Annotated in this window: 43 protein-coding genes (1 of these 43 running past the window's edge); 10 read left to right on the forward strand and 33 right to left on the reverse strand. The window is 47.8% G+C overall.

Features of this window, described 5'->3' with window-relative positions; all coding sequences use genetic code 11:
* The coding region (locus H579_RS29550) for a Calx-beta domain-containing protein (RefSeq protein ID WP_036567308.1) at positions 1–1,964 on the reverse strand (1,964 nt) is incomplete at its 3' end.
* A 404-nt stretch (positions 1,965–2,368) separates the two neighbouring features.
* On the opposite strand from H579_RS29550, the gene H579_RS28310 reads away from it, so the two are divergent.
* Positions 2,369–2,860 (forward strand): chemotaxis protein CheX, encoded by a 492-nt coding sequence (locus tag H579_RS28310; protein WP_028302565.1) that lies wholly within the window; start codon positions 2,369–2,371, stop codon positions 2,858–2,860.
* A 97-nt stretch (positions 2,861–2,957) separates the two neighbouring features.
* Here the strand turns inward: H579_RS28310 and H579_RS0122750 are convergent, their stop codons facing one another.
* Positions 2,958–3,602, reverse strand: a complete 645-nt coding sequence (locus H579_RS0122750) for an MBL fold metallo-hydrolase (RefSeq protein ID WP_028302566.1) — start codon at positions 3,600–3,602, stop codon at positions 2,958–2,960.
* Positions 3,603–3,996: 394 nt separating this feature from the next.
* Here H579_RS0122750 and H579_RS29260 point away from each other — a divergent pair, with 394 nt between their 5' ends.
* The gene (locus tag H579_RS29260; RefSeq protein WP_157834694.1) at positions 3,997–4,155 is read left to right on the forward strand and encodes a hypothetical protein; all 159 of its coding nucleotides are present in this window, start codon (positions 3,997–3,999) and stop codon (positions 4,153–4,155) included.
* 248 nt (positions 4,156–4,403) lie between these two features.
* On the opposite strand, the gene phnX is transcribed toward H579_RS29260, so the two are convergent.
* The 8 genes from phnX to H579_RS0122795 all read right to left on the reverse strand — a co-directional run bounded on the left by phnX (position 4,404) and on the right by H579_RS0122795 (position 15,390).
* Entirely contained in the window at positions 4,404–5,249 is an 846-nt protein-coding gene (gene phnX / locus H579_RS0122760; protein WP_036567311.1) for a phosphonoacetaldehyde hydrolase, read from the reverse strand.
* A 99-nt stretch (positions 5,250–5,348) separates the two neighbouring features.
* Positions 5,349–6,518 carry a 2-aminoethylphosphonate--pyruvate transaminase gene (locus H579_RS27265; RefSeq protein ID WP_051228258.1) on the reverse strand — a complete coding sequence of 390 codons (1,170 nt, stop codon included), beginning with the start codon at positions 6,516–6,518 and terminating at the stop codon, positions 5,349–5,351.
* 282 nt (positions 6,519–6,800) lie between these two features.
* Positions 6,801–8,501, reverse strand: a complete 1,701-nt coding sequence (locus H579_RS27270; protein WP_084624307.1) for a putative 2-aminoethylphosphonate ABC transporter permease subunit — start codon at positions 8,499–8,501, stop codon at positions 6,801–6,803.
* Entirely contained in the window at positions 8,498–9,739 is a 1,242-nt protein-coding gene (locus tag H579_RS27275; protein WP_084624309.1) for a putative 2-aminoethylphosphonate ABC transporter ATP-binding protein, read from the reverse strand. Before H579_RS27275 ends, H579_RS27270 begins: the two co-directional genes overlap by 4 nt.
* Before the next feature lie 377 nt (positions 9,740–10,116).
* Positions 10,117–11,148, reverse strand: coding sequence for a putative 2-aminoethylphosphonate ABC transporter substrate-binding protein (locus H579_RS0122780; RefSeq protein WP_036567313.1), 1,032 nt, complete (start codon positions 11,146–11,148; stop codon positions 10,117–10,119).
* Between the two features lie 197 nt (positions 11,149–11,345).
* Positions 11,346–12,614, reverse strand: a complete 1,269-nt coding sequence (locus tag H579_RS0122785; RefSeq protein WP_028302569.1) for an NAD(P)/FAD-dependent oxidoreductase — start codon at positions 12,612–12,614, stop codon at positions 11,346–11,348.
* Between the two features lie 187 nt (positions 12,615–12,801).
* Entirely contained in the window at positions 12,802–13,533 is a 732-nt protein-coding gene (locus H579_RS0122790) for a UTRA domain-containing protein (RefSeq protein ID WP_028302570.1), read from the reverse strand.
* Positions 13,534–13,833: 300 nt separating this feature from the next.
* Positions 13,834–15,390: a methyl-accepting chemotaxis protein gene (locus H579_RS0122795; protein ID WP_028302571.1), complete on the reverse strand. Its 1,557-nt coding sequence runs from the start codon at positions 15,388–15,390 to the stop codon at positions 13,834–13,836.
* A gap of 530 nt (positions 15,391–15,920) precedes the next feature.
* On the opposite strand from H579_RS0122795, the gene H579_RS0122800 reads away from it, so the two are divergent.
* Positions 15,921–16,406 (forward strand): FKBP-type peptidyl-prolyl cis-trans isomerase, encoded by a 486-nt coding sequence (locus H579_RS0122800; RefSeq protein ID WP_028302572.1) that lies wholly within the window; start codon positions 15,921–15,923, stop codon positions 16,404–16,406.
* 345 nt (positions 16,407–16,751) lie between these two features.
* On the opposite strand, the gene pepN is transcribed toward H579_RS0122800, so the two are convergent.
* Positions 16,752–19,403 (reverse strand): aminopeptidase N, encoded by a 2,652-nt coding sequence (pepN, locus tag H579_RS0122805; protein ID WP_211224790.1) that lies wholly within the window; start codon positions 19,401–19,403, stop codon positions 16,752–16,754.
* Positions 19,404–19,829: 426 nt separating this feature from the next.
* Between pepN and H579_RS27280 the strand changes: the two genes are divergently transcribed.
* Positions 19,830–22,079: a sensor domain-containing protein gene (locus H579_RS27280; RefSeq protein ID WP_169449735.1), complete on the forward strand. Its 2,250-nt coding sequence runs from the start codon at positions 19,830–19,832 to the stop codon at positions 22,077–22,079.
* A gap of 103 nt (positions 22,080–22,182) precedes the next feature.
* On the opposite strand, the gene H579_RS0122815 is transcribed toward H579_RS27280, so the two are convergent.
* From H579_RS0122815 to H579_RS0122835, 5 genes are all read right to left on the reverse strand, one after another.
* Positions 22,183–23,013: a DUF2797 domain-containing protein gene (locus H579_RS0122815; protein ID WP_245583353.1), complete on the reverse strand. Its 831-nt coding sequence runs from the start codon at positions 23,011–23,013 to the stop codon at positions 22,183–22,185.
* 224 nt (positions 23,014–23,237) lie between these two features.
* Entirely contained in the window at positions 23,238–23,483 is a 246-nt protein-coding gene (locus H579_RS0122820; RefSeq protein ID WP_028302575.1) for a YeaC family protein, read from the reverse strand.
* 142 nt (positions 23,484–23,625) lie between these two features.
* Positions 23,626–24,498, reverse strand: coding sequence for a rhomboid family intramembrane serine protease (locus H579_RS27285; protein WP_051228262.1), 873 nt, complete (start codon positions 24,496–24,498; stop codon positions 23,626–23,628).
* A 604-nt stretch (positions 24,499–25,102) separates the two neighbouring features.
* On the reverse strand, positions 25,103–26,095 hold the full coding sequence (locus H579_RS0122830; protein WP_245583354.1) for a metallophosphoesterase: 993 nt from the start codon (positions 26,093–26,095) through the stop codon (positions 25,103–25,105).
* Positions 26,085–26,966, reverse strand: coding sequence for an NAD(+) kinase (locus H579_RS0122835; protein ID WP_028302577.1), 882 nt, complete (start codon positions 26,964–26,966; stop codon positions 26,085–26,087). The genes H579_RS0122830 and H579_RS0122835 overlap by 11 nt, the downstream gene beginning before the upstream one ends.
* A gap of 578 nt (positions 26,967–27,544) precedes the next feature.
* On the opposite strand from H579_RS0122835, the gene H579_RS28315 reads away from it, so the two are divergent.
* A complete protein-coding gene (locus tag H579_RS28315) occupies positions 27,545–28,603 on the forward strand; it encodes a DUF1853 family protein (protein ID WP_084624311.1) in 1,059 nt (352 codons plus the stop codon).
* A gap of 38 nt (positions 28,604–28,641) precedes the next feature.
* Here the strand turns inward: H579_RS28315 and H579_RS0122845 are convergent, their stop codons facing one another.
* Positions 28,642–29,208 carry an outer membrane beta-barrel protein gene (locus tag H579_RS0122845; protein WP_028302578.1) on the reverse strand — a complete coding sequence of 189 codons (567 nt, stop codon included), beginning with the start codon at positions 29,206–29,208 and terminating at the stop codon, positions 28,642–28,644.
* 285 nt (positions 29,209–29,493) lie between these two features.
* Between H579_RS0122845 and zntR the strand changes: the two genes are divergently transcribed.
* The gene (gene zntR, locus H579_RS0122855; RefSeq protein ID WP_028302579.1) at positions 29,494–29,925 is read left to right on the forward strand and encodes a Zn(2+)-responsive transcriptional regulator; all 432 of its coding nucleotides are present in this window, start codon (positions 29,494–29,496) and stop codon (positions 29,923–29,925) included.
* 129 nt (positions 29,926–30,054) lie between these two features.
* The gene (locus H579_RS0122860) at positions 30,055–31,239 is read left to right on the forward strand and encodes an SO_0444 family Cu/Zn efflux transporter (protein WP_028302580.1); all 1,185 of its coding nucleotides are present in this window, start codon (positions 30,055–30,057) and stop codon (positions 31,237–31,239) included.
* Positions 31,240–31,445: 206 nt separating this feature from the next.
* Here H579_RS0122860 and H579_RS0122865 read toward each other — a convergent pair whose 3' ends face one another.
* From H579_RS0122865 to H579_RS0122920, 12 genes are all read right to left on the reverse strand, one after another.
* Positions 31,446–32,384, reverse strand: a complete 939-nt coding sequence (locus tag H579_RS0122865; RefSeq protein WP_028302581.1) for a DMT family transporter — start codon at positions 32,382–32,384, stop codon at positions 31,446–31,448.
* A 70-nt stretch (positions 32,385–32,454) separates the two neighbouring features.
* Positions 32,455–33,216, reverse strand: a complete 762-nt coding sequence (locus H579_RS27295) for a class II aldolase/adducin family protein (protein ID WP_051228266.1) — start codon at positions 33,214–33,216, stop codon at positions 32,455–32,457.
* A 113-nt stretch (positions 33,217–33,329) separates the two neighbouring features.
* Positions 33,330–36,158 (reverse strand): ATP-binding protein, encoded by a 2,829-nt coding sequence (locus tag H579_RS0122875; RefSeq protein ID WP_028302582.1) that lies wholly within the window; start codon positions 36,156–36,158, stop codon positions 33,330–33,332.
* An 18-nt stretch (positions 36,159–36,176) separates the two neighbouring features.
* Positions 36,177–37,907: an EAL domain-containing protein gene (locus H579_RS27300; RefSeq protein ID WP_051228268.1), complete on the reverse strand. Its 1,731-nt coding sequence runs from the start codon at positions 37,905–37,907 to the stop codon at positions 36,177–36,179.
* 9 nt (positions 37,908–37,916) lie between these two features.
* Positions 37,917–41,882: an ATP-binding protein gene (locus H579_RS0122885; protein WP_084624315.1), complete on the reverse strand. Its 3,966-nt coding sequence runs from the start codon at positions 41,880–41,882 to the stop codon at positions 37,917–37,919.
* A gap of 3 nt (positions 41,883–41,885) precedes the next feature.
* Positions 41,886–42,779 carry a response regulator gene (locus H579_RS0122890; RefSeq protein ID WP_028302584.1) on the reverse strand — a complete coding sequence of 298 codons (894 nt, stop codon included), beginning with the start codon at positions 42,777–42,779 and terminating at the stop codon, positions 41,886–41,888.
* A gap of 252 nt (positions 42,780–43,031) precedes the next feature.
* Positions 43,032–43,703, reverse strand: coding sequence for a histidine phosphatase family protein (locus H579_RS27305; protein WP_051228270.1), 672 nt, complete (start codon positions 43,701–43,703; stop codon positions 43,032–43,034).
* A gap of 53 nt (positions 43,704–43,756) precedes the next feature.
* Positions 43,757–44,716: an adenosylcobinamide-GDP ribazoletransferase gene (locus H579_RS0122900; protein WP_051228272.1), complete on the reverse strand. Its 960-nt coding sequence runs from the start codon at positions 44,714–44,716 to the stop codon at positions 43,757–43,759.
* A 179-nt stretch (positions 44,717–44,895) separates the two neighbouring features.
* A complete protein-coding gene (gene cobT / locus H579_RS0122905; RefSeq protein ID WP_036567316.1) occupies positions 44,896–45,930 on the reverse strand; it encodes a nicotinate-nucleotide--dimethylbenzimidazole phosphoribosyltransferase in 1,035 nt (344 codons plus the stop codon).
* A 42-nt stretch (positions 45,931–45,972) separates the two neighbouring features.
* Positions 45,973–47,703, reverse strand: coding sequence for a Dyp-type peroxidase (locus H579_RS27310; RefSeq protein ID WP_211224791.1), 1,731 nt, complete (start codon positions 47,701–47,703; stop codon positions 45,973–45,975).
* Positions 47,704–47,912: 209 nt separating this feature from the next.
* On the reverse strand, positions 47,913–48,977 hold the full coding sequence (locus H579_RS0122915; protein WP_051228275.1) for a 1-aminocyclopropane-1-carboxylate deaminase/D-cysteine desulfhydrase: 1,065 nt from the start codon (positions 48,975–48,977) through the stop codon (positions 47,913–47,915).
* Positions 48,978–49,001: 24 nt separating this feature from the next.
* Positions 49,002–49,451, reverse strand: a complete 450-nt coding sequence (locus H579_RS0122920; protein ID WP_028302588.1) for a YaiI/YqxD family protein — start codon at positions 49,449–49,451, stop codon at positions 49,002–49,004.
* A gap of 273 nt (positions 49,452–49,724) precedes the next feature.
* Here H579_RS0122920 and H579_RS0122925 point away from each other — a divergent pair, with 273 nt between their 5' ends.
* From H579_RS0122925 to H579_RS0122935, 3 genes are all read left to right on the forward strand, one after another.
* Complete coding sequence (locus tag H579_RS0122925; protein ID WP_028302589.1) at positions 49,725–51,203, forward strand: sensor domain-containing diguanylate cyclase; 1,479 nt, start codon at positions 49,725–49,727, stop codon at positions 51,201–51,203.
* Positions 51,204–51,289: 86 nt separating this feature from the next.
* Complete coding sequence (locus H579_RS0122930) at positions 51,290–51,514, forward strand: toxin HicA (RefSeq protein WP_036567317.1); 225 nt, start codon at positions 51,290–51,292, stop codon at positions 51,512–51,514.
* On the forward strand, positions 51,507–51,833 hold the full coding sequence (locus H579_RS0122935; RefSeq protein ID WP_028302591.1) for a type II toxin-antitoxin system HicB family antitoxin: 327 nt from the start codon (positions 51,507–51,509) through the stop codon (positions 51,831–51,833). Before H579_RS0122930 ends, H579_RS0122935 begins: the two co-directional genes overlap by 8 nt.
* A 93-nt stretch (positions 51,834–51,926) precedes the next feature.
* Here H579_RS0122935 and H579_RS0122940 read toward each other — a convergent pair whose 3' ends face one another.
* The 4 genes from H579_RS0122940 to H579_RS0122955 all read right to left on the reverse strand — a co-directional run.
* Positions 51,927–52,841 carry a formylglycine-generating enzyme family protein gene (locus tag H579_RS0122940; RefSeq protein ID WP_028302592.1) on the reverse strand — a complete coding sequence of 305 codons (915 nt, stop codon included), beginning with the start codon at positions 52,839–52,841 and terminating at the stop codon, positions 51,927–51,929.
* Between the two features lie 123 nt (positions 52,842–52,964).
* The gene (locus H579_RS29555; RefSeq protein ID WP_051228280.1) at positions 52,965–55,928 is read right to left on the reverse strand and encodes a formylglycine-generating enzyme family protein; all 2,964 of its coding nucleotides are present in this window, start codon (positions 55,926–55,928) and stop codon (positions 52,965–52,967) included.
* Positions 55,928–56,971 (reverse strand): AAA family ATPase, encoded by a 1,044-nt coding sequence (locus tag H579_RS27320; protein WP_051228282.1) that lies wholly within the window; start codon positions 56,969–56,971, stop codon positions 55,928–55,930. Before H579_RS27320 ends, H579_RS29555 begins: the two co-directional genes overlap by 1 nt.
* Positions 56,968–57,671, reverse strand: partial view of a trypsin-like serine peptidase gene (locus H579_RS0122955; protein WP_028302593.1) — the 3' portion only. 769 nt of this gene lie beyond the right edge of the window; 704 of the gene's 1,473 nt are visible here — the last part of the coding sequence; its start codon lies off the right edge, out of view; the stop codon is at positions 56,968–56,970. Before H579_RS0122955 ends, H579_RS27320 begins: the two co-directional genes overlap by 4 nt.

Consider the following 57,671-nt stretch of genomic DNA (forward strand, 5'->3'; position numbering starts at 1 on the left):
ACACTGACGGTCGTATTGCCGTAGGTGTAATCATCCCCTGTTGTCGCGGTTCCGTCCGTAAAGCTGACATTCACGGTGCCCGTAGGTTGTTCTGCTAATGGCTGACCATCTGCTCCCACCGCTTTCACTACGTAGTAGGCCGTGGTATCCCCGTTATTGCCATCCTCATGGATCTCGGATGAGTCGTTGATAATATTGCCGTTAGCGTCTGCGGCAAACAGCTTCAGCGTAAAGGCGCTGTCATTATCACCCGGGGTGGCCGGATCGTTATCTGTCTCATCCAGAATGGTGGTGGTCACCGTATCCGGTGCATACTCTACGGTTTCGTATCTTTCCGCATCACTGAAGCTGCCCTGATCCAGAGAAACCACAAAATTTTCGCCGTTATCGGAGAAGGCGTCATCAATAGAGGTCGCACTGAAAGCACTCCCTACTTCGACCGTCGTATTACCGAAGGTATAATCGACTCCGGTGGTTGCACTATCATCAGTAAAACCAACGTTAACAGTACCTGCTGGCTGGTTGCTCAGAGGATTCCCTTCTGCATCAACAGCTTTAACGACATAATATGCTGTCGTATCACCATTATTCCCATCTTCATGGATCTCTGATGGACCACTGAGAATATTGCCGTCAGCATCCGACAAAAAGAGCTTTAGGGTAAAGGCGCTATCATTGTCCTCTGGAGTGGCTGGATCATTATCGGTCTCATCCCGAATAGTAGTAGTAACACTGGCATTACCGTAACTGACTTCATCAAAATCTGAAGGATTGCTCCAGTCATCATTCAATGTCAGAGTAAAAGACTCATCATTATCAGCCAGGTGATCATCTTTAGCTGCGATATTGAAGACTTCACCTACCGTAACCGATAGCTCTGATGCAGACTCGTAATCGTCTCCAATAGTCGCACTATCACCTGTCGCGCCGACACTGATTGTGACGGTTCCACCTGGCTGATCTGGCATTATGTTGCCAAGATTATCAAACGCCAAAACAACGTAGTTTCCGGTATCCGGGAAAATGCCCTCACCATTACCTTGGAATCCCGGCTCATAAATGGTGTTAACCGCAACATATTCACCATCAACAACGGCAAAAAGTCCTAAACTTACTTCTGTTATCGGTTCCGGTACATCTGAATCGCTGTCAGCATCAGCATCAGCATCAGCATCAGCATCAGCATCGGCATCGGCATCGGCATCAGCATCAGCATCAGCATCAGCATCGGCATCGGCATCGGCATCGGCATCGGCATCGGCATCGGCATCGGCATCGGCATCGGCATCGGCATCAGCATCCGCATCGGCATCCGCATCGGCATCCGCATCCGCATCCGCATCCGCATCGGCATCCGCATCCGCATCCGCATCCGCATCCGCATCCGCATCAGCGTCAGCATCCGCATCCGCGTCAGCATCCGCGTCAGCATCCGCATCCGCATCCGCATCCGCATCCGCGTCCGCGTCAGCATCCGCATCTGTATCATCATCGGCAGCATTAAGTTGCTCTATCGAAGCGCTACCCTCTTGCTCAAAAGAATTAGCATTCGCTTCGGAATCAACCGCTGTACTCTCAAGCTCCTTGCTGTTTTCCTGAACAACACGCCCCTGGGGGAGAGGACTTGATACGGGAGGAACAGCTTCCTGACCACCATTACTGCGATCACTACCAGTGCCGACTTCAACAGAGGAAGGCTCAAGCGACTCAGTATCGCTTAATTCTTCTTCTGTACTTCTGCCGGAGGCAAATGTCTGAGCAATCAGTGAAACGTTTTCGGGAGTGTCAGTTTGAATATTCTCATTACCTGATTCATCTGCTATTCCAGCCACTTCAGAACTATCGATGACTTCCTCTTCATCACTTTCCTCTTCGGTACGGCTAAGAATTGTCGATTCATCGAACAATAGAGCTTCATCACTTTCACCGTTTTGCTCAGGCTTATTTTCAAACTGATCAGCCATATCATCTACTCCCTAAGATCCATACATGCAAAATATTTTTCCAGAATAACTACTCTAATCGTACCGCCTTTCAAGCTTATAGAGAACCTGATCAAAGGTTATATACATTACTCTTATTTAAAGAATTAGAGCCAAAGGCCTAACTCATTACTAAAGCGCAAAAACACGCGACTGGACCGCTCAAACAATATATCCCTGACTACATAACGCAACATTTTGATAACTAAAGTGACATATATTGTCATCTGGCAACAGAAAAGCCGCTATGTAATATAAAAAAGTCTTCTTTTCTGATTTGTAACCTGCCATATACATCATAGAGCAAGAGTTCTAATATCAACGTCATGCTCAACGCTCAAAAGGCAGGTTAGAGCACCATTTGATGGACCACTGAGGATGGAACAATGCGTGCGGAATATCTCAACCCCATGCTGTTATCGGTGATGGAAACTCTGACCCAGATCACTCACCATGAACCTTGCCCCGGCAAGCTCAAAGTAAAAAAACACGAACTGGCCCATGGTGCAGTCACTGGGTTAGTTAACCTGCAAATTAATGATCAGGTAGGCTCTCTGGCATTGAGCTTCAGTCGAGATCTTATTTTGAATATCGCATCAGAAGTCACTCATACTCCCCATCGACATATCGACAATACTGTACTGAATCTAGCGGGGCGTCTGACTTATATGGCCTGCAGAGGGGCACAACAATATATGTCCGATAAAAATGTGGTTATGATGCTGACTAACCCTCAGGTATTCCAAGGATTTAGAAAACGGGTACAGCATGCAGTGAACAATAATAAGTTTATGCTGCAGTTTGAAACTCCAGCCGGTATCTGCTTCTCCGAATTCTCATTTTCCCGCCTGCGGGATGAGCTGGAGATTCGGCATTAAGCGCTATTTATGCTCTGATTGACTGTCAACATCAGCAGCAGTAAAAAGGCTTAATGCCAGAGGTATAAGAGTTATGTAAACAGGCGATCAGTGGACGTTATACGCCTGCATGATCACCGCAGAAAGGGTTGCTGCGACGCTCCTGACCAAAGGTCGACATAGGACCATGACCCGGAATAAAACGCACATCGTCACCCAGCGGGAATAACTTGTCACGAATGGAGCTAATCAGTGTTTTGTGATCTCCTTTCGGAAAATCGGTACGACCGATAGAGCCCTGGAACAACACATCCCCCACCAGCGCCAGCTGCTCACCGGAATGATAAAACACCACATGACCCGGCGTATGACCTGGGCAGTGCAGGACATCAAACACTTCCTCACCGATCTGCACCTGATCACCATCCGTTAACCAACGGCTTGGTTCAAACACTTCACAGCTTGGAAAGTTAAACATACGGCTTTGTTCTGGCAGGCCCTGAATCCAGAAATCATCTTCCTGATGCGGCCCTTCAATGGATAACCCTAACGCTTTCGCCAGTGCAGAAGTACCACCGGCATGATCAATATGAGCATGGGTCAACCAGATCTGCTTGATACTGACACCTAGCTTATCGGCACGTTGTTGAATGCGGTCAATATCACCACCAGGATCGACTACGGCAGCTTCTTTACTTTTGTCGCACCACACCAGGGTGCAGTTCTGTTGAAACCCGGTTACGGGAATAATCTCAAATTGCATGTCTTCAGGCTCCCTTGTAATAGCGGCAAGCCTATAACCTGAGTTTTCCTGTGGCAAGTGGGTTTTACTGTGGCAAGTCATTTCCACAAGCCCGTGTCGACCTTGAACCATAACTTGGTGCGTCATCGTGGCTTTAGACAAAGAAGTCGCTCACAAATAAAGACTTACAACAATCATACAAATTAATGACACCTATTTTGTTTGCAACTTTTTCTACATGAGTTAGTCTGAGAAGGTAAGCCAAAGAAAAAGGGTCATTAAGACCATCAATCTGGCCTATGTTTGAGGCCTTACGGCAAAGCGCTCAGTCTGCAGCTATCTGAAAACCATCAGGTAGCCTATCTGGACAAGATGTTTATTTGCCAAGTTAAATTAGCTTTAGGAGTACTCCCCCATGGCAGTTGAACTGATGATTTCTACAATTTTAACGCTTGTTGTTGCTGTCGGGATGTGGATTCACTTTCAACGGACGGCACAAGACCTGAAACCGATTCGTATTAAAGCTGAGTATCGCAAAAAGGATCGTTGGGATAATCCAAATCCAAAAGACTGAATTCAGATCGGACTACGATGATGTAGAGCGTATGATCTGATATTCACCTGCATCGAAAAGCCGAGCCGATGTGTTCGGTTTTTTTGTACCTCTTTTTCTTCTGAATAGCTTTTGCCTAAAGAGAAAAGCCTCAAACAAAAAAAGGCACCCGGGCTCAATCGGGTACCCCTAAAAGCATGACAAAAAGTCATGAAATCACATCACACTGTTTTTACAAACTGCCATAGAGATGACGGCTTGTTTGGATATTAAGGCGTCTCACCCGCCTGCAGGCGCAGCTGGATCTCTTCCAGACAAGGCACTACATCCGCAATAGAATCAACCACATAGTGCGCACCGGCTTGATAGAAACGCTTGTACGCTGCCTGACGACGGATCTCCTGCTCTTCTTCAGACAGGGCATTCCACTCATCCAGAGGCAGACCGACTTCATTACCGCTCACTGCCACCCCGATGGTCCACATACCGCCGCTCAGGCCTTCATCAATACCGGTCAGCGTATCGTCGATCTTCACACAGGCTTTTACATCGCTTACACCCAGCTCAATCGCGTTGCGCAGACACATATGCGGGAATGGACGACCTTTAGGCACATCTGTTGCGCATACACTGCTCTGTGGTTTGTAGCCTTGCTCGGCAGCATTCGCCAACAGGCCGCCGATCATACGATCCGCATAACCGGTGTTGGCACCGATGGCGATATTGTTCTCTTCACACCAGGCCAGCGTATCGGTCAGGCCAGGGATCAGTTGACCGCACTGAGCAATTGCTTCGATCTGCAGAGGCACAAACTCCTCGTACATACGATCGATATCAGCATCAGTCGGATACTCGCCATGGGCTTCTTTCCAGGCATCACGTACACGAGGCATTATGGTCAGCTGACGAATATGCTCACGTTTTTCGGTACCCATAGGTGCACGGGCTTCAGCAATAGTGATCGGAGTTTGGTTCGCAGCAAACAGATTCTGGAAAGCACGAATCGGAGCCATGGAACCAAAATCAACTGTGGTACCCGCCCAATCCATAATAATGGCTTGCAGAGGGCCTACATAATGACGGGTATAGTGATAGTCGCGGCTATACTGGTACATTCTTAATATCCTGTCTTAAGTCTTAACTGGTATTAACCAGTAAAAATATTTAAAAGCATTTAAAGCGTGTTAAATCACTGCTGGGATAGCCCGTGACGCTTAAGCAGTGACTTCGTTTTCTTCAGTCAGCACCGCGTGACCGCTTTCGATACCCATCTCATCCAGTACCGCAGCAATGGCCACCAGCACCTGATCGATCTGTTCATCGTACAGTTGACCGATGCAACCCAAACGGAAGCTATCAACCACAGTCAGCTTGCCCGGATAAATCACAAAACCATGGGCCTTAATGCGGTCGTAGAATTCGGTAAAGTCAAAACGCTCATTCTGTGGCGACAGGAAGGTCACAATAATCGGGGACAGCCACTTTTCATTCAGTAGTGTACGAAAGCCTAAATCTTTCATACCGGCAACCAGACGTTGCTGGTTACGCTGGTAGCGCGCCAGACGGCCTGCAACACCACCTTCAGCAGCATGTTCCACCATCGCCTGCAGGAAAGCCGCCACGATATGAGTCGGCGGAGTGAAACGCCATTGGCCGGTTTTCTCCAGATAAAGCCACTGATCGTACAGGTCCAGGCTCAGAGAGTGGGCATTGCCTTCACACTGTTCCAGTGCGCTACGACGAATAATGCTAAAGCCAAAACCCGGTACGCCTTCAAAGCATTTGTTGGCGGAAGAGATGATGGCATCAAACGGCAGCTGTTGCGCATCCACAGGAATGGCACCGAAAGCACTCATGGAATCGATAATCAGACTGCGACCATGACGAGCCACAACCTCTGCTATTTCTGGCACCGGGTTCAGAATACCGGAGCTGGTTTCACAGTGGATCACGGTGACGTGGGTGATGGTTTTGTCATTAGCCAGAATCTCATCCACCTCTTCCGGCATCGGTGGCAGATAGTCACCTTTATCCAGAGTCACATAGGCGCGCTGCAGGTAACCCAGTGTTTTAGCCAGACGCTGGCCATAGGCGCCGTTCATCAGCACCAGTACCTTGCCCTCTTTCGGGATCAGGGTGCCCAGTGTCGCTTCAACCGCAAAGGTACCGCTACCTTGAACAGGGACACAAACGTGAGTCTCAGACGCGTTGGCAACTGCCAGTAACTGATCACACAGCTGTTTGGTCATGGCACGGAAATCACCATCCCAGGAGCCCCAGTCACGCAACATGGCTTCTTTTACCGTGTCGGTTGTGGTGATAGGACCCGGTGTTAACAAGTAAGGCGGCTTACCTTGTGCTACTGGATTTTTGATATCTGACATATCACTTTTCTCTTAAATTAGTATCAGCTCAAATTCATATCAATTTAAGTTGCCATCAACCTAGATTGAGATATTTCGAAGTTTCTTTAACTGCATCTTCAGCGTTTTATCAGACTGGTATATACCAGAGTTTAATTTAAAAAAATGTCGCTGACCAGATGCGTTATCTTTTTTCTTTCAATCGCTTAACCAACACACGCTTAACCAAAAAAGCCTTGTTGGCTGAGCATGGCACCCATCCTGTGGCTGCCATGCTCATTGGCATCAGTCGTCCATCCCGTTTTAACGGGTACGCCAGCCCTGAGTCACCGTTAACAGCTTCTGAGACAGCAACCAGTGCACACCTTTAACGGTTAAACAGGTCAGCAGAATCATCACGGCCATCGCTGCAGCAGAGGCGGTATTGCCCGCTTCATCCATATTCATCACAGAGATAGAGGCCAGCATGGTATCGGTGGAGTAGAGGAAAACAACGGCCGATACGGTAGTCATGGCATTAACAAACAGATAGACCGAGATCTCCAGTACTGCAGGCAGAGATACCGGCAGAGTGACCTTCCAGAAAGTGACATAGAAGGGTACTTTCAGAGAAGAGGACACCGATTCAAACTCACCATCAATCTGTTTCAGCGCGGTCACCGAGGTCAGGTGACAGACGGTATAGAAGTGCACCACGCTGTTCAGCACCAGAATCGCCATAGTGGCATAGACCACATTCAACGGGTTACCCGGTTCGTTAAAGAAGAAGATATAAGACAGACCCAGCACCATGCCAGGTACCGCCATCGGGATCATCGCCATCAGGTGCAACAGATTACGTACCGGCTCAAAGGCACGCCCCTTCTCCACCAGATAAGCGTTAAAGAACACCACTGCCGTACCGATCACCGCAACCCAAGCCGCCATCTCCAGGGAATTGAAGTAGAAGTCCCAACTAGCACCCACTTCTTCAAAGTTGTAGTTATTGAATGTCAGTGCCGTGCTGTAAGGCCAGAAGGTGATAAAGGAAGCGTAAAACGCCATACCAATCACCAGCAGGATCGCGGTGACAATCAGGCCACAGATAACAAAGAACAGACGATCCTTCAGTTTGTTGGGCTCAGGCACAAAAGGCACAGCACGGGCAGACAGCATCGCGACCTGTTTCTTCTGTACGATACGGTCAGCCATAAAGGAGATCACCGCAGGCAACAGCAGTACAACGGATACCACAGCCCCCATCTGGAAGTTTTGCTGACCGACAACCTGCTTATAGATATCCGTGGCCAGGACATTAAACTCACCGCCAATCACCTTAGGCACACCAAAGTCGGTGATTACCAGGGTAAAGGCTACAAAGCTGGCACTGATCAGACCGTATTTGGCTGATGGCAACGTGACGGTAAAGAAGGTGCGCACCGGTGAAGCCTTCATCACACGGGCCGCTTCATACAAACGAGCATCGGAGTTGGAGAGCGCCGTGACCATAATCATCAGTACATGGGGGAAGACCCAGAAACACATACCGATCACAATGCCAATAGGACCATAAACCGACTCGCCAAACAGTACGCCTTTAAAGATACCCTGATTGCCCAGCAGATAGATCAAGCTGATCGCAGGCAGCAAAGAGGGGGCAAACAGTGGCAGCAAGGTCAGTGCACGCAGGGTCTTTTTACCCGGCATACAGGTCCGTGTCATACCGTAGGCAAATAAGAATGCCATTACGATCACAATAAACGTGGACGTAAATGCAATTTGCAGCGAGTTTGTTATCGACTCAAACAGTACCGGATTGCTGAAATAGTTAACAAAGTTGCTTAGGCCAACAAACTCACCGTCGGCATTCTCCAGACTTTTCACCAGCATGGAGCTTAACGGCATCAGCAGAGCGACAAATAGGAAAGCCACCGCCAATAAAATCACACCGCGCTGGATATAATCCTCACGCCCCAGGCGGACCTTATCCGCCGGGTTTACGTTACGATTAAGAACCCCAATCATGATGCAGCTCCAGCGGTTTGTTTGCCTGTGCTACTGGTATTATTTGCACTAGTATTAGTACCTGTATTAGCAGGGCTATTGCCTTCGTAACGCTTATAGACTTGCAGGTTATTAACCGCAACACAGACTTCAACATCCTGACCAGGGCAGCAGTGCTTCAGGTTGGCATCCTGAGTGCTGACATCAATCTTCACAACCTGATCGGCCTTCATCAATGCTACTTCAACCCGCAGGAAGTTGCCCAGGAATTCCGTATTCATTACGGTACCGGCAAAACATTCGAGGTCCGCTTCGTTACCCCGCAAAGACGCTTTGCTATCACCAGTAGCAACCAGTTGCGCTACTTCAGGACGGAAGGCTAACCAGGTCGCATCCATACTCTCAGCCTTGTAGTGCATACAGCGAATAATGCGATCCGCCATACGCACTTGCTGATTGCTGGATGCCTTGGTTGGCAGCAGATTCATGGTGCCGACAAAGTTAGCGACAAACGCATTGGCCGGACGACGATACACCTCTTCTGGTGTACCCACCTGCTCAATCACACCGTGGTTCATTACCACAATACGATCAGCCATCGACAGGGCTTCTTCCTGATCGTGGGTCACCATAATGGTGGTAATGCCCAGTTGACGTTGCAGGTTACGGATCTCCTGGCGCAGGTGCAGACGAACGCGGGCATCCAGCGCAGACAGCGGCTCATCCAGCAGTAACAGGCTTGGTTCTGTCGCCAGCGCTCGGGCCAGTGCGATACGCTGCTGCTGACCACCGGACAGTTGAGCCGGGTACTTTTTCGCCACATCCGGCAGACCAATGGTATCCAGCAGATCACGTACTTTAAGATCGACTTTCTGACGGCTCATATTCTGGCTATGCAGACCGTAAGCGATATTGTCAGCGACACTCAGATTCGGGAACAAAGCATAAGACTGGAAAACAATGCCGAAGTCACGCTGCTCCGGTGGCAGACGAGAGATATTGCTACCGCCCTGGAAGATCTCACCTTTGCTTTGCGGGTCCAGACCCGCAATGGCGCGCAGCAATGTGGTTTTACCGCAACCGGAAGGGCCTAAGAAACAAACAAATTCACCCTCATTGATCTCCAGAGAGATCTCTTTTAACGCAGCAAAGTTGCCGTAGTGCTTCCAAAGTTTATTCACCTGAAGATAAGGTACACCCAGCTTACGGGAACCTTGCGGCCCGGTATGTGGAAGCGGTTGCTGAACTAACGCCGTCATAGGAGTCTCCAAAATGTCGTCCACAGGTTAAACCTGTCTGCTGTAATTTTTAGTGCTGCATGGGATAAAGCCCGCCTCGATAAGAAACTGACTTTATGCCGCAGTGCTGATCAGCACGATTTTTCTATCAATACGGTGAAAACCGAACACGCCATATGGATAGAAAAAGAGCCTGATCTATTCATTGAGCTAAGTAATGTCGTAGATCGGAAAAGCCGGGGGCACCTTCCGACACTAACCTAAGATCAGTGTCGGATGGCGCTTCGCTTATCCAACCTACGGCCTAACTTTTGGTTCACACCAGATCTAAAGCGATTGAATGATCGGTCCAGAACCGAGTTAGTCGTTCTTGGATTCACGCAATAAGTGCAATCCAATTACTTTGGATCGCTCTTACCGTCGTAACGTGTCTGCCAGGTCGCCAGGATCTCTTTACGCTTGCCTGCAGCCCATTCGAAGTTGTTGTTGATCATCAGCTCTTCAGCATTGCTTGGGTAGTGAGGGATTGGCTTAGCCACACCTGGGTAACCGACAACAGCGAAACTCTTGTTGTACATCTGGTTCGCTTGTTTAGTGATCGCGAAGTCCATCAGCTTCTGAGCGGCTTCCAGCTTATCCGTACCTTTTACGATAGCGGCCGCTTCCATATCCCAACCCAGGCCTTCCTGAGGGAATACCAGATCCAGCGGTGCACCTTTCTTCTTCAGGTTCGCACCTTTATATGCGAAGGAGATACCAATTGCCGTTTCACCTGCCGCAGCCAGCTTACATGGCTTGGAACCGGAGTGAGTGTAACGAGCGATGTTGTTGTGCAGACGGTCCATGTAGTCCCAACCCTTGTCTTCACCGAACATCTGCAACCAGGACGATACGTCCAGGAAGCCAGTGCCGGAAGACGCTGGATTAGGCATGATCACATGACCTTTGTAGATTGGCTTAGTCAGATCTTCCCAGCTGGTTGGTTTTGGCAGACCATGCCTTTTCGCTTCAATCGTGTTGAAACACAGTGCGCCCATCCAAGCGTCCATTCCCACCCAAGATGGTGTTGCATCGTTATCACGGAACTTAGGAGACAGCTTTTCAACCCCTTGCGGTGCGTATGGCTGCAGCATGTTTTGCTCTTTCAGTACCAACAGGCTGGTCGCTGCCAGGCCCCATACCACATCAGCCTGAGGATTATTCTTTTCAGCCAGCAGCTTGGCAGTTACGATACCGGTGGAGTCGCGAACCCACTTAATTTTGATATCCGGGTATTGCTTGTTGAACCCTTTTGCATAGGGTTTTAACTGCTCTGTTTCCAGCGCGGTGTAAACTTTCAGCTCGGTTTGAGCTTGTGCAACAGAAGCTGCTAATAGCAGCGAGCCCGTCAGGCCCAGAGAGATCTTCTTAATCAGGTTTACCGCTTTCATCTGTAACGTCCTCAACATTGTATTTGGTATATACCAAAAACTAACAAGCAAATATTTCAATTCGATTAACAAAACATGAATGGAGAATGAAAACTTTATGGCGGCTACCATCCTCCGAGTCAGAATGGCTACAGCACTTCTCCCTTTACGTGCTTTAACTTATTGCCAATACTGTTTTTTTTTAGATGACCTCAGGACTAACCACTGCGTTTACCACAACGAGCCAGTGCACATTGCCGTTGAAAATTTTCATCCAGAGGATCAATAGCACCGAAACGCTCTATCGCTAAGGGCGTGAGATCGGTATAGGCCTGCTGACCCAAAGCCAACTCCGACACTAAACGTCCCATACCACCGGACATGCCGATCCCTCCGCCGGAGCAACCTGTCATAGCAATAAAGCCCTCTAACAGCATCTTGCCTTGGCTATCTTTCAGGAAACCAATTAATGGTGCGCCATCCGGGGTATAGCTGGAGATGCTGGAGATATAATGCTCAATGCCGGTTTGGTTCAGACCAGGAAAAAAACGACTAAGAGCCTCATAACCGTCTTCTAACGCTTCCCAACCCTGTTCATCCTGACCAAAGCTAAAACCCGCCAGATCTTGCGGCAGCTTGTCCGGGCTGGCGTATATTGGGTGATAATCCCGTAGACCAAACAGCAGATGACCCACCTCTGGGCGGGCATAAGCTCTGGCATCGGGCAGAGTCACCATCGGGGAATCTTTAGGTACGCTATCAAGCGCTTCGGTGATCCAGTAATGACTGCGTACCGGAGCCATTGCCAGGTTAATACCCACCTGACGGGCCAGCATGGTAGACCAAGGGCCTGCGGCATCAATCACAACATCAGCAAAGACTTGCTCACCGTTTGCCAGCTCAATACCCATCACTTTGTCGCCTTGCTGCAGGATTTTCTCAACCCGACAATTCTGGTGAATTTCCAGACTGGAGCTACTCTCTGGCTGACGGGTTAACGTCTTAGCACCCTGAGCATAAGCAATGGCTAACTGGTAGGGATCGATAAAACCATCATCAGGCAGCAAAGCAGCCAGGGTATCTTCCGGCAGATCCAACCAGGGACATAGCTCCATTACCTGATGGGACGATAACCAATCCACACGCAGATTTTGCTGAGCGGCAATCTGAGCCATCTGCTCAACCTGCTGGCGGGATTCAGGCTCGGAGCCCAAATGCAAACTACCCACTGGGTTATAAGGCAGTTTCTGACCTAATAGCTGATCCAGTTCTTCAATCGCGGTAAAGGTTTCCCGCACCAGATCGGCAATCACGGTTTTCTGACGGGCACGGGTCAGCAGAGCTGCGGCATAACTGGTCGTTGCTGCTGCCAGAGTATTGCTCTCAAACAGGGTAATCTGACAATTCGGCTGCTTGCTTAGCGCATAAGCTGCGGAGCAACCTAAAATACCGCCACCGATAATAATAATCTTGCGTTGATCAGACATAATTCACTCTCGCCAATCTGGTATATACCAGATTGTAAAAAGATTTTATGTCATTTTCTTGACAGTTTTGCGACTAAGAGAAAGTTTTTGATAAAAACCAGAGTAGATTTAAATGGGCACAGGAGATTAAAAAGGGATAAGAACAACACAAAATGGATGAACACCATCTTGTGCTGTTCTACATAAACTACAGACTTTTTGAACTTACTTGCACCACAACCTTCATAGCGTTGTGCAGCCAAAATTCTTCGTCGATCTCCAGAAACTCACCGTTTTGGTCGCGACAGACACGACGAATATAAAGCCCCGTTGAGCCGGTATTCACACCCAAAGCTTCAGCAACAGGTGCATCCAGTGTTTGCGGATAGATCTCCAGGTCTCGCTCTGCCGGGTCCAGTTGATATTCCGTACGCAATAGATGCCATAATGACTGATTCAGCGAATGTTGCAAAAGCCCCGGACAGTTTTTAGGATTCAGGTAGATCTTCTCGATCAGGCAAGGACGCTCATTAATGTAACGGCGACGTAAGATCTCATAAACAGGCGTACCGCGGGCAATACCACCAGCATCGGCCACCCAGTCTGGTACCTCAACCAGTGTTTTACTCAGTGTTTCGGTACGGGCACTAAACCCTTGCTCTTCCACATAACTGACAAAACCGATATCCCGACTTGGGTCGTAATTGATACGCTGAGGAGTAACAAACCAGCCACGTCGATTAGAACGAAAAATCAGCCCTTCAGCCTCCAGCTGAACCAAAGCCTGGCGCGCCGTTACCCGGGTAATACTAAATTGCTCAGACAGCTGTCGTTCCGCTGGTAACTTCTCATTAGCCTGCCAGATACCCGAGACAATTTTATCTGCTAACTCATCTCTTACCCGCAGATAAACCGGACGCTTTTCCATGGTGTTCATCATTACTGATCCGAAAAACCCTTTAAGATTGGTGTATATGGTATGACTTTGCTGTGACATTGCCATGACACTATAGCAGTACAAAGCGCTAACTGATTGATATCATGGAAAAACCAAGAGAATTAATCAAATGAGCGCGGATAGATTATAGATAAATCAAGTACTCTGTATACAGCTGCCTTTTGGCCCTGAAGCATAAGGTGAAATGAAAGAAGATAGAGCATCTGAATGCAACAAGCCCCACTATCAGGGATAGCAGGGCTTGAAACAGCTTTAAGCAAATGAAAAGAGTGCCTCAATGGGTTATCGGGCAATACTCTGCATAATTAGTTTCACGTTATTAATCAGGTTATTAGACGCTTCTTTGGTGCGAATCGAAGACTCAGTTGCTTCTGCCGCTGCAGCATTTACAGAATCCAGATTGTTACGAATCTCTTCTGATGCCGCACTTTGCTCTGTGGCTGCGGCTGCAATCATCTGACTCATGTCTGTGATGGACTGCATGGTGCTGCTGATGGCATCCAGAGTTTCACCGGCCACTTGTGCCTGCTCGACACAGCCTTTCGCACTTTGCTGACTGGACCTCATCACCTTAACGACCTCTTCAGTCTCTTTCTTCAGACGTTCCAATGTGCCATAGATTTCACCGGTCGAATCCTGTGTGCGTTGTGCCAGTGTACGCACTTCATCCGCGCCCACTGCAAAACCACGGCCTTGTTCGCCAGCACGGGCAGCCTCAATCGCAGCATTCAGCGCAAGTAAATTGGTTTGATCTGCAATCTCAGTAATCACACTGATGGCAGAGGAGATATCGTCCGTTGCCTGATGCAGGCTGGTTACCTGAGTGGAAGCACTTTCAATCGCAGAAGCCAACTCATTGATCGCATTAGCAGTATCGCTTACCACTGCTTTACCCTGATGAGCCAGCTCATTAGCCTGATGAGTGGCATCGGATGCACTATTGGCATTTTGTGCCACATCATCAATGGCACCGGACAATTCACTGATGACTGTAGCGATCTGCTCAACCTCAGCAGCCTGGCGGTTAATGGCTTCAGATGCATGATCGGCAATACGAGTGGTTTCATCGCCTAAGGCATAAAGCTCAGTCGCCGAGTGACTGATACGTGTAGTCATAGCTCGGACATTAGCTTCACGCATCACGGCTGCAAGATACAACTGACCGGCTTCAGCAGTACAGTTACCGTACATCTCTTTTAGCAACTCACTGTCTACATAATCTTTGGCTCGACGAGTTGCCATTTTCAAAGGGCGCAGGAAGAAATTCACCAACAGAATAGCAAAGACGGATATCATGGCTGATATGCCGAAAACGACTTCGTGTGATAGTTTGAAGATCCAATCGATAGCAGCTGGCAACAAAGCTGCTAACAGGGCAATAATCGGCATACTGACTGATAAGTTAACGTCATAAATACTAAAACGTTTTTTACCAGAGTTAACACGCTGGTAGATCTCTTCAGCACGACGAACCTGGTTTGCTTTTGGCTTGGAGCGTACGGATTGGTAGCCAATAACTTGACCACTTTCCAGAATGGGAGTCACAAATGCATTGACCCAGTAATGATCACCATTACTACAACGGTTTTTTACGATACCCATCCAAGGTTTGCCTTTTTGCAGTGTCTTCCACATGTCAGCAAACACAGGCGGTGGTACATCCGGATGGCGAACCATATTGTGGGGTTGTCCCATCAACTCTTCACGAGTGAAGCCGGAAACATCCACAAAAGCATCGTTTACGAAGGTAATTTGCCCTTTCAGATTGGTGGTCGACACCAGAGGCACATTATCAGGGTATGATCTTTCAACCTGGGTGACTGGCAGGTTTTTTTTCATAATTGAGACTTCCTGTTACTCAAAAAATACCTGATCCGCATAACATAGCAGATAAGGTTGATTGCGACGTTTTCTATTGCTCCCGGAAAGGGCTATCGACAGCCGACAACGTGCAAATCACGGGACAAAACCACATTGTCCGTAATTCATCAACAACCTATGGAAGCAACTTACTTATCATTTTTATAGTGAAAGCATAACAAAATGTTACATTTTGTAAATATTCTACTTTTTTTATCTGGGTTAGTCATCAGAAAAAGATGTAACTAAATGAGAAGTTTTACAAGAAATAACTCGTCCTAAGTCTGCGCACAAAAAGTGCTATCGGCAAGTTTTTTTGAGCTGGTAAATAAGAGTAAAAGATCGAGACTTTGATGGTTTTAGCTGGATATAACAGCCAAATCGACGAGAAAACCTGCTATTTTTTAGCCTTGCTTGACACTTAACCTGCTTTTCATTTAATTAAAGTTCACATGTGTTATGCTGGGCCTCTAAGCTAATTAAAACTTCATAGCTAAGAGATGTTATTCATGCAAATTCAAGACAATGCCGTTGCATCTATTCATTACACCTTGACCAATGAAGCGGGTGACACCATTGACAGCTCCGAAGGTGCCGAGCCATTAGCATATCTGCACGGCGCTGCGAACATTATTCCTGGACTGGAAAATGCTCTGCTGGGCAAAACCGTTGGTGACAAGCTGAATGTACAAGTCTCTCCTGAAGACGGGTACGGCGAACACGTCGCTGAGCTGGTTCAACAAGTGCCTCAGGAGATGTTCCAAGGTGTTGATCAGGTTGAGATTGGTATGGAATTCCATGCTGAATCCAATACAGGTCAACCCATCGCAGTTACCGTAACAGAAGTAAAAGAGGGTATGGTGACGATTGATGCCAACCACCCTCTGGCTGGTGTTACCCTAAACTTTGACGTTGAAATCGTTGAAGTGCGCGAAGCAACTGCCGAGGAGCAGGAGCACGGTCATGCCCACGGTGCGGGTGGCCATCACCACTAATCGCTGGCAGCATGCACCTGCGATGGCATCGTTCAAGATAGGAATATGATGCGACCGTGTTAGTAGGCAATAGCGATAAGATAATGCTTTAAACGGATAGAAAGCTTTCCTGCTCATTTCAGAATGAGTGGTGCGACTCAGGGAAGAAGAAAAAACGGCATTATCAAAATACCGGTGCCCAGTGACTCTCACGAGAACTGTGTTCAGGTGGAAAAATCCCGCGTATCTCAGATAATTAAGAAACGCGGGATTTTTTTATGTCACCGGATCAACTTTATCGGGTGACATTGTTTCTGGATACAACCTTTAAGCCTTATTGGATTCAAGTAATCAGTGCAATCCACTTTAAGGCAACGCCTTAGAAACCACTTCAAACAGATCTTTCGACAGGTCGGCTTCTGCAATGCGCTTAAGCTCAGCCTGCATCAATTGCTGACGTTGCTCGTCAAACTTCTGCCAGCGTGTCAGCGGCGTAATCAAACGAGATGCGATCTGCGGATTCATCCGGTCCAGCTCCAGCACTACATCTGCCAGGAAACGATAGCTGTGACCGTCCAGACTATGGAAATTAACCCGGTTCTGGTTGCAGTACACACCAATCAATGAACGCACTTTGTTCGGGTTCTTCAGGCTGAAAGCATTATGCTCCATCAGAGCCTTAACCCGTGCCAGCGCATCAGGGTGCGGTCGACTGGCCTGAACCTGGAACCACTGATCCATCACCAGAGCATCCTGTTGCCATTCCTGCTCAAACTTATCCAGCGCCGCTTTGGCCTTATCATCCTGATTGGAGTGCACCAGTTGTACCAGAGCTGCCTGCACATCTGTCATATTATCTGAGCGTTCAAATTGCTGCCAGCAGGACGCCACGATATCGGAATGTTCCAGCACCATAAGGTAGGACAAGCAGGTATTTTTCAGGCAACGTTTACCGATATCTTTCGCAGTAGGACGATAGTCGCCAGGCAGCTGATTTTCTGTCAGACACTGCCTTAATTCAGCCTCCAAAGCTTTAGCCAGTGTTTTACGTGCCAACTTGCGACAAGCGTGAATGGCATCTACCGGCACCACTGCATATTGCTCACCGATATAAGCTTCACTGGGCAGTGCCAGCATCGCGGCCAGAATGGCAGGAGACAGTTGAGCATTAAACAGACTGCGATAAGCCTCTACCAGAGTTGAGCCTAGTTCCGGCACGTGACCGGCTTCAAATTGACAAATCATCGCTTTCAAAGCATCTAACGCTAAACGTTGACCTGCATCCCAACGGTTAAAGCCATCGCTGTCGTGACGCATCAGGTGCAGCAGTTGCTCCTGACTATAGGCAAAGTCCAGTTTTACCGGCGCAGAGAAACCTCTTAGCAATGACGGCACAGGTGCGTTGGTGATCTGATCAAAAACAAAAGTCTGTTCTGCTGCTCTCAGGTGCAATACCCGGCTGTTATCACCCTGCTCACCAGAGGCCTCCCCTTCTGACAGAATCAGTGGCAGGTCACTGCCCTGGGCATCTAAGAGACCGACTTTCACCGGGATATGCAATGGCAGCTTCTCTTCCTGGCCTTTAGTCGCTGGTGTGCTCTGTTTGATGGTCAGACGATACTGTTGTGAGTCTGAATCATAAGCATCGCTCACGCTAAGCTCCGGCGTACCGGCCTGACTGTACCAGCGCATAAACTGAGAGAAATCGATACCAGACACATCAGCCATAGCTGCGACAAAATCCTCTACCGTTACCGCCTGACCATCATGACGCTCAAAGTAGAGATCACTGCCCTTACGGAACAGATCTGGGCCCAGCAGATTGGCGATCATACGCACAATTTCCGCCCCCTTCTCATAAATGGTCAGAGTGTAAAAATTAGAGATTTCAATAAAGTGATCGGGACGCACCGGGTGTGCCGTAGGCCCCGCATCTTCGGCAAACTGAGCCGTACGCAACATGGCAACATCTTCAATACGTTTCACTGCCGCATCATTCAGATCTGCGGAAAAACTCTGGTCACGAAAAACCGTAAAACCTTCTTTCAGAGACAGTTGGAACCAATCTCGACAGGTGACCCGGTTACCGGACCAGTTATGGAAGTATTCGTGTGCCACTACCGCTTCAATGCGCTGGAAAGCGCCATCGGTTGCCGTATCAGGGCGGGCCAGTACGCAGGAGGAATTAAAGATATTTAAGCCCTTGTTCTCCATCGCACCCATATTAAAGTCATTCACCGCCACGATCATATAGATATCCAGATCGTATTCACGACCATAGACTTCTTCGTCCCATTTCATCGCCGCTTTTAGCGAGCCCATGGCATGATCACACTTAGTGATATTCTCCGGCTCTACCCATATCTCCAGTGCGACCTCACGCCCCGTCATCGTAGTGAAACTGTCTTTCACTACCTGCAGATCACCTGCGACCAATGCAAATAGGTAAGCGGGCTTGCGGAACGGGTCCAGCCAGGTAACAAAATGTCGGTTGTTATCCAGTTCACCGCGTTCGATAGGATTACCGTTAGATAATAGAACCGGATACTCATCCTTATCCGCAATCACCTTGGTGGTAAACGCTGCCATCACATCCGGACGGTCCGGGTAATAAGTGATCTTACGAAAGCCTTCAGCCTCACACTGGGTGCAAAACATGGTATTGGAGCGATATAGCCCCTCCAGTGAAGTATTATTGGCCGGATCAATCTCTACTTCTGCTTCCAGGACAAATTCATCAGGAACCTTGGGGATCACCAGCAGCTCGTCACTGATCAGATACTCATTGTCGTTCAAAGTACCGCCATCAATATTCAGACTGATCAGTTTCAAATCACTTCCGTGCAACTCAAGCGGCAAATCGACTTCACGCTCTGGATTGCGCTTAAAGCTTATTTTAGAGTGCACCCGGGTTTGATTCGCAGACAGATCGAAACAGAGTTCCACTTGCTCAACCCAGAACGCAGGGGCCAGATAATCTTTCAGGTAGATCACACTATTGGATGGTTGCATCGTCATAACATACTCAAACTTAAATAATTCACTTTGACTAAACCCTTTTTAGCCGTGCAACTTTGGCACCCTGCACTCAAGCAAAATAATTGCAGTGTTATATCAGGGTAGCCTATAACAATTTCCGCTTCCTAATCTCTTGTGATGCCACTGAGCACTCTCACCCCGGAAACCGGCCAAAAAAACTGGACTTATATGTTGGAATACTTAACCTATTCTATATTAATAAAGACCGTGACTGTCTTATGATGACTACAGCCAGATTGGTATATGTGTTTTTTAAAGCCAGACACTACAGGAAACCCTATCATTATAAAGCATCATATGTTATCCATGTTATATCTGAATAAAACGACAATACTCGCAGTTTAAAGAGATCTTATTACCTATATGTCAGATCAGCCAGTCCGGCCCCAGCCAAGTATCAACTTCATGTCCATTAGGGTAGCCGCCATTTATATGGCGTTCTCACTGCTGTGGATCTACTTTTCTGACCGCCTTCTGAATAAGCTGGTTCAGGATCCGGAGTTGATTCTGCAGTTGCAAACATACAAAGGCTGGGCATTTGTATGCATTTCCGGCTTGCTGATCTATAGCCTGACCCATTTGGGAATGCGGCATAAGCATAATATTGAACATCAGCTGAATCAGAAGTCAAAACACCTACAACAGGTTTTGAGTAATATCTCGCACAGTATTGTCCAATACTCTCTTGATGGCCGGATCGGCTATGTCAACCCTGCAGCCTGTCGTCTTTACTGTATTGATTCTAACAACACTTTACCCCATTTAGATCAGCTTTGTATTCAGCCTGAAGATGTCCATCGCCTAACATCTTCCTTGCTTAATCTCTCCAAAGAGGGGCAGAACAGTGGTCAGCTACGGCTAGGACAACAGGATCTAAATGGCCAGCGCTTTACTGCTTCGTTTGACTGGACCGTACAGAAAGATGCTCAGGGGCTGATTATAGGCTTTATCGCTGCGATTACAGATATCAGTGAGCAACAACGCTACCAGCAACAATTAGACCAGGCTGCCTTGGTATTTGATATCGCCGACGAAGGCTACATGATCACCGATGCGAAGGGGTGTATTCTAAGTGTAAATCCTTCGTTCTGCCGTATCACTGGCTTTTCCACGGAACAGATGCTTGGTCAGACTCCCGCTATGCTCAGTTCGGGTCAGCATGATAAAGCGTTCTATCAAGCATTATGGGATCAACTGTTGCGTACCGGCCACTGGCAGGGAGAGTTTGTGAACAAAAATGCAGCAGGTGAAGAGCAACATATCTGGCAAAAAATATACGCGCTGAAAGATACCCAGGGGATTGTACAGAAGTATGTCTCGATACTTTATGAGATTAACAACCTGAAACAGACCGGCTTAGATGATCTGACCCAATTACCTAACCTGCCCCAATTGAGAGATCGCTTGAGTGCTCTTATACCTGAGGCAGAGAAACGGCGGGAACATTTCTGTATCGCTTATGTTGATCTGGATAACTTCCAGGGAATTAACGACAGTTTTGGTCACCAAACTGGCGATCAACTGGTACAGGAGGTTGCCTGCCGCCTGGCCGAACTGATAGGCCCGGAGGATATTCTGGCTCGTCAGGGGGGAGATGAGTTTATTGTATTGGGCCGAAATATGACGCCAATACAAGGCAATCTGGATTTTGCCGACAAGCTACTGGCCAGTTTTAATGAACCTTTTGAGCTGCAAGGACAAAAGCTGTTTATTACTGCCAGTATCGGCTTATGCTGCTATCCAGAAGATGGCGAGAACACAAGTACTCTGTTAAGAAATGCGGATACAGCCCTGTTCCGCGCCAAAGACACCGGCAAGAACAATTACCAGTTTTATACTGCCCAGCTGACCAATAATGCCGTACAAAAGATGGAAGTTGAGATTGATCTGCGTCGTGCAATCACAGAGTCACCTCAAGAGTTTGTCGTCTTTTATCAACCCCAGATCAACCTTGAAACCGGCATGATTGCCAGTGCTGAAGCTCTGGTACGCTGGCAGCACCCGGATGGTAAACGAATAGGCCCAGATCAGTTTATCCCTGCTGCCGAATCGACCGGTTTGATTATTCCATTGGGCAAACAGATTCTGGAACAAGCTTGTTTAGATTTCCTCGCTTGGCAAGCAGCAGGACTGCCGCTGGAACGAGTCTGTGTTAACGTTTCCATGGTTCAGCTGTTAAGAAGCAATTTCCGTGATGATGTGCTGGAGGTGTTGCAAACCACAGGACTGGCGGCGCAATACCTGGAACTGGAAGTCACGGAAACGGCTCTGATGAAGGAAAATGAACAGGTCGCCGAAATTCTTTCACAACTGCAATCTCTGGGAGTCGCTATTGCAATTGATGACTTTGGTACCGGTTACTCTTCACTGGGCCGCCTGCAAAGTCTACCTGTAGATCGCTTAAAGATTGACCGCAGTTTCATGCCGGAAAGCGCCAATGATCACCATGATCACGCCTTGATCACATCAGTACTTTCCCTGGCTAAGAACCTGGATCTGGAAGTAATCGCGGAAGGGGTTGAGACGGAGTATCAGGCTGAACTGCTTATCAAAAACCGCTGTCAGCTGGCACAGGGTTATCTCTATAGCCCTCCGGTCAGCCAGGTGGAGTTTATTCGCTGGGCCAGTATGTACTCTCAGGTTATGAGTGCCTGATAGCCTCACAGATCCTGTATAGCTATCAGGCGACAATTCCCACCTAAACTAACCTCTTATCTGACAAGGAAAAAGCCAGCAGAGCAAAAGCAGTCAACAAAAACTACTCTGACGCTTCCAGCTCAACCAGATAGGAACCGTATTTACGGATATTGATCACTCCGGTATCCAGGATCAGATACTGCCCCTTAATCCCCTTCAACACCCCTTCAACCTCAGGCGTTTTATCCAGATTATGAGTACTCACCTTGGTTGGGTGCTCCAATACCGGATAACTGAAGACAAAAGGCTGAGCATCCGGCAAGGTGTAAATCGCATCAACACCGTGTTCTTCCTGCAGCTTTTGCAGATCATCGGCACACAGCGCTAACAGGCGATCGCGCTCTGCCAGCAGGTCGATCTCCTCGTATACACCTTTCAGCATATTGCGCCAGTTGGTTCGATCTGAGGTGTGTTTACGAATAGCATCTTCCACCAGACCGGATTGCAGACGGGTTTTCACTCGCAGAATCGGTAATGCGGTCATCGCGCCCTGATCCATCCAACGGGTAGGGATCTGTGTCTCACGGGTGATCCCCACTTTCAAACCGGAAGAGTTGGCCAGATAGACGATGTGATCCTGAAAACAGAACTGCTCCCCCCACTCTGGCTCACGACAAGTGCCGGCATGGAAGTGACACTTTTCCGGACTCATAATGCAGGTATCGCAGCGGGCCAGCTTGGTGAAACAGGGATAACAGTAACCCTGAGAGTAACTCTTTTTCGTTTTGCGGCCACAATGGCTGCAATTGATCGTACCGCTAAAGTTCAGACGAATCTTTTTGCCCAACAGATCGTTCATCGTGATCATCTGATCACCCAGTTCCAGTTGGTAGCGCACAGGTTGATCGTCCTGAGTGTGCATCTTATACAGATGCCCGGAATACACGGTCATGGTCATACCTTAGAAAATAGCTCAGAGAGGCAGTGGGCATCCATACACAGTGGAAGCCCTTATTATAGACAAGCCTTAAATCACGTTTTAGGTGTTAGCAGTACAAGCTGCACACCACTAATCGTTGTTAAGCACTTACACAAAAGTTTCTCTTTAGCGAATGGCTTCATGCTTCAGCCATTGACCAAAAAATATAGCAACACTGTTGTGTAAGTGTGTATTGATCAGTGCATAATCTTGATGATATCCGCGTGATCTTTATCGCTTTCACACTGATCTTCCATAAAGCCCACGCGATCCTGGGCTGGCAGGTCATGCTGGAACTCGTAACGAATCACCGCTTCCATGCAGATCTCAACCTGTTCTTCGGTCAGCTTTACACCGTTTGGCCATTTTCTCAGCTCTACAGCCTGGCGTAGGTTAGCGTAAATGTCCGGTGTCATATTCTGAATTAGATCTTGCAGGGTCATGGAACCTCCAGTCATAGAAATAGGCCGTACGACCTGAATACCTGATAGCAGGCGTAGGATTATAATGATTTCAAACCATTTACCCAACGCCTACTTTTAGACCATCCCTGAGGGATGTTAACGCAGTGAATCGATTTTTTGTTCAGACAATCCGCCCAGGCGGAGCCCCTTCACCCACCAGTTGGATACGCAACCAGGCCAGTAAAGTACCGGCGATCAAACCACCAATATGAGCGGCATTGGCAATATTGCCTAACCCCAGTACACCAGCACCGCCGACCAGACAGAATACCAACCAGATCATCAAAGCGATAAAGACCGCTTTACGTACATGAAAACGGGGCACACGGGCAAACTTGTCCCAGAACCAGCAGTACCCTAACAAGGCATAGACCACACCGGACAAACCGCCAAACAGTACATCACCGACCATATACTGGGCGAAGTTAGCAGCCAAACCACTGATGACCACCACCAGCAGTAATCCTCTGCTTTTCTGATGTTCTTCAATCATTCGCCCCAGCTCCCACACCCAGAGACTGTTAAAGGCCAGATGCAGAATGCCAAAGTGCAAAAACATGGGACTGATAAAACGCCATAGCTCCCCAGACTCCAGTACCTGTTGTAAAGAACCGTGTATCAACTGCTGATTTTGCATACCGACGGGGACAAAGGTCATAGTGCTGAAAATAGCACCACTGGTTTCCAAAAATATTCCTGCGGTAACCAGAGCGCTGACCAACAATAAGACAATGGTCAGCGGCCAAGCTCTTAAACCATAACCGACACGATCCAACATACTTCGACGATTAACCACCACCTGAGTATTGGCCAGATTACCCTGCTGCCAATCACGAATCATCTGCAACAGTTCCGGGAAGTAAGCAGGATCTGCCAGCCAGATCTCCTGATAATCGCCTTTATGTCGAATCTGGTGACCAATACTTCTGGCCCAAAGCTCTCGACTGAGCTCAGAAAGATCCTGCTCTACGGGTACATCTAACACTTTAATCATGAGGTTAAGTGTCCTTAACGGGTACTAAAAATCTGAACAGCCCTAAACCTGTTTTGCCTCAACCTGAGAATCGACGGACAGTACGCTTATACCATTCCCGATAAGTTTCTTGATATCAGAGTAGGTTGGATAAGCGAAGCGCCATCCGACTCTGACTCCGATACGGGATAATTGTCGAAAGGCGCCTTGCGGCTTTTCCGACCTACAGCAACTTATCTAGTTTGGTATTATACGAGGAAATTCAATGTTTAGCTTAGTGGCTGATAAAGGATATCACCGCAAAAGTTAACCAGCGGCCATCAGGTCAGTTGAGATTTTCATCTCCCAGAAACTAAAAATCCGGCAGCCTTGGGAGGTGCTGCCGGATCAACTCGCTGGAGGAACATCCTGTTACTCGGTGTTCTGGTTTTGGGATAACCATATACTTAGTATGCGGTCATTTAGCAAAGTTCCAAGCCCTTTTGACAAAACTTCACAAAAAAATGTCCAAATCACTTAAAACCAAGTGTTTCAGGTCATTTTTTCAGTGTTATTTATCCACTCACAACATGCTTCCCCTTGAGACAATTCCTTGCCCATTACCAGAAGGACTCCAATCACAGAATTAACTTTCATCCCGCTCCACAGAAACCCAAACAAAGTTATTGGCATCCAACTGCGACTCACCACTAAAGCGATAACTCACCAACTTGCCATACTTCACCGCACTATAATCCAGACAAGCAATATTTGGCGTCACCAGGGCAGGCACGCCCTCACACCAGTAGTGGCCAATGAACAACGGCCGCTCATCTCTGCCGTAGTAATGCAGCTGAGATTTTTCCAGCTCGGTCAACGCACGGTCCTCCAGAGACCCAGGCAGATTATCTGGTTGGAATACCACATCGCCATAGGTTTCCGGATCTTTGGCCCAGAAGTGTGTTCTGAAAGTACGGCGGGTAAAACCATCACCACTATGGATCTCGATACCCTCTGGCAGATTCATATGGGTGCCCCGGGTCAGCTTCTCCATCAAAGAGAAACCAAAGGTTTCACGCTGTACTGATTCGATCAACAGAGATTCGTCCAGCAGAGCCGTACCTGTACGCTGAGTCAGCCCTTCAATCAGGTCGTGTTGCCAACAGGCATGGACCACCCGAAACTGTTCATGCTCCAGATAAAGAGGCAGAGACTTGAACCACTCCAAATACATCTCCCACTCTTGCGGGTAGTCTTCAAACTGCTCCAGAGTTTCTTTAATCAGGCGATTATGGCGCTCGGTGTGAGTACGTAGATGCTCACTACCAAACCCTTCCGGTGCTTTGGTGCAATAGGTCAGGTTATTATGCTCATGGTTGCCCATAATCATCGCTGCCTGATTACTTTGCACCATGTTGTATACAATCTGTAAGGCTTCACGAATCCTGGGGCCACGATCCACGATATCCCCCAGAAAGATCACCTTGCGTTCCAGGTGCTGCCAGACACCATCAATACAACGGTAATCCATCAAGGTTAACAGACGTTCAAGGGTATGAGCACAACCGTGCACATCTCCAATCAGGTCATAACCAGTAGCCTCCGGTATGACCTGAGATCTATCAGCATCAGTCGACAAAACTACTACTCCAACCTAACTTAGTACGGCAGATCTCGTAGAAATTGTGATCTACCGGATGAATTAAACGCAATTTGTAAGGGCGTTTTTTGACATATAGGACATCACCGGGCTTTGTCACCAGGTGTGTTTGACCATCACAGCTGACATGGGGATAAGCATCATTATCTTCGGAAATGATGATCTTCACCTCACTGTTGCCATCCACCACAATCGGACGACTACTTAAAGTGTGCGGAAACATCGGCACCAGAACGATAGCATCCAGTTTAGGATGCATAATAGGGCCACCACCTGACAGAGAATAAGCGGTAGAACCCGTTGGAGTAGAAACAATCAGACCATCGGAACGCTGGTTGTAGACGTACTGACCTTCGATGTAAAGATCAAACTCGATCATACGCGCGGACTTACCTGGGTGCAGTACGACATCGTTCAGGCCGACCGCATTCCCCACAGGCTCACCATTACGGTAAACCTCAGCGTCCAGCATAAAGCGCTCTTCGCTGATGTACTTACCATCCAGTACTTCGCCCACTTTGGTTTCCAACTCATCCGGCGAAATATCGGTCAGAAAGCCTAAACGGCCACGGTTGACACCCAGTACCGGAGTTTTGTATTTAGCAATGGCGCGTGCCGCTCCCAACAGGCTGCCATCACCACCCACAACTATCACCAGATCACTGATCTCACCAATCAGCTTACGGTTCGCTTCCTGCAAGCCATGCCCCGGCATTACTTCACCGATCTGGTCCTCAAGGATAATATGCAGGTTTCGCTCTTGCAGATAGCGAATCAAGCGCTTCATGGTGTCCACTACTTTGGTACTGCCCAGGCGCCCGATCAGGCCAATATTCTTAAATTGTTCCATCTGTCGTCTTTATATTCGTTGTGAGTCAGATAGCGACAGCTACTGCAGATTAAATCGTATCCAGAAAGATCCAATTAGATCCTGTCAGTGGCTCTACGCTTACCGGTTTATCAAACACTGAAACAAACATTTCTCTGGAAAATCCCCAAATGCCTCAGCCTCAGGCTGGTGCATACTGAGTATACACAGCAATGATTGGAGTAATCGTTTATCTCAGTATGTATGGTATCCACTCAGAGGTTGATGAACTATACACCTGACCATTCAGCGCCTCTCAGTCTCTACTCTTGGTTTTAATCTAGGTTTTAATCGCCAAATACAGGAGAATAGGGACAAATTAGTTTTGTTGCCTAGGCACCTGTCTAACCACGGACCTATCTAACCTAACCACGGACCTATCTAACCTAACCACGGGCCTATCTAACCTAACCACGGACCTATCTAATCAAAGATCCAAAGGCCCAGCATACGATAAATAAGCCAAAAGGCAGAAAATAAGCCAAAAGGCAGCTTTGTAAGCGCTTGTCTGGTCAAAACAAGTTACGCCTCAAAATCTATCATCTAAATAAAGCCTAACTATGTTAAATACCCATGAATTTCAAAATCAGACCGTTAGAGATCTTATTTGGTTATTAACCAGTCCAGCGTTATGCCATTGTACTGTAGAACAGTGGCAAATACCCAATCTTCACAGGGATACCTTGGTACAACTGGAGCAAGACTCTGGTCTATTAGAGCACTTTGTTGGTGTAGATAAGCCTCAACGTCTGGGGCATTACGTAGAGAAACTCTGGCAATTTTACCTCTGTCACCATTCAGATCTTCAGGTACTCAGCCATAACCAGATAGTCTATGACAAAAAAAGAACAGTAGGCGAGTTTGATCTGCTCCTGCTTGATCACAGAGATCAGCAAATCTGGCACCTGGAGCTGGCTATTAAATACTACCTGGGCCTGGAACAAGCCTGGGGAGCACCTGAATGTTGGACACACTGGCTAGGTCCGGGTTGCCGCGACAGCCTGGATCATAAATGGCATAAGTTGAGATATCAGCAATTGATACTTAGCCAACGTCCAGAATCTCAAGCCCTGCTGACTCAGCTACGTCAGCAATATGATCTGGACGATACGATTCCCCTGAACAGCGCCAGTCTGACCCGTGGTGTCTTGTTCTATCCTTTGGCAAACAATCAAAATCTGAGTTTACCAGCCCCAAGTCAAACCGAAGCCGCTCATGCCCGTGGCCACTGGTGTACCGTATCACACTGGTTAGAGCATGCCGAGAATAGCAGTGGCTGGCTCATTCTGAAAAAACCCCATTGGCTTGCACTACCCTACGCACCCAAATGGCAGGATAAACGCAGTATGACAAGCATAATCCAACAGGAGCTCACACGCGGCCCTGTCTATATAGTGGAAATATCAGATAAAAAGCAGGCAGAGGTGATTTGTGGGAGCAAGGCAGCAGAAACTGGTACTTGGTCAGATAGAGCGGCTTGTGACTGGTCGAACGAATATCAAGCAGAGCATATCAAGCGCTATTTTATCGTGCCAGATCAGTGGCCACACTATATGCCACTGCCTTGGCACCAGCTACACCCAGGGATGCCGCGCCTGGATGTAGCAGGACTGGATTGAGCGTCTAGCGAATGAGCTAACAGTGAGAGTGCTAAAAATTAGAAACGAAAACCCACACCGACATTGACCGAGTCCATGTCAAAGTTTGAAGTGGAGACATACTTGATATAGTCGGCATTGGCATAGACATCACGCCATACGTTTAATTCGGCCCCCAAACCAAAAGACACACTGGAGTAACTTTCACCCACTGCAGCGATATCAAACTGAGAAGCGGTATACCCCACCAGACCTTTCAGTTGCAGGCGATTCATTGGCAACATCCCCCTGATAAAGAGACCCAGGGTATGCTTCATCTTGACAGGTCCACCTGTAGCAGCCTTATCATTGCCACCAAGCCCAAACTGAACCTCAGCGGATACAAACTCATCAAAACGCTGACCAAAGGTAAAACGCGTGCCGCGATCAGAACCTTTAATCGTATTATCAGAGTTATTAAAGTTCCAGTTCATCATATCGATACCTGCGTAAGAGTAGGAATCCTGATAGATGTTAATGCGTGGAGCGGTATCACGACCCATGCTATACGCACCAGCGGCTTGAGCAGGCATATGGGTCAGAGTCGCCGAAACGGCCAGCACACTTGCTAATAAACGAAGTTTCATCAATCACCTCTGTTTCTGTCTTACATCCCAGGCAGGCTTAAAGTGCCTATCTGTCCCTTAGGTTGCCCTTATTTCAGCTTAGGTTAACATAAAACATCTTCAGATCCCCCACTGCACCATGACATCGCTGTTATGGCAAAACGGAATAACTTTTCTTTATTTCACCCTTGACCCTAAACTTAACTTCAGGGTTTAACATAACCTTAAGCAACAAAACCAAAGCATCTTGCAACAACGCTTTGCTTGAGCTGAGCATCATTGCTGAACATATCCTGGAGAAGAGAAATGGCCGCTTATCTACGTATTGGTGAGTTAGCGAAAAAAACCGGTGTATCCGTTGAAACCCTGCGTTTTTATGAGAAACAGCGCTTGCTGCAAACACCGCACCGCAGTGAGTCTGGCTACCGCTTATATGATCAGCAAACCCTAAAGCAGGTGTCGTTTATTCTACGAGCTAAAGCGGTGGGCTTTTCCCTGAAAGATATTGCAGACCTATTGGCTTTGGAAGTGAATCGGGAGCAGGAAACCTGTGAATCGGTAAAAAGCTTTGCCGAAGCCAAACTGCAAGAGATCGAAAACAAGCTGCTGGAGCTGCAACATATGCGCAATGCACTGCAGCAGATCACTGATGCCTGTTGCGGTGGAGAAAAACCCGCAACCCATTGCACTATTTTGACCGCACTGGCAGAAGGTGAAAAACGACAAGAGCACCACTAAACGGATAGCAATGATTTAGAAACCTCCAATTATTTAAAAACGTACGGATTAAAGCCAGTCACCATTTAAAATCAGGGCTCCACACCTTGCCGGAAATACTGGAATCACAGCAAGCACCGAGTATTAAACATGAACTTTTTAGCACACTTTTTTGATATTTTTTTGGATGCCGCCCCCTGGCTGATCGGTGGTTTAGTAGTTGCAGGACTGATCCATAGTTTTGTCCCCACACAGGCGCTGGCCAGACACCTGGGCCAGGATAACCTGACATCCAATATCAAGGCTGCCGTTTTTGGCGCACCTTTACCATTGTGTTCCTGTAGCGTGATCCCTGCTGCAATTAGCTTAAGACGCAGTGGCGCATCACGCAGCTCAACCGTATCATTTCTGGTTTCAACACCTGAAACTGGTGTCGACTCCATTGCAGTCTCTTATGCCTTATTAGGGCCTTTTATGGCCATTGTTCGCCCCGTTGCAGCGGTTATGAGTGCGATCAGTGCCGGCCTGCTGACCATTGCCTTACCTGAACAAAACAAATCAGAACAATCAGTCACTGAAAAAGAATCGTCATCTATAGAAACGGAAAATACGCTAACAGATAGCTGTTGTAGCAACACGAAATCAGAAGCGTCTCACTCACAAAATAAAACTAAGAGCAGCTGTTGTTCCAGTCAAAATAAAACAGAGTCCAAAGCAATTGATAACTGCTGTTCAAGCAAACAGGAAAACTCAGACAGCAATAATAGTCTTGTAGAAAAGTTTATTTCGGGCCAGAAATACGCCTTTGTTGATATTTTTAACGATATGGCAGGTTGGTTACTGGTCGGCTTAGTATTGGCTGCGGCAACCCTGACCTGGCTACCTGAAGACTTTCTCACCCGTTGGGGCGGCGGTTTTATTGCCATGCTAGTAATGGCGTTGGTCGGTATTCCTATGTATATCTGTGCCACGGCTTCAACACCCATTGCAGCTAGCTTGCTTATGGCAGGTATATCCCCCGGTGCGGTACTGGTTTTCCTGCTGGCAGGACCGGCCACCAATATGGCGACAATCGGAGTAGTTAACCGAGAGCTAGGCAGAAACGCAGTCATCTCCTATCTGGCGGGGGTATTAGGTGTTGCCTTTATTGCAGGTTTTATTACCAACGGGTTGGTGGGAGCACTGGAGATTGATATTCAGGCACAGCTGGCGGCAAGTCAGCACCTGTTGCCAGAATGGTTGATGTACCTGAGTGCAGCGCTGTTAGCCCTGATGATTATCCGTTATGCCAAACAGCAATTAGCGCCTAAAGCTGAGGCGGGCTGTTGTAACTAAACGGTCCTTACCACAACACAGGATAACGCTCTTATACCATTCCCGATAAGTTTCTTGATATCGAGCAGGTTGGATAAGCAAAGCGCCATCCGACACTGATACTCAGCTATTGTCGGAAGGCGCCTACGGCTTTTCCAACCGACAACAGCTTACCTGGATCTGTATTAGACCACTGACTCCGATCGAGTCAGTGGTTTACTCTCTGTCTAATGCCCTGCCAGCAGCAGTAATAGAACACCAGCAATGATCACCAACATGCCTAGAATCTCTCTTGCCGTTAAACGTTCACGGAAGAAGAGTACGGCGATAGCCAGGGTAAAGATAAACTCAATCTGGCCCACCGCTTTTACATAAGCCACTGGCTGTAAAGTCATTGCGGTAAACCAACCGACAGAACCTAAAACACTGGTCAGACCAACAAAAAAACAGGTGCGATGCTGAAGTGCCATAGCACGCCAATCCTGATCAGAACGCAATGCCAGATATACGACACCAGTCAAAGTTTGCATCAGCACCATAACCGCCAGGGTAAAAGCGGCACTGAGCTGAAAGTCAGATTCCAGGGTTAGACTGGCCTGGCGTAGAAACAGCGAAGTCAGCGCAAATAAACCACCAGCCAACAAACCAACACCGGCAGCAGGGTTAAACAGCAGCTGACTCAGTTTTTGCCCTATCGATTGAGTATGGCTATCTGCAGCAACCAAGCCTGCCCGACTACTGATCAATACAATTCCCAAGGCACCCAATAAAATACTGAACCAGCCGATTATAGACAGGGTTTCAGAAAACAATACGACACCCAATAATGCCGCCATCAGCGCTTCGGTTTTAACGTACATGCTGCCGATAGCAAAGTTACGAAAACGAAACAGCCATACCATTAAAGCCGTGGCGATCAACTGAGCAATACTCGCCAACAATGCAAACAGATAAAAACGCGTATTGCCTTCAGGTAACACACCTGGTGCACCGGATTGCCAATACACCAACCAGAATAGATACAGGGCAACAAATGGTAAACCATACAGATAGCGCACTACCGCAGCGCCAGCAGAGGACAAACCATGAGCCAATTGCTTCTGCCCTGCAGTTCTGATCGATTGCATCAAGGCTGCCATTACGGTCAGACCGATCCATAGCTCCACTAGTTTCCCCTCACAACCATTCATTCCCCGACAACTATTTTTCCCCTCACAGAAGGTTATACCGAAACCATTAAAAACCGTGGGACAGCTCGACCTTACCTGCTTCAGCATCATCTGCCAGTTGCAGCGCTCTGGCCCACTGAAAGACATTCAGCATCGCCATACCCGCTTCAGCCATATTGCGACCAAAGCTGATAATGCCATCTTCATGCCCCCCCATTGCCAGTACAGGAGCTGATTTCAGTTGACCACTCTGCCATAGCTGCTGCACCGCCTGAGCCATCCCGGGTGTGCCATACGGAATATCCATCGGCGTTACAGGCATTAATAATCTGTCCCGTAACGACCAAATTTCCGGGCTATGAACATGAATTACCGCTTGAATTTCTGGCGATAGAGCATAGATGGCACCATGGGTCAGCGCCTCGGAGGAAGGTTTGATCGGTCCCTGAGCAATAATATGATTTTCGATAGGGTCACACAGTTTAACCAGCGCATAGTGTTCCGGTGTTAACTCCGACAACTCACCCGTCTGAGTTCCACTGATAATAAAGCCTCGTGCAGTCTGAACGGCATCGGCAGAAATGCTATCCACCTCAGACCAAGACCGCTCTGGCAGGTCATCTATCGATTGACGGGTTGAAGTTGAGGACACAGCCTGACTGATATTACCATAACCCAAACCACCGTAACGTTCTGGGTCCTGGCCTATCAGGCCCAACTGATACAGTGTTAACCGCCACTGCTGCAAGGCCGTTAAAGCGCTCTCGTCCACAGCTCCAGCTGAAGTAAAATCCAGCCGATACTTAATGACACCTTCTTTCTCATGCACGATAGTATTCACTTTGATACTGACTGTTAGCCCGTCAATATATCAGGCTTAACGGTCAATATCAGTGCTCTGGCAACAGAGAAACCTGTAAAGCTTATGATAAGCCCTCTTCGCTAGCGTGATTTATTGCGGGAAAGCTGATCCAGCTCATGACAATACTCCTCAATAGAATGCACAAGGCTATGATGAGAGTGAATACAGGCATTCAACCCTGCAACCAGCTCTTGGATGTTGGTACCTTTAGCCAGCAGCTCAATCACTTTGGCACAATAAGCCTTCAGATGAATCGCGCCTACCATATCGGATGCGGTGTGCAGTTTCTGCATACGTGCCGACAAGCCTTCGCTCTGGCTACTATCCTGAGTATGCTGATAAAGGTGTTCAATAATAGATCGGCTACTGGCGATAAACTCACGATAAAATTGACTTAGCACGGAAGGATCATCTGAACCTATCATAGAGATCAAAACCCGTTTATCCCAGCCGACCACAACATCAGTTTCCAGCGCTAGCCCGTCTTGGTCCGTATGCGCCTCCCATTCAAGTAAAAAGGGTTCCAGGCACTGACTGAGCTCTTTCAGTGAGAAAGGCTTGGCCAGATAAGCATCCATACCCGCTGCATGGCATTTTTCTTTGGTGCCTTTTAGTGCATCTGCTGTAATCGCAATAATGGCAACTCTTCTCTGCCCTTGCTCAAGCTCTTCCTTGCGAATACAGCGGGAAAGTTCATAGCCATCCATTTCAGGCATATGGCAGTCGGTCAATATCAAGTTGTACTGATTACGCCGCCACATATCCAGTCCCTGTTTGCCATCCTGGGCCAAATCGGTCAGAAAACCCAGTCTCAATAGTTGTTGACTGATCACCTTCTGATTCGTTGAGTTATCATCAACCAATAAAGCCATCCGACGGTGAGCAACTGCCTGCTCAATCGTCACAGACAGCTCCGGCCTGTCGGCCATAGAAAAAGTAACGGGCTCTTTTAGCGTTTTGCAGGCCAGGTCATTTAAGGTCGTCATTAAACGATGATACGAAAGAGTGGACGGATGCATAATGACCCGGCCATCACGCTGAATCTCAAGATAATGTTCATCCTGGGCAGAAAATTCTGCTGAAAAGGTTACAAAATGAATATTACTGCCTGTCAATGTGGTCGGCAGACAACATTCGAGCCTTTCAGGTGTCACGGAAAAGTCGGCATAACAGTTCAGAATAATCAAACGAGAGCTGTGACGCTGACCTGCGGCTTGTAATGCCAGCGTAGCATCAGCAGAGTGGAGAACAAAAAAAGGCACATTGCCATATTTTAAGTAACGTACAAGAGATTCAGTCAGCAACCCCTCTCCAGCGCAGATAATGACAAAAACATCAGACAGATCGGCCTCCTTCTGACTCTCGCCCTGAGCCCCATATTCAAGGGGTAATGACACCGAAAATGAAGAACCTTCACCAGGAAAACTTAATACATCCAGCTCTCCGGACATCATATCTACCAAGCATTTAGTCAGTAGCAAACCTAACCCTGTACCACCAAATCGCTGTGAGATCTGATCATCTCCTTGTTCAAACGGCTGAAATAAGCGGGCTTTAAGCTTGTCAGAAATACCAATTCCATTGTCTCTAACCACAAACGTTAATACGCCACCGCTTTCATCCCGGGCCTTCATCTCTATATCCAGTACAACGGCCCCTTGCCGGTCAGGCAGATTCTGGGAGAACTTAATCGCATTCCCCATCAGGTTGTACAAAATCTGCTTAATGCGTACGCCATCAGCAGATACTACAGGCAGGGCAGGCGGGCAATTGACTCTTAAACGCACCCGCATTTTATCCGCCTGTCCAGACAGATTATCCACGACCTGAAAAATCGTTTCTTCCAGAGAGATATCCGTCTTATCCAGCTCCAATTTACCGGACTCAATCTTCGAAAAGTCCAGTACATCATCGATAATGACCTGTAGCATCCTGGCCGAGCTGTCTGCAGTCTCCAGTAAATCTCGATGCTCACTTTGCTGAAGGTCCCGCCGCAGCAAGTCTATTGTTGCGACAATACCATTCAGTGGCGTACGAATTTCATGACTCATTGCAGCCAGGAAACCAGACTTAGCCTGAGTCGCGGCGGTCGTTTTATCCAAGCTACGTTCCAATCTTTGCCTAAGGCGCCTTTCACTGACAAACAAGCGGTAAATACTTAGAAATAGCCCTACACTCATCAGCATATAAGCAAAAGCTTTTAGCATATGAGCCATATTGAAAGGGTTATCAAATAACTGAGTAGAGAAAGGCATAAACATTAATTGGCAGGTTAAGCTGACAATAATGGTCAGTAGCAACCAATATTCAAAATCATCCTCTTTCCATCCCCCCCGCATGTAAAACATACCGCCGGCAATCGCCATCATAAGCGCAGGAATAAGTTCCTCAGGGCGACTGATAATAAGCTCTGGATAATAGGCTCGGGGCAGGGGGTAAAAGGCAAAAAACAGGAAAGATAAAATAGCAAACGAGCTGCTGAACAGAATAATTTTATTATTGCTGATTCTATGTTCATAACGGGGCAATATCGCAAATGCCGCAACCAGAAAAGAAACCCCTAAGAAAAATCGTGATGCCACCCAGCTCCAGGGAATTAGAGAGGGCGGTGGACTGGGGAACAACAGATCAAAGAACTCAGAGGTAACCAACGCATGGTAAAAGTCCAATGCGGCGGTTCCCATAAAACCTATACCAATAATAAAAAACAGCTTATTGGATTCATGGGCAAAGTAATGCAAAAAACAGAGTATACCCACAAATGCCGCAACCAGGGTGGCTATCACTTCCATTAGGGTATGGAGTGTTTTATTGCCCTGCCACTCAAGTGCAGAGGTAAAAAATGCCAAGCCTGATAGGATAAAAATCATCAGCAGAAAAGATAACTGTCTCTGGTAGGCCGTAAACATAGTACGTACCCTCGCTCTTTAATGTTTAGTATGACCAGAAAGAACTTGTAGTCTTAGCTCCATCTCCCGCACAACCAAAGCAGCGAGATCACCAATGAGTTGTTTATCCTGTTCCGCAAAAGCTCTGGGCTTGAAGTCGATACAACACAGAGTGCCTACATTCACCCCTCGCACCGACAACGGGTAGCCTGCATAAAAGCGTATCCCCGGCTCTCCTGTTACGAGGGGGTTTGAGCAGAACCGCGAATCAGCCCGGGTATCCTCCACCAGAAAAATTTCATGAGTCATAATGGCATGACCACAAAATGAGATATCACGACTCGTTTGCCTGGCATCCAAACCTACCCGGGATTTAAACCACTGCCGACCGGCATCAACCAGACTGATCAACACCACAGGCACATCAAACGCTTTTTTTGCAATCCGGGTAATACGATCAAAGACTTCTTCCCTCTCTGTATCGAGAATGTTCAGACTTCTGAGTACCTCAAGGCGACCAGCTTCCCCTTCCGGAATACCTGGCAATTGATAAGATAGTCTCCCAAAAAGCTGATGGCGCAGCTCTGACCACTCCTCCAACCATACAGGTAAGCGAGCCATTGGCATGGGGCGGGCAAAATAATAACCTTGTACATAGTCCACCCCCATATCGCTGACCAACTCCATCTCCTGGCGTGTCTCAATCCCTTCAGCCACCACCGTCATATTGAGCTGTTTCGCCAAACTGATGCTGTTATTCAGAATGATCTGGGACTTGGAGTTATCCCATACAGAGCTTACAAAACTTTTATCCAGCTTTAATTCATCAAAAGGCAGATCTTTCAACTGCGTCAGATTGGAGTAGCCTGTTCCGAAATCATCAATGGACAGGGAGATACGCTTCAGCCTTAAACTGCTGAGAATATCCAGTACTTCAGCCATATCCCTGTTCAGGCAACTTTCAGTCACCTCAAACGTAAAGCGGCTATAGCTTTCGTTATGCTGTTTAAGAACATTTTCCAAAGCGATAAAAAAGCTACTCTTCTGCAGACTTTTCATCGATAGATTGATTGCGATATGAACATTGTCAAGCTGATGCCGATACCGCTGAAAAAAAGTAATAACCTGTTGCGTCAGTGACAACGTCATCTCATCAATCAAATCATGATGCTCAAGTAGGGGAATAAACTCATCAGGAAATACATTGCCCAGATCCGGAGCACTCCAGCGAGCCAATATTTCAACGCCAAAAGCCTCCTGACTCTTCAGATGAATTTTTGGCTGTACCCAAGGCTCCAGCTCTCCCTTTTGGATAGCCTGCTGCAAACGCTGTCTGGAGATATTCCGAGTGGCCGCTGGCTCATCGGCTTTTACCTCCACTGGAGGTCGTACATTCATTAAGACCTGTTTAAGCTGCTGACTATTCACTGGCTTACTGATCCGGGCCGCGACCGCCAGCCCTCGTGCCTGAGCCAGCTTTTCTACCGCTTCCAGGGTATACAGGTCCTCACCGCTAAACAGAATAATATGCCCTGGAAACTGCTGATCTGCCAGATATCGGATCATATCGACCCCCGTGATATCCGGCATATTCAGATCCAGAATCACCGCATCAATACCGTGCCCCGGTTGAGCTAGCAGTTGCAATGCATCATGGGCATTATCAAATGTCTGAACGTTATGACAGCCGATGCTCTTCACCTGGAAAGAGGTTGCTCTTAGTACAAAGTGATCATCATCTACGATGACAACATTTTTCATCACTGTCATAGCTTTCACCTAGTCAGAGGTTTGTAAAATATAATCCCTGATTAATGCAGCGGATCGTTCATAGACCTGAATCAGCTCTGAAGAGTCCCTCACCACGTTATCGGATATATTCTGCTTAACAGCCGTATTAATAGCTGTCGCTTTATCACTTAACTCCAAGGCACCGACCATACCTGCAGACGACTTTAACTGGTGAGTAGCACTGCCAATCAACGAGATATCACCATTATCCATACCCTGTTTTAGCCGGAGCACAACCTCCTCAGAGCTGTCCAGAAATTCCTGATAGAACTCCTGTAATACGGCTACATCATCACTTGAGATCAACTTCGGCAAGACAGAAAAATCAAGCAGTGCCGGAGAAGCACGCTTTTCTTCCTCGCATAGGGTTTCCTGTCCACTGATTTCCTGCACACCGTCTGTTGAATCGTTTTCACCAACCGTATATTCATTCACAGACATCGGGCCTTCTGGTGCAATAGTTTCAGCCACAGAGGCTATCAACGCCTGAGACAGGTCATCCTTTAAGAATAGAGCATCAGCTCTATCTGAACAGGCCACTTTAGATAATTCAGGTAGATTTCTCTGAATAGTTACCGCCAGCGTTTCCAGTTCCAGCGGCTTGGACAGACAGTCATTCATACCTGCTGCAAGGCACTGATCACGGACACCTTTCATCGCATCAGCTGTCAAAGCAATAATAGGAATGTGCTGGTATTGCGGGTACTGCCGTATCTTTTTGGCCAGAGTATAGCCATCCATGACTGGCATATGGCAATCGGTCAGTAACAGGCCAAAATCATACTGTAGCCAGCGATCAAGCGCCTGCTGCCCATCTTCAGCAACCTCATAGCTCAATCCCAACATAGCCAGCTGCTGGCCTATCACTTTTCGATTCATCCCATTATCATCCACCAGAAGCACCAGACCGACCCGATCACTCTCCAGATTCAAATGCTCTATGCATCCAGAGCCCGTAGAGATAGCATCATTAAATTGTTCAGGGAAACAACAATACTGAATCTCTCTGGATAGACTCTCACCATTAAGATAATAAAGATTCAAGTGAACATGTCGCAGTGGCAAAAATAGCTCCTCGGTGTCTGAGAAAAAGCCTGACTTGATAACACTGATATTTTGTCGGGAAGTCAGATCAGCCACACGGGAGTAATAAACTTCATCGGTAAGCACGATACAGTTACACTTATCGCACTGCTGAAGAGCCTGGCTAAGCGCTTCTTCACTTGGTATGTCTTGCCAGCGACCATGGGGATAACTGGTTTGAAAATACAGCTGTAAAGCCTCGCGGGAAAAGTCATCATTCAGGTAACAGAGCAGAGTTACTGTACTTAGAGAATCAATCTCGTTCTGAAAACTATGGATTAACCCTGCACTGCCAGGTGCTTCTGAAGGTTCTGTTTGACATAAAGGAATACGGACCGAAAAAGTACTGCCCACACCTTCTTCGCTGTCAACCGTAATGCTTCCCTGCATCATCTGAATAAGGCGTTGTGTGATCGCCAACCCCAAGCCAGAACCACCAAAACGACGGGTAATATCGCCATCTGCCTGAGAAAAAGGGCGGAATAAGCGGGATATCACCTCATCTGACATCCCAATACCATTATCAGTCACACTAAAATTCAACATCTGGCGTGTTGTATCATAATTCAGGCGTACGCATACCTGTCCTTTCCTGCCCTGCTGCTCCGAACTAAACTTCACCGCATTACTGACCAGATTGATAATGACCTGTTTGATTCTGACACTATCACCCTGCAGATAGGAGGCTTCAATCTCATCCAGAAACAGTAGGTGACAGCTTCTTTTTTGCGCTATAGGCCCGGTTACCATCTGAACTTCACGCACCAGCTGATGCATTGATAACGTGTGCTCGTTCAACTCAAGACTGTCCGCCTCAATGCGTGAGAAATCCAGTACATCATTGATAATCTGCATCAAACTAATCGCTGATGCATACGCCTGCTCGGTCAGCTCCAGTTGTTCTTTGGTAATCCCTTTAAAGCGCAACATATCGACCGAAGCAACAATGCCGTTGAGCGGTGTTCGTATCTCATGACTCATGGTTGCCAGGAAGGCAGACTTAGCCCGGTTTGCCGCTTCTGCTTCAGTGGTCGCTTTTTTCAAGCGGTTTTCTGCCGCCTTGCGCTCGGTAATATCCAGTACAAAAGCGACCAATAGCTCTTGCCCCGATAGCACCTGATACATCATGATGAGTTCAACCGGGATCAAGTGACCATTTTTTGATTGATGCACACTTTCGGTACGTAAAAAACCATTTTCACGCACCTGAGCCACTTGATCTTTAAAACTCTCTTCAGTGTGATAAAAATCTATACTGAGTAATGTTAAGCTTTTCAGCGTCTGCTCATCATACTCCAGGCGATTCAGCGCCACATTATTACTGTGTAAGATCCGTCCTGAACGACATTCAATCCATAGCTCTGCAATATCGGAGTTTTCCAAAGCGTCCCGGGTCACTTTTAAAGTTTCTGCGGCTTGCTCGGCTTTATCTTTTTCTAACTGAAGGCGAAACGAAAACGATTTCAGATCTTCATTCATCCGCTTGTAAGCCGAAATATCACGGATATACACCACGTAATATTCAGAATTTGCCCCCTCAACATCCCTGACCATCACCTGCACACCCAGCTTTTGCTGATTGGTCGATAGTAATTGAGTCTCCTGAGCTTGCTTGAGCTTACTTTTAACTCTGAGCCAATCGGTATAATCCATATCATCCCATTCAGGGAAAAAGGGTAAAAAAGCCTGACCATATAAAGACTTTAGAGGCGTATTTAACATAGATGACACTGCTTGATTGGCTCGAACTACCACCCCCTTACGATCAACCACGATAATACCTTCAGAAGAGACTTCGGATATGGTATGACTCAGAAATGCCTCAGCATCAGCCAACCGCCGGCTACGAAAGAATATGACACTGGTGAGTAACATCAGAAAGGCAGAGAAACATGCCGCCAGGAAGATAAGGCGGTTTGTATGATATAAGAGGCCAAAAGCTTCTTCCCGGGGCTGCTCTGTCGTAATGGCTACATCCATATCCGGCAACCAACGCCATGCACCAACAGCAAGTTCATTATGCACACCGATATAGCCCAACAGGTTAGAGGTTACACCAGACTGTAACTGATTTAGCTGTGTTGAAATATTTTTATTCAGCCGTCCCTGATCCATGAACTCGCTTGTATGCCCACGGGTCAGCCACTCTTTATCAATAGGTGATAGTAAATTGCCTTGATTATCAAAGGCGTAAGTGACACCTGATTCTCCGGAGCGTTCACGCTGTAATAATGGGAAGAAGGTCTTGTAGGGGTTCAGTCGTAGCATCAATGCTGCAGACACCTGCCCCTCGGTAAAAATAGGCACGACAACAAACATGGTGTACTTTTTGTCTAATCCAGAAGCTTTATCGACCCCCAGATCAACATCCGACAGCTGCACTCTGGAGATCATAGGAACCCCCTGCCATACCGGTTGCAAATGTTCAGACTGCTGCGATAACAGATTAAGCGTGCCCGTGTTGATGTCCCGGGAGGAAGCCAGTGACAGATAGTCCTGGTTGATAATAAAGAAGCCTTCAAAGATCTCTTTATTCAGTAAGGTTTGAAAATACCCCCTTACACCAATGTAGCGATTATCGATCAGCAGCTGCTCACGGCCCTTGTCTACATCCTGTAGCAAAATTTTGGTATAGCTTTGCAACTCCTCATCTTCTGCCAAGGTGCTCGCATGAGTAATATGGTTCTCGGCCCATATACGCAACGCTTGCTCTGTACTGTCTAAAATCGTAGTGAAGCGCTGCAGAAGTTGTTGCTCATACTGAACACGGGTATCTGCCAGGATCAAATAGGTCACAGCAAACAGAGCCAGTATCGCCATTAATACGCCAAGGATACTGGACCGAACACTCTTTCTCACATGGCGCAACATGGCTCAGTCCTGCACCTTTAGTACAACTGTTTCAACGATATTGCCTTTACCTCTGTACTCCAGAGTATCAAAGCTGCTCATGCGGGCCATCGCAATCCCCCTGCCATTAGGATCAAATGCCCTCTCTGCCTGCAGCTCCAGGTAAGGCTCCCAGTCAAAGCCACTTCCCTGATCTTCCAGCTTAAATGTAATCCGGTCCGCCTGCCGGGATACCAAAATTCTGGCTTCCCGCCCGCCCCATTCTGAAGAGGTCTGCCGCTTCTCAATCTCTTCGGCCAAAGTACCTTCCAGTAAATAGGCTTTTTTCTCATCATAACTGATGCCTAGATTGCCATGCTCAATGGCGTTGATCATCAGTTCATGCAGACCTAAAGCGACCCGATTAGGGTCGGGATATAAGCGGGATAATGCTTTTGCCAGCTTAATGGCCTGATCATGAGTCTGAAAACGTATACTCAATTGCTCGACAGCGGAGAAGATCAATGCCAAGTCGTCAGAATCCGCCTTGACTGTGCTCAGTTGCTGATACTGCTGCACAGCTGCCTCAACCACCGTCAGCAGCAGCGTCTTGTCCAGAGGTTTTGTCAGATAATAGTGCGCTCCGGCACTCAAACCTTCTTTGATATCATCACGATCGGTCAGGCCCGTTTCCATAATCACCGGGATGGTGCTGTACTTCGGGTCAGACTTGAGCATTTTCAGTAACATCATGCCATCCATACCGGGAAGCTGACGATCCAGAACCACGAGATCATAAGTCCCTTCACTCTGGATCAACGCGGCCCAACCCTGCTCACCATCTGCAGTGTGATCAACCTGATACCCTACATCTGTGAGGACATGTGAGATCATCTTCGCAATAAATGTATCATCTTCGATCAGTAACACCCGGGGCATATACGCTCCTTAAATCCGGTACACCATAACGTAAATCTAGCAGCTGAACGCCTTTCTGCTACCCAGTTTGCGCTATCTCCACCAAAAAAATCAATAAAAATACATCTTTAAAGGGGAAAATAAGCCCAAAATAATATCTATGAAGGAGAGAAACATCAAAAGAGAAAAGACAGTTAAACTATAAGATAGCACTCGACATCCTGTCCGCTGTGAGAATATGACCTTTTCACTCCTTAAAAGGCAAGATACCCGCTATTTAAAAAATGGGATCGCCATTTCAATAGGCCAGTTTAAGCCCTTAACCTGCCACACTTCGCTCTGAGGCAATGGCTTACAGTGCGATGAACAACCACCTTTGTCACATTGACACTGCCAGGTGCGTCTCAGCCAGATCAGATGCTGGTAGTCCAGCTGCAAGCGCAGTTGTGATGATAAGGGCATCTCTAACACCTGCCCCATAAGCATACGGATAACCCCCAGATGGCTGATCAGAATGCCACCCTGACGCTGTTGTAGCCAAGCCTGCCAGGCTTTCAATACCCGCTGCTGAAGCTGTAAAGCCGACTCGCCACCATGAGCATCAAAACCAGATAGATTCTGCTGCCAGGCATCTATATCCGTTTTTGGAATACTGGACCACTTCAGACCTTCCCAGCGACCAAAATCGATCTCCTGCCAGGCGGCATCAAAGGTCGGATCGGTTAAGACCGCACCCGCCATCACCTGGGCCAGCTGTGCTGCCCGCTGTAATGGGCTGGAGAACAGTAGCGCCTGGGGATTGGTTGCAAAAAAATCAGCGGCTAAAACGGCACAGGCCGAATCAGGAACCTCTGCAGCAGGAAGGTCTAGCCTTCCGTAACAGATCCCTGATTCGGCCTGCGGTTTGAGATGACGTATCAACAGATAGTCTGCAGAACAGATCACGCGCTGCTCCTGTGATCAGACATTAAAACGCTCATCGCTCAAGCGGTCATCTCTTAAACATTCAGACTATAGGCAGACAGCGCCAGATAAGTCATCGCCTCAGCCAGCTGCTGAGCACCACCCAGACAATCACCGGTATAACCGCCAATGCGCTTATTCCAGTACCAGGTCAGCCAGGTTTTCAGCGCCCACAGCGGCAACAGCATCATCAGAATCGGCGGCATAACACGCTCGGCATAACCAAAGCCCAGAATGATCGCTAATACGGACAAGCCACCCATCAGCCAGACAAATACCAGCTCTGAGTTGTACATACCGGAAGACTGACCCTCAAATTTGCTGTCTTCATCATTACGCACATAGTCCATGGAATGGATAAAGCTGGCAGAGAAGCTGCGACTCAGCACGTAACCCAGAATCAGCACCATAGGGATCTGCTCTGGCGTAAACAGGAACAGTGCGCTCAGTTTCACAGTCAGCAGCAGTGCCAGACCGATCACGCCGTAAGAACCCAGACGGGAATCCTTCATCACACTCAGGATACGCTCTTTAGAGCAGCTGGCACCAAAGCCATCACAGGTATCCGCAAAACCGTCTTCGTGGAAAGCACCGGTCAGGAATACGCCCACAATGGTCGTCAGCACAATAGCCATCCAGCTACCATCCCAGATCGCATAGAACAGACAGAAGCTCAGTGCGGCAATCACACCCAGAATCAGACCGACAACCGGTAGGAAGCGCGCGGCACGATTTGGCTGCAGTGCCCACTGAGGCACATTTACACCGACTGGAATACGGGAAAAGATCACCAAAGCTCCCAGCAGATACCAGAACTGCTGATGCCAGAAGCTCAGATTATCAGGGTCCTGGATACGCTCGGCATCAAAAGTATGATCCCACTTGGCCTTATAAGCGCACGCCTTAGCCATTAAAGGGCGCTTAATGCTGAGTTCGTACTGGCCACGCACAATGCGCCCCACCGTACACAGCTGTTGTTTTAACGTTTGTATCATGTTCACGCTCTATAGGGTCTCCAGTTATCAGCCCCGCAAGGGACCATTTATCTGTCAAATAATGACTATTTTTTAAAACCAAAGTGTTTTCAATAAAGCCTTAAATTTGATAACACCCAGGTTTTATAAAGACTCTGTTAACCAATAACGGCCATCTTCAGTTAGCCAATTATCAACGATCACTCACTACGCTGGCTGACCGCAGCCTCTTCAAAGGAAGCCATCTCATTCAAAAAAGCCAGCGCAGAGCAAAGCAAAGGATAGGCCACAGCGACACCACTGCCCTCGCCCAAGCGCATATTCAGCTTCAGCAGAGGCTCCAATCCTAAATAATCCAGCAATTTGCGGTGGCCCTGCTCATCGGATTGATGGCAGGCCACACAATAATCCAGTATTTCCGGGTAAAGACTATGCGCAATTAGCAGGGCACTGCTGGCGATAAACCCGTCCACCAGTACTATCATGTTCAATTCTGCCGCCTTTAACACGGCACCGCAGATCATCGCGACCTCAAAACCACCAAAGGTAGCCAGCGTCTGCAACGGATTATGACTCTGCTCATGCTGATTTGCAGCCTTTTGCAGTATCGCAAGTTTACGCAACAAACCCTGTTCATCAAGTCCTGTTCCGCGCCCCACACACTCTGCAAGAGCAATTCCCGTCATTTTGTGCATTAGCAGCGCCGCTGATGAGGTATTGCCAATGCCCATTTCACCGAAACCGATCACATTACAACCGGACTCAGCAGCATATTTTACCTGCTCAGCCCCCCTTTGCATCGCCTCTTCAGCCTGATGTAAGGTCATCGCAGGCTGCTGCAGAAAGCTCTTTGTCCCTGCTCCCATAGAGGCATCAATCAGCAATGGGTGTTCGGGCAGTCCACCGGCTACACCGGCGTTTACGACTTTCAGCTCGATCTTATGCTGCTGACAAAACACATTGATAGCAGCCCCTCCGTGCAGAAAGTTCAGCACCATCTGCTGCGTCACTTCCTGAGGATAAGGGCTCACCCCCTCTTTAGCGATACCGTGATCACCAGCAAACACCAGTATATGAGGTTTATTCAGGCTTGGAGTCAGACTCTGCTGAATCAACCCGGCCTGTTTTGCGATACGCTCCAGCTGCCCCAAAGCCCCAACGGGTTTGGTCTTCAGATCGATCTTTTCCTGCAGCGCATCGGCCAGGCGCTTGTCTGTAGAGTTAATGGTAAACATATCTTTTATCGGCACAGTGTTTCTAAGAGTGTGTGTTTGGAATCAATCATCATCCTGATCTCTATTTTTCTTCGCCGCATCATTCAGTGACCACGGCAGGCCTTTCAGGCTCTTCAGGCTTTCTTTTACCTGCTCTTCACTGGCCTGCTTCTCTTGCTCATCATCTTCGATCATCGCCTGATAGAAGCTGGCAGAATAGCGTTTATTACTGCTGGTAGCCGGTGGCTGATCATCCATGCGTACCTGCTCCGGGGTTGTATCCACTGGTGTATCCGGCTTAGGTTCATCAATCTCAGGATTAACCTCAATCATCTCATCACTCAGCGGCGTATATTTCAGCTCGGAACGGGTTGAATTACGTTCCTCTTCTTCCGCTGCCAGGCGAGCCGCTTCTTCTTCGATACGCTGGGCACGCAGACGCTCAGCTTCTGCTGCTGCCCCTACATACTGCGTCAAAAATTCCCGTGAAGGGGCAAATAACGCAGCCCCCGTTACCGCCTGGGTATACTTCATCAGGTGATCGAAACTACCCTCGGCATCACTGTAAATCATACTCGCCAGCATACGGGTGAAGTTATCGGCAAAGCGGCAATAGGAAACAAAATACAATCCCTGCTCCTTCAGGTCACCATAAGGCATACTCTGGCGCAGAATTTCCACCGCATCCCCGCCTTCATCTTTAATACCGGAACGTTTGATATGGGAACACATCGGCTTGTTGACGCCGGTAAACTCCACATTATCGGTTTTACTGCGGCCGATCACCTGTTCCTGTTCAGTGACTTCCAGATTGTTCCAAACCGCCAGATTATGCACATAACGCTGGATATGCACATAGCTACCACCGACAAAGTTTCTGTCTTCCTGACCCACAATCGCCACTTTTTCCCGATGTTCACCCTCTGGGTTTTCCGTACCATCGACAAAGCCGGTCAGATCGCGGTTATCCAGATAACGGAAGGTAGGGATCGACTCCTGCAAAATCGCCAACTCCCCCAGCAGGGCATCCACACGACGAGCCACAACAAAGTTAATATCCTGACGCTCACAACGAATCTGGAAAAAGAGATCACAAGGCGTTTCCGGCGCACTGCGGGTATCCTGCTTCATCGCCGGGAACGGCTTTAATGCAATCGGCTTGGCTTCGGGATACAAGCGGTTCCACGCCTCGGCACCAATAGCGACCACCCCGGACAATGACGGCACATCAAACACTCGCTTACACTCATCGATCATTGCCGGGAACCGGCCCAACACATCTTTGATCAACGGCAGGTAATCATCCTCGGAGTTCAGGGTATAGGTGATGTAATAACCGTGAGCAGTACTCTCTGCCAGAATACCATCTTGATAGGTGCCCACCGCAGGCTCCAGCGGAATTTCCGGTTCTTCGGCTTGCGCCATCTCCTGAGCAGATTCAGCTGAATCCTCAGTCTCTTGCTCATTTTCACCCGTAGAGTTGGCACCTGGAGAGAGAGCAACCACAGAGTCAGTCGCTGCAGCCGGGTCGGTTTCAACCTGAAGTGGCTCTGTAGCTCCTGACGCCGAACCACTTAAACCACCTTCGCTGACATCCACTTCATCTAAGCCCTGTTCATTTAAAGTAGAACGACTTAAAGCGGAGCCGCTTAAATCAGAATCACCGGTTCCTACATTCATCAGAGTGCCCGCCACATCCTGAATACCTTGCTGGCCGATCTGCTCAGATTGCAGCTCTGATACGTCCAGTTCAATCTTTGGTTGTGCCCCTTCTTCACCACTCTGATCCTGCATATCTCTATCCTGTCTAATCAGTTAGATCGCCGGTTCGCCGCCGGTTAGTCCACTAAACGTGTCACAAAAGCCAAAAGTTTCACTAAAAGCCGATAACGATATTACGCGCTGCCCATGATACCCCAGCACACCATGAGGATAAATCGTAAGCCTATGTGATATATCAAGTTTTATAACACCTGGCGAATGAAAGCAGCTTTGCCGCCCAATCAACCTGCAAACCAGGGCAGACCAAAGCCCCGTCGCCCCTGTAAACCGCCAGAGTGTAACAACACAACACGACTTCCCGCAGCGACTGCCCCTATCTCACCTTCAGGCAGTTCAAGCCCCTGAAAAAAGCGATACAGCAACTTGCCGGTATATATCGGATCTAACGGCACACCGGTATCCTGATAAAACTGATTGATCCACCGCACCAGCTCAGGGCTGACTTTACCATAACCACCAAGATGCCCATCAGTGATCAGGGTAAAATCACGGTGATCCAGAACACGGCTATCTGAACCCGCTGAACCTGAAGAGCTCGCCTGGGCGCTACCAGAAGGGTAAACAGACTGAGCCAACTTCTGTTCCACCTCCTGGCGCAGAAAATCACCGCCCTTCAATACCGGCATGCCCAGCATCTGGTAATTTTGAGTACGCGCCGCTAACAGCCCGGCAAAGGTTCCGCCCGTGCCCATGGCACACCACAGCTGATCAATGGCAACCGGCTCAGCCTGCAACTGCTGTTCAAGCTCCTGCCCCGGCTCCACCAAACCCAATTCAGCCAGCGCACTGCTGCCGCCCTCCGGCACCAGCAAATACCCCGGATAAGACTGCATCAACTGTTGCAACCAGTCCTCATTTTCACGCTGACGATACTCAGCACGGGTGACAAAATGGAGCTGCATGCCCCACTGGGCCGCATCCTGCAACATCTGGCTTTTGTCGATCAGCTCCGGCTCACCACGGATCACCGCTGTCACCGGCAGTTGCAGCTCACAACAGGCTGCCGCCAAAGCATGCAGATGATTGGACCAAGCCCCACCAAAGGAGACAATACCCTTCGCTCCCTGTCGCAACGCGGCTACCAGATTGTATTTCAGCTTGTACCACTTATTGCCCGAAATCACCGGGTGTAACAGATCCGTACGCTTTATCCATAATTGCACATCCTTCTGTGTTAACAACGGATGCTCAACAAGCTGTAAAGGTGGGGTTTGAAAGCCCTGCTCCAGCCGCTGAATCGGCTCAGGCACAGGGCTATTCAGCAAATGCTCTATAAATGGTGTCATTTAGTCTGCTTAAGGTATTTACGACTATTTAAGGTGCTTGGCAAGAAAACGATCCAGGGCATTACCAAACTCCTGACGATCCCGCTGACTTAACGCCGCAGGCCCACCGGTCTGAATGCCGCTGCTGCGCAGATCTGACATAAAATCACGCATCATCAGACGCTCACGGATATTGTTTACCGTATACAGCTCGCCTCTTGGATTCAGAGCATGGCCGCCCTCTTCCAATACCTCTGCCGCCAGAGGAATATCCGCTGTAATCACCAGGTCACCCGGCTTTACCTGCTGCACGATATAGTTATCCGCCACATCAAAACCCTGCTGCACCTGAATAGCATTAATCAGGGAAGATGGCGGTACAGCCACCGACTGATTCGCCACCAGTGTTAACGGCAACGACAGACGCTGCGAGGCACGAAACAAAATCTCTTTAATCACTTTGGGGCAGGCATCGGCATCAACCCAGATATGCATATCAACATCCACTTAACAGAGGGCAGGAAACACAAGCTTATAGTCTTGTTATCTAAGACCTTCTATTATCAATGAAAAGGGTTGCTGATTTAAGAGGCTAAACCTTCAAAGACAGTAATTTAAAGGCTGATCTGCAAGAAGAGTTTTCAAAGAGTCTGCGTTAAAAAATCGTAGTTCAATGGCTAATATTTTACTTGCCAAAAATCTGATATACCCCGACACAACAATGACGAACAAGATAAAGCCTGGACTCAGGCTGTACGGATCAAGCTAATGACGCACGCCCATCGAAAAAGCCTGCTACTTTCTCTGCTATTTGCACTTTTTGCCCTGTGCTTATCTGTCTATTACATCTACAGCTCCTATCAGGATGCTCATCAGCAGATTAAAACCCGGCTGGAAAACGACAGCTTTCTGATTGCCGAATGGATCAAGGGCGGCTTTACCAGCTCTGACTACTTACTGCGTGATGTCATCAGCCAGGTGGATCTGAGCGAACTACATTACCCACCCAAAGACCCGGAACAACACGCCAAACGAAAAGCCTTTCTGCGGGATAAGCTCAGCACTCTGCCCAATGGCATGTTAATGGGACTGTTTAACAGCCAATGCCTGGTGACCCATACCAACGCCAAAGATGGCTTTGATGCCAGTGACAGAGATTACTGCAAAGCCATGATGACCGAACCCGAGCGCAAGACCGTCGTCAGTCAGGCTTATACCGCCAATAATGGCCAGCTGAATATCACCCAAGGGCGCAAGTTTGATTTTGACCAGCCCGGCTTTAAAGGCATGGCTGCCCTCGCCATCAACCCCAGCTTTTTTGCCGACCTGATGACACCGCTGAATTACGGTAAGCAAAGCAATATCACCATCTTTGATAGCAACCTAACCTTGCTAGCGCGTAAACCTGCCGTCCCAGAAAAAATCGGCAGCAGAATTCACCAACCCCATGCCGAAGCCTTTCTCAAAACCCGACAGAGCCATATGTTTTTGGATATAGACTCCCCAGTAGATGGCCTGAAACGCCTGTTTATCCTTCGCAACGTTGATGACCTACCCTTTCTGATTATCATCGGCGCAGCCCACCAAGAGTGGCAGGCCAACTGGCGACAACGCACAGGTATTATCCTTGTAGCCCTGTTCCTGATCCTGTTACTGGCTGCTTTTGGTCTATACAGCTACTGGTCGGTATTGCGCCACCTGAAAGAACTGGAACGGATGAAAAGCGAAGCAGAGCAACTGGCCCGTGTCGATATGCTCACCGGCGTCTCTAACCGCCGCGACTTTACCGAAAAAGCCGAGATCTGCTTTGCCCACTTTAAACGCCATAATAATCCGCTGTCAGTGATTATGCTGGACGCCGATCACTTTAAACACATCAACGACCACTACGGCCACCATGTCGGCGATCAGGTATTACAACAACTGGGCAGCACACTAAAAAACACCCTACGCACCAGTGATATCAACGGCCGTTTAGGCGGCGAAGAGTTTGCTGCCGTCTTACCCGATACCAGCCTGGAACAAGCTCAATTACTGGCTGAACGCCTAAGAAGTAAAATCGAGGAAATCAGCATCGACACAGATCAAGGCCCGGTACACTGCACCGCCAGCTTTGGTGTTGCTCAGGCGAATAACGATGATAGTTTCCATACCCTATTTAAACGCGCTGATGATGCGATGTATCGCGCAAAAGCCAAGGGAAGGAATCGGGTTGAGGTTGAGGTAGTGGATAGAGTTGTAGGGTAGATAATCCACAAGGCATTTAAGCATGGAGGCAGTATCGATATTGATACTATAATAGCAATGTAAAACCTAAGGATATTCTTAAGCAGATGAGAAACAGCCCTCAAGATGTGCGTTTCTCAGATCTATGCAAAATATGTGATCTCTACTTTGGCCCAGCCAGACAATCAGGCTCTAGTCATAGAGTGTATAAAACGCCTTGGCCCGGAGATCCCAGAGTAAATATCCAAAACACCAAAGGCAAAGCAAAGCCTTATCAGGTCAAACAGGTGCTACTGGCTATTAAACGTCTGGAGGAAACAAAACATGGCTAACTTTGTTGACCACTATGCCTATCGCGTGATCTGGTCGGAAGAAGATCAGGAACATGTCGGGCTATGTACAGAGTTCCCCAGCTTAAGCTGGCTGGCTGATAGCCCAGAAGCCGCTTTGTCAGGCATACGTCAATTAGTGAGTGACTGCGTTGAAGATATGCAGGCCAATAATGAAACCATTCCCGAAGTGATTTCAACAAAGCAATACAGCGGCAAGTTTATGGTACGCATTCCACCGGAAACCCACCGCCTATTGGCAATGCAAGCCGCTGAATCTGGTATTAGCTTAAATAGATTGGTTGCCAGTAAGTTACAGTAAAAATTTCCGCCGCGGCACCCGGTATCAGGCCTATTCGCTGCTCCGCTACGCTCACCGGCCCGAACCTGGGCTTGCGGCCTTTTCGGCTACGCCTCACTGTAGCTCAGGACCCAGGGACAAACGAAAGCCGATGCTGTCGCTACGGTGACCAGCCGGGTCGCGGTTGCGGTAGGCCGAACGGCAGCGACGGCCGTCATAAGACCAGGAGCCGCCACGGCCAACAAAGCTCTGCTGTTTTTTCTGCTCTTGTTCTTCTTCCTCACTACTCTGGTGAGCCTGCGCTACCAATTGCAGCGACTGATTTTGCAGTTCTGGTTGATCCTGACCGACCGTTACACGAATAGGCTCTATACCTAAATTTTCCTGCCAAGGATCTAAGCACCACTCCCAGACATTACCGTGCATATCGTATAACCCCCAGGGGTTTACCGGATAATCCCCCTTGGCATTGGTTTGCTTGCGCGCCTGCTCAGGATTATCCCATTCTGTTTTCTCTCCCCAATTCCACTCTCCATCATAGTTCACCCATGACAAATCCAACGAATCACCAAACCAGAAAGCGCTGTCTGTACCCGCCCGGCAAGCATACTCCCACTGGCTTTCCATGGGCAGATAAGCATTAAGCGCAGGGTGAGCTTGATTCAGTGTTGCAATAAATTTTTGAGCATCTAGCCAACTGACCGTTTCAACCGGTAGAAGAGTGCTATTTTCTGCTTGTTGAAACTTACTGGGGTTCTCGCCCATCACGGCCTGATATAACGCTTGAGTAACCGGGAAATCCCCCAGCCAAAAGCCTTCGGTAAAAGTGACTTGATGTAGATCTTCCCAGTTAAATCGGCCTTTCTCATCTTCAGGTGAACCCATCATAAAACGGCCCGGTGGAATCCAGCGGAAGATGTAATCAATGCCTTTGTAACACAGGCTCATCCATAACCCGTATTGATCCTGCCCCCATTCCTTAGCCCAAGGTGCGGGAAATATGGGTGGAGCTTTGGGGTGTCTAGACATAGTAAAAGTCCTTATTCATGAAGTTTCTTAGCTCTGCTTCCCCAATTCTTCCGCTCATCTAGAAGCTATTTATACCAAGACCCCTTTGGCTCATTCTTTTCTTCAATTAGTCCTTACTGGCTTTCAGCTCGGCAACTCAAGACCTAGGGTCAAACGAAAGCCGATGACGCCGTGACAGAGATCTGCCGGGTCATCGAAGCGGCAGGCCGAACGGCAGTGACGGCCGTTAACAGCCCAGGAGCCGCCGCGGCTAGGATGCCATACTGCTTCATCTTTATTTAACCAGCCGAACTCCTGTTGGCCTGGATCACTTACAGCACTGCCAGCTTGATACTTTCGCAGACCATTATCCTGACACCATTCCCAGAGATTACCGTGCATCTCATACAACCCCCAAGGATTCTCCGGTAAGCTTTTCACGGGTACTGTTTTCCCACGGTCTTGGCTTTTTTCGCCTTGGTTATAAGGACTGGAACCATCAAAGTTCACCTGTTCCGAGTGGATCTGCTCACCAAAACTAAAAGGTGTTGTGGTCCCCGCCCGACAAGCATATTCCCATTGCGCTTCTGTCGGTAAGCTGATGTTAAGCGCGGGATATTGGGCTTTGACCTTCTGGATAAACTGCCAGCAATTGAGCCAACTGACTGAATCCACCGGGTTCTGTTCACCTTCAAAATGGCTGGGGTTATCGCCCATAACCGCTTGCCACAATGCTTGTGTGGTACAGGTATCTGCCAGCCAGTAGCCCTGAGTTAAAGTGACCTGGTGTTGGGTTTCATTATCTTCTCGTTCTGCTTCTTCAGCGGGAGAACCCATCATAAAAGTACCGGGCTCGATATAACGGAAGCGTTGGGTAATGCCAAAGAGATTAAGGTCCGCATAAAGGCCGTATTGGTCGCTGTTAAGACTAACGGTATCATTTAACAGCTGATCTGAAACCAGATCTTGTCGCCACATAGAAAAGGATTCACGTGTCAATTTTCCACTAACCTTACCGGTTACACCGAGGCCATGGGTTATGTGAGCTTCATCCTCTCGAACTGTAGAAAATGATTCTGAAGGGATTTCTTTAGAGGGTTGAAGCGGCATATCTACTTTAGAAATCTCCCCCCCATACACCATTGTAAAGTCAGCCCCATTAAGGGTTAACCCTGCTTTTAAGCTGTGATTGAGAAAACCAATTTGATTAGCCCAAGTTGGCTTTTCGATTGGCTTATAGGCCCTTTTTTCTACACCAGTGTCTAGCAAAAAGCTTTGAAGACCATAATGCCCCTCAGTAACCGGTAACTTGTAGTCCGCGAGAGAAGCAAACTCAATAAAAAGCCTTTTCTCATCGTCACTATAAAATAAACGGGATCTGTAACAGTCAAACTCATCAATCCTGACGCCCCGAGTAAGATCACTCTCAACCTCATTAACGTAATCTTTCTTCCTTAACCACACATCAGAGCCCAATAGCCAAACTTCAAGGTGGTAAGTGCCTGACTGTTCTGCCGTTAACGACTGGATAATATCAGTGTTATATTCCGGTGGAATTGACTGACCTTGCTTAATGCGCTCCTGTTCTGCTGCAACGTAGAGCACTGTAGCGTAGTCATTCTCTTTTTTGCTACTGGTAGATAACCGGGAAAGGTGGCGGTGGGCATAGCTTGTAAGATTACTGCTTTGACCTGAGTAAGAGGTATGAGCAAGGCGCTGCATAAACCCCTTTGCCCAATCAATTTCAGCTTGCCAATCCTTGCTAGCCAAACCTGTTATAGCATCCAAGTTAATCAGCTCTTCCGCCCATACACCTTTAAATTGATTACGGTGATGTTTTGCGATGCAGTTTAGTACTGCATTGCGAAGGTTATGTTTTTCTTGGGCAAAAAGCTGCTGATAGTATTCTTTTCGATCTGCCTTGATGGCTAATGCCGTGTAGCCAAATTGAATCTCTGGATGGTTTGCGATCAGGGCTTCTATACCTGATTCAAGATCCAATAACTGGATCACTTCACGCAATAACTCAGGTTCTATATGAGTGGTAATAGACAGTGCAGACAAGACACGCTGTACATCAGACAATGTCTTGTCTTTAGCAACAAGGCTGGGATTAGCCACAAGCGGGCCACGATTACACCAGATGACCTGTTTAACGTATTGTCTAATACGCGAGCATTGGTAACTCTGGGGAATTGGGCTTAATGCAACTGGTACGATACCCTGTTGATTAAGGTGCTGTAAAAAGCTTAACCAGCTACGACGAGTACGGCTATCGGCGTCTGTTAATTGCCCCATATCACTTAGGATCAGCACTTCGGCATCACTATCCAGCCTTTGCCAACTATCCCGGTAGCTGTCGTCTTCGTGATCGTTTTTACCTAACGGCCAAAGGTTATAACTCTCGCCTGGTAGATCTTTAAACTCCCTGATCTCCAACCCCATTGCGCCCATTACCTTGATAATACCCTGACATAACAGGGCCATATCATAGTGATAGTTGATCAAGCGGTTACTGGTATCGGCTAAAACATATAAACGACTGGCTGGTACTTGATGACGTTGATAGGGCAGAGAATACAGTGGTTGGCATTGAGAAACCTGGCGGATAAGGCGTTTAATATCTAAGCGCTTACCCAGGTTATGAGTTAAAAAGCGGCGGATAAAATCCCGTTGACGGCTTTTATTGAATATGGGCTGAAAGGGTATCGTTTCTGCACTGCTATCAATGGCAAGATCATCATCGGTAAGGCCTTGCTCACCAATGATATGGTTGATTTTCTGCTCAGGACTTTGTTTCAGATCGCCATACACTTCTACAGAATTCAGCGCCAGAAAAGACCAGTTAAAATCTGTCTCTTCATTCTCGGTTTCTATCTGATCAATCAGCTCTTGATCTGTGACCTCTGTATCTGGCGAGTTATCCTCGAAAGGCATTTCAGGCAATAGGGATAGTAAATCATCCAAAGTGGGGACAGCATCTATACGCTCAAATCCCAGTGTCTTAAGCACATTATCTGGCAGATCATTCTGCCCTGAACGCGCTAAAGCACGTACCAGTTCTCCGCGATAACACTGAGCACCCTTCGCCTGATATTTGGTCGCCATTAGTTTGCCTTATTGAGCACAAATTTCTGGATATTTTGTAGCAGACTCAACTGCTCATTGGAGCGTTCGGGCTCACCTTTTATATCAACCATTTCATCCAATGCGGATAACAGATCAAGATACTCGGCCAAACCCGGCTTCACAGCCAAAGCCTTTTGTCGGTCTTCAATCAGCTGCTGGGCGGCTTTGCTTAATACCTCATCGCTACAAGCATCTTGATCAAAGTGAACACGAGCCCGCTGGGCTAACCACTCTTCGGTGTTGTCTTTATCAATTTTCAGATGCAGAACCAAACAGCGGCGCAGGAAGGCTGGAGGCAATTCACGCTCATCATTGGTGGTGATAATGACTAAAGGCTGCTTTGCCTTATCTTCGGTATGAATGGTGTCACCGGTTTGAGGTACGGTAAAACCGCCATTACCCAATACTTCCAGCAAGCTATTCGGTAGAGAGGGGTCAGCTTTATCAATCTCGTCGATCAGTAGTACCACGCCTTGATCGGCTTTCTCTTCATCTGCCATTTTGGGCTTAAAGACCTTGTGGCGGCATTTTTCGTATTGCACTGAAGCGTGTTGCCAGTTAAACGCCCACCACAATACACCGGGGTTGAGATAGTTATTGGGGTTTAGGGCATCGCCTCTTTTTACGATAGTCTTATCAGCTTTCGGGTTTGTACTTTCCTTTTGTAGATCTGAGCTTTCAGACTGAGTTTCGTCTTCGTTAACTGCACAGAAATCACTGCCAAGCTGGGCGTCATTTAAACGAGAAACCAGATCCATACGCCACAATAGATCCTGCCCTTCGGTATTTACGTTAATCACTTCGGCAATAAAAGCTCTACCCAACTCGGCAGCAGCTGCACGGGCTAGATAACTTTTCCCCAAACCCGGTTCGCCTTTTACTAACAATGGGCGGCCTGTAGCTAAAGCCATTTCTAAGGCATAGGCGGAGTCTTTGCATAACAGGTATGAGCTGTTAGGCCAGGAGCCGCAGGTGGGGATTTCTATCTCTTGACCGGGTTTAAACTCTTTGAGAATTTTCACTGTTCAGCTCCATTTAACAATTCATGAAAGTCCATAATGATATTGATCAACTCCATTTCATCCTCTGTCGGACTTAAGTCATACTCACCAATAGGTACATCAGGAAGCTTCTCTTCCAGCTTTAGCTTCACACTATCATCGATGAGGGATTTTCTATCACTAAGATTTCGAGCTAGGTAATAAAAGCCGGTCTTTCTCTTATGCTTACGTTTAATCTGCTTATTAAGCATATCAGCAATTTTTTTGTTACTACTATCAGCTAAACTTAATCTACTGCCATTTACCTTTTCATGTAACAGGCTGGTTGCCTTATCAATTGTTGCAACGATTTCATTAGCAATATCATCATCTATAAACCCGGCCTCTACATTAATTTCTCTGCAGGTTATCGCTCTAACACCTTTCACTTTTTCCAGGTTATTTTCATTTTCTCTCACCTGTAACTCAGGCAAGAGATCATAAAGATGAGATAATTTAATTTCCAATATAGCCAAGGTAGAGCAAGCTTCACTTTCATGTTTGCACTCTACTAACCCAGCGTGATACAGGTATGCAACTGAGCACTTTAATATTTCGCTAACAAAGCTTATGACACCCGAATAGCGACTCTTTATCAGCTTACTAGAAAAATCCAAAAACTGATCCAATGCACTAGCCCAGTTATGATTTATCTCATTACAATAATGTTCTCCTGAGGCTC

It is taken from the genome of Oceanospirillum beijerinckii DSM 7166, assembly GCF_000422425.1.
Classification (GTDB): domain Bacteria; phylum Pseudomonadota; class Gammaproteobacteria; order Pseudomonadales; family Halomonadaceae; genus Oceanospirillum; species Oceanospirillum beijerinckii.

Coding starts and splice junctions, on each gene's coding strand:
- H579_RS27310 (WP_211224791.1), bottom strand. CDS start 47,703: ATGCAGGATCAGAGTGGTGAAGAAGGGGCACAACCAAAGATTGAACTG.
- H579_RS0122885 (WP_084624315.1), bottom strand. CDS start 41,882: ATGTTGCGCCATGTGAGAAAGAGTGTTCGGTCCAGTATCCTTGGCGTA.
- H579_RS27285 (WP_051228262.1), bottom strand. CDS start 24,498: ATGATTAAAGTGTTAGATGTACCCGTAGAGCAGGATCTTTCTGAGCTC.
- H579_RS0122800 (WP_028302572.1), top strand. CDS start 15,921: ATGCAAATTCAAGACAATGCCGTTGCATCTATTCATTACACCTTGACC.
- H579_RS0122785 (WP_028302569.1), bottom strand. CDS start 12,614: ATGTCTGATCAACGCAAGATTATTATTATCGGTGGCGGTATTTTAGGT.
- cobT (WP_036567316.1), bottom strand. CDS start 45,930: ATGTTTACCATTAACTCTACAGACAAGCGCCTGGCCGATGCGCTGCAG.
- H579_RS27280 (WP_169449735.1), top strand. CDS start 19,830: ATGTCCATTAGGGTAGCCGCCATTTATATGGCGTTCTCACTGCTGTGG.
- H579_RS0122780 (WP_036567313.1), bottom strand. CDS start 11,148: ATGAAAGCGGTAAACCTGATTAAGAAGATCTCTCTGGGCCTGACGGGC.
- H579_RS27300 (WP_051228268.1), bottom strand. CDS start 37,907: ATGACAGTGATGAAAAATGTTGTCATCGTAGATGATGATCACTTTGTA.
- zntR (WP_028302579.1), top strand. CDS start 29,494: ATGGCCGCTTATCTACGTATTGGTGAGTTAGCGAAAAAAACCGGTGTA.
- H579_RS0122835 (WP_028302577.1), bottom strand. CDS start 26,966: ATGGAACAATTTAAGAATATTGGCCTGATCGGGCGCCTGGGCAGTACC.
- H579_RS27270 (WP_084624307.1), bottom strand. CDS start 8,501: ATGATTGGGGTTCTTAATCGTAACGTAAACCCGGCGGATAAGGTCCGC.
- H579_RS0122815 (WP_245583353.1), bottom strand. CDS start 23,013: ATGACCGTGTATTCCGGGCATCTGTATAAGATGCACACTCAGGACGAT.
- H579_RS0122875 (WP_028302582.1), bottom strand. CDS start 36,158: ATGTTTACGGCCTACCAGAGACAGTTATCTTTTCTGCTGATGATTTTT.
- H579_RS0122890 (WP_028302584.1), bottom strand. CDS start 42,779: ATGCCCCGGGTGTTACTGATCGAAGATGATACATTTATTGCGAAGATG.
- phnX (WP_036567311.1), bottom strand. CDS start 5,249: ATGTACCAGTATAGCCGCGACTATCACTATACCCGTCATTATGTAGGC.
- H579_RS0122860 (WP_028302580.1), top strand. CDS start 30,055: ATGAACTTTTTAGCACACTTTTTTGATATTTTTTTGGATGCCGCCCCC.
- H579_RS0122915 (WP_051228275.1), bottom strand. CDS start 48,977: ATGACACCATTTATAGAGCATTTGCTGAATAGCCCTGTGCCTGAGCCG.
- H579_RS0122845 (WP_028302578.1), bottom strand. CDS start 29,208: ATGAAACTTCGTTTATTAGCAAGTGTGCTGGCCGTTTCGGCGACTCTG.
- H579_RS0122920 (WP_028302588.1), bottom strand. CDS start 49,451: ATGCATATCTGGGTTGATGCCGATGCCTGCCCCAAAGTGATTAAAGAG.
- H579_RS0122930 (WP_036567317.1), top strand. CDS start 51,290: ATGAGAAACAGCCCTCAAGATGTGCGTTTCTCAGATCTATGCAAAATA.
- H579_RS0122925 (WP_028302589.1), top strand. CDS start 49,725: ATGACGCACGCCCATCGAAAAAGCCTGCTACTTTCTCTGCTATTTGCA.
- H579_RS0122940 (WP_028302592.1), bottom strand. CDS start 52,841: ATGTCTAGACACCCCAAAGCTCCACCCATATTTCCCGCACCTTGGGCT.
- H579_RS0122900 (WP_051228272.1), bottom strand. CDS start 44,716: ATGATACAAACGTTAAAACAACAGCTGTGTACGGTGGGGCGCATTGTG.
- H579_RS29260 (WP_157834694.1), top strand. CDS start 3,997: ATGGCAGTTGAACTGATGATTTCTACAATTTTAACGCTTGTTGTTGCT.
- H579_RS28315 (WP_084624311.1), top strand. CDS start 27,545: ATGTTAAATACCCATGAATTTCAAAATCAGACCGTTAGAGATCTTATT.
- pepN (WP_211224790.1), bottom strand. CDS start 19,403: ATGACGATGCAACCATCCAATAGTGTGATCTACCTGAAAGATTATCTG.
- H579_RS0122750 (WP_028302566.1), bottom strand. CDS start 3,602: ATGCAATTTGAGATTATTCCCGTAACCGGGTTTCAACAGAACTGCACC.
- H579_RS27265 (WP_051228258.1), bottom strand. CDS start 6,518: ATGTCAGATATCAAAAATCCAGTAGCACAAGGTAAGCCGCCTTACTTG.
- H579_RS28310 (WP_028302565.1), top strand. CDS start 2,369: ATGCGTGCGGAATATCTCAACCCCATGCTGTTATCGGTGATGGAAACT.
- H579_RS29555 (WP_051228280.1), bottom strand. CDS start 55,928: ATGGCGACCAAATATCAGGCGAAGGGTGCTCAGTGTTATCGCGGAGAA.
- H579_RS0122820 (WP_028302575.1), bottom strand. CDS start 23,483: ATGACCCTGCAAGATCTAATTCAGAATATGACACCGGACATTTACGCT.
- H579_RS0122795 (WP_028302571.1), bottom strand. CDS start 15,390: ATGAAAAAAAACCTGCCAGTCACCCAGGTTGAAAGATCATACCCTGAT.
- H579_RS27275 (WP_084624309.1), bottom strand. CDS start 9,739: ATGACGGCGTTAGTTCAGCAACCGCTTCCACATACCGGGCCGCAAGGT.
- H579_RS0122790 (WP_028302570.1), bottom strand. CDS start 13,533: ATGATGAACACCATGGAAAAGCGTCCGGTTTATCTGCGGGTAAGAGAT.
- H579_RS0122935 (WP_028302591.1), top strand. CDS start 51,507: ATGGCTAACTTTGTTGACCACTATGCCTATCGCGTGATCTGGTCGGAA.